The sequence below is a fragment of the Bradyrhizobium nanningense genome (assembly GCF_004114535.1).
In the GTDB taxonomy this organism is placed as follows: domain Bacteria; phylum Pseudomonadota; class Alphaproteobacteria; order Rhizobiales; family Xanthobacteraceae; genus Bradyrhizobium; species Bradyrhizobium nanningense.
In genome coordinates this window covers 52,092-107,051 of sequence record NZ_LBJC01000019.1, presented here as the reverse complement: position 1 = coordinate 107,051, position 54,960 = coordinate 52,092, and the positions used below count along the sequence as shown (strand labels likewise).

At 64.8% G+C, this 54,960-nt stretch carries 56 protein-coding genes and 1 riboswitch (2 of these 57 running past the window's edge); of the genes, 28 read left to right on the top strand and 28 right to left on the bottom strand.

Annotated features, from left to right (window positions below; translation table 11 throughout):
• The 5 genes from murI to XH84_RS12110 form a co-directional block, all read left to right on the top strand.
• On the top strand, nt 1–299 hold the 3' portion of the coding sequence (gene murI, locus XH84_RS12130; RefSeq protein ID WP_128920842.1) for a glutamate racemase. 499 nt of this gene lie to the left of the window's left edge; 299 of the gene's 798 nt are visible here — the last part of the coding sequence; its start codon lies beyond the left edge, outside the window; its stop codon occupies nt 297–299.
• A gap of 61 nt (nt 300–360) precedes the next feature.
• Nucleotides 361–1,134 (top strand): HpcH/HpaI aldolase family protein, encoded by a 774-nt coding sequence (locus tag XH84_RS12125; protein WP_128920841.1) that lies wholly within the window; start codon nt 361–363, stop codon nt 1,132–1,134.
• A gap of 197 nt (nt 1,135–1,331) precedes the next feature.
• A complete protein-coding gene (locus tag XH84_RS12120) occupies nt 1,332–2,099 on the top strand; it encodes an acyltransferase (protein ID WP_128920840.1) in 768 nt (255 codons plus the stop codon).
• Between the two features lie 200 nt (nt 2,100–2,299).
• Nucleotides 2,300–2,917, top strand: a complete 618-nt coding sequence (gene rpsD, locus XH84_RS12115; protein WP_128920839.1) for a 30S ribosomal protein S4 — start codon at nt 2,300–2,302, stop codon at nt 2,915–2,917.
• Nucleotides 2,918–3,270: 353 nt separating this feature from the next.
• Nucleotides 3,271–4,338 (top strand): threonine aldolase family protein, encoded by a 1,068-nt coding sequence (locus tag XH84_RS12110; RefSeq protein WP_164936435.1) that lies wholly within the window; start codon nt 3,271–3,273, stop codon nt 4,336–4,338.
• A 101-nt stretch (nt 4,339–4,439) separates the two neighbouring features.
• Here XH84_RS12110 and XH84_RS12105 read toward each other — a convergent pair whose 3' ends face one another.
• The 4 genes from XH84_RS12105 to grxD are packed head-to-tail and all read right to left on the bottom strand — an operon-like array spanning nt 4,440 to nt 7,918.
• Nucleotides 4,440–5,702, bottom strand: a complete 1,263-nt coding sequence (locus XH84_RS12105) for a serine hydrolase domain-containing protein (RefSeq protein WP_164936434.1) — start codon at nt 5,700–5,702, stop codon at nt 4,440–4,442.
• A 1-nt stretch (nt 5,703) separates the two neighbouring features.
• On the bottom strand, nt 5,704–6,990 hold the full coding sequence (locus XH84_RS12100) for a serine hydrolase domain-containing protein (RefSeq protein WP_164936433.1): 1,287 nt from the start codon (nt 6,988–6,990) through the stop codon (nt 5,704–5,706).
• 46 nt (nt 6,991–7,036) lie between these two features.
• Nucleotides 7,037–7,588 (bottom strand): O-acetyl-ADP-ribose deacetylase, encoded by a 552-nt coding sequence (locus tag XH84_RS12095; RefSeq protein WP_128920835.1) that lies wholly within the window; start codon nt 7,586–7,588, stop codon nt 7,037–7,039.
• Nucleotides 7,589–7,591: 3 nt separating this feature from the next.
• On the bottom strand, nt 7,592–7,918 hold the full coding sequence (gene grxD, locus XH84_RS12090; RefSeq protein ID WP_181769420.1) for a Grx4 family monothiol glutaredoxin: 327 nt from the start codon (nt 7,916–7,918) through the stop codon (nt 7,592–7,594).
• Between the two features lie 289 nt (nt 7,919–8,207).
• Here grxD and egtB point away from each other — a divergent pair, with 289 nt between their 5' ends.
• Both egtB and egtD read left to right on the top strand, forming a co-directional pair.
• On the top strand, nt 8,208–9,452 hold the full coding sequence (gene egtB / locus XH84_RS12085) for an ergothioneine biosynthesis protein EgtB (RefSeq protein ID WP_128920833.1): 1,245 nt from the start codon (nt 8,208–8,210) through the stop codon (nt 9,450–9,452).
• Between the two features lie 50 nt (nt 9,453–9,502).
• Complete coding sequence (gene egtD / locus XH84_RS12080; RefSeq protein WP_164936431.1) at nt 9,503–10,474, top strand: L-histidine N(alpha)-methyltransferase; 972 nt, start codon at nt 9,503–9,505, stop codon at nt 10,472–10,474.
• Nucleotides 10,475–10,484: 10 nt separating this feature from the next.
• Here egtD and XH84_RS12075 read toward each other — a convergent pair whose 3' ends face one another.
• Together XH84_RS12075 and XH84_RS12070 are read right to left on the bottom strand one after the other, a co-directional pair.
• Nucleotides 10,485–11,666 carry a low temperature requirement protein A gene (locus XH84_RS12075; RefSeq protein WP_164936430.1) on the bottom strand — a complete coding sequence of 394 codons (1,182 nt, stop codon included), beginning with the start codon at nt 11,664–11,666 and terminating at the stop codon, nt 10,485–10,487.
• Between the two features lie 27 nt (nt 11,667–11,693).
• Nucleotides 11,694–11,939: a BolA family protein gene (locus XH84_RS12070; RefSeq protein ID WP_128920830.1), complete on the bottom strand. Its 246-nt coding sequence runs from the start codon at nt 11,937–11,939 to the stop codon at nt 11,694–11,696.
• Nucleotides 11,940–12,128: 189 nt separating this feature from the next.
• Between XH84_RS12070 and XH84_RS12065 the strand changes: the two genes are divergently transcribed.
• Nucleotides 12,129–12,488: a DUF427 domain-containing protein gene (locus XH84_RS12065; protein WP_128920829.1), complete on the top strand. Its 360-nt coding sequence runs from the start codon at nt 12,129–12,131 to the stop codon at nt 12,486–12,488.
• A 200-nt stretch (nt 12,489–12,688) separates the two neighbouring features.
• Here XH84_RS12065 and XH84_RS12060 read toward each other — a convergent pair whose 3' ends face one another.
• Nucleotides 12,689–12,862: a DUF1328 domain-containing protein gene (locus XH84_RS12060; RefSeq protein WP_007612121.1), complete on the bottom strand. Its 174-nt coding sequence runs from the start codon at nt 12,860–12,862 to the stop codon at nt 12,689–12,691.
• A gap of 183 nt (nt 12,863–13,045) precedes the next feature.
• Between XH84_RS12060 and XH84_RS12055 the strand changes: the two genes are divergently transcribed.
• Entirely contained in the window at nt 13,046–14,233 is a 1,188-nt protein-coding gene (locus XH84_RS12055) for an acyltransferase family protein (RefSeq protein ID WP_128920828.1), read from the top strand.
• A 152-nt stretch (nt 14,234–14,385) separates the two neighbouring features.
• Here XH84_RS12055 and purL read toward each other — a convergent pair whose 3' ends face one another.
• Complete coding sequence (gene purL / locus XH84_RS12050) at nt 14,386–16,596, bottom strand: phosphoribosylformylglycinamidine synthase subunit PurL (protein ID WP_128920827.1); 2,211 nt, start codon at nt 16,594–16,596, stop codon at nt 14,386–14,388.
• A gap of 183 nt (nt 16,597–16,779) precedes the next feature.
• Between purL and XH84_RS12045 the strand changes: the two genes are divergently transcribed.
• Both XH84_RS12045 and XH84_RS12040 read left to right on the top strand, forming a co-directional pair.
• On the top strand, nt 16,780–17,259 hold the full coding sequence (locus XH84_RS12045; RefSeq protein ID WP_164936429.1) for a PaaI family thioesterase: 480 nt from the start codon (nt 16,780–16,782) through the stop codon (nt 17,257–17,259).
• 77 nt (nt 17,260–17,336) lie between these two features.
• A complete protein-coding gene (locus XH84_RS12040; RefSeq protein WP_128920826.1) occupies nt 17,337–18,299 on the top strand; it encodes a DMT family transporter in 963 nt (320 codons plus the stop codon).
• Nucleotides 18,300–18,302: 3 nt separating this feature from the next.
• Here XH84_RS12040 and XH84_RS12035 read toward each other — a convergent pair whose 3' ends face one another.
• Together XH84_RS12035 and purQ are read right to left on the bottom strand one after the other, a co-directional pair.
• Complete coding sequence (locus XH84_RS12035; RefSeq protein ID WP_128920825.1) at nt 18,303–19,274, bottom strand: tripartite tricarboxylate transporter substrate binding protein BugD; 972 nt, start codon at nt 19,272–19,274, stop codon at nt 18,303–18,305.
• Nucleotides 19,271–19,972, bottom strand: a complete 702-nt coding sequence (gene purQ / locus XH84_RS12030) for a phosphoribosylformylglycinamidine synthase subunit PurQ (RefSeq protein WP_128920824.1) — start codon at nt 19,970–19,972, stop codon at nt 19,271–19,273. The genes XH84_RS12035 and purQ overlap by 4 nt, the downstream gene beginning before the upstream one ends.
• 177 nt (nt 19,973–20,149) lie before the next feature.
• Between purQ and XH84_RS12025 the strand changes: the two genes are divergently transcribed.
• Nucleotides 20,150–21,166: a magnesium and cobalt transport protein CorA gene (locus XH84_RS12025; protein WP_128920823.1), complete on the top strand. Its 1,017-nt coding sequence runs from the start codon at nt 20,150–20,152 to the stop codon at nt 21,164–21,166.
• 148 nt (nt 21,167–21,314) lie between these two features.
• On the opposite strand, the gene purS is transcribed toward XH84_RS12025, so the two are convergent.
• Together purS and purC are read right to left on the bottom strand one after the other, a co-directional pair.
• Nucleotides 21,315–21,554: a phosphoribosylformylglycinamidine synthase subunit PurS gene (gene purS / locus XH84_RS12020; RefSeq protein ID WP_014494125.1), complete on the bottom strand. Its 240-nt coding sequence runs from the start codon at nt 21,552–21,554 to the stop codon at nt 21,315–21,317.
• Nucleotides 21,555–21,566: 12 nt separating this feature from the next.
• Nucleotides 21,567–22,334: a phosphoribosylaminoimidazolesuccinocarboxamide synthase gene (gene purC, locus XH84_RS12015; protein ID WP_173015815.1), complete on the bottom strand. Its 768-nt coding sequence runs from the start codon at nt 22,332–22,334 to the stop codon at nt 21,567–21,569.
• 311 nt (nt 22,335–22,645) lie between these two features.
• Here purC and XH84_RS12010 point away from each other — a divergent pair, with 311 nt between their 5' ends.
• Nucleotides 22,646–22,969, top strand: a complete 324-nt coding sequence (locus XH84_RS12010) for a DUF1476 domain-containing protein (protein WP_128920822.1) — start codon at nt 22,646–22,648, stop codon at nt 22,967–22,969.
• A 131-nt stretch (nt 22,970–23,100) separates the two neighbouring features.
• On the opposite strand, the gene cynS is transcribed toward XH84_RS12010, so the two are convergent.
• The 4 genes from cynS to XH84_RS11985 form a co-directional block, all read right to left on the bottom strand.
• On the bottom strand, nt 23,101–23,583 hold the full coding sequence (gene cynS, locus XH84_RS12005) for a cyanase (protein WP_128920821.1): 483 nt from the start codon (nt 23,581–23,583) through the stop codon (nt 23,101–23,103).
• Between the two features lie 22 nt (nt 23,584–23,605).
• The gene (locus XH84_RS12000; protein WP_128920820.1) at nt 23,606–24,526 is read right to left on the bottom strand and encodes an ABC transporter ATP-binding protein; all 921 of its coding nucleotides are present in this window, start codon (nt 24,524–24,526) and stop codon (nt 23,606–23,608) included.
• 5 nt (nt 24,527–24,531) lie between these two features.
• Nucleotides 24,532–25,371: a nitrate ABC transporter permease gene (ntrB, locus tag XH84_RS11995; protein WP_128920819.1), complete on the bottom strand. Its 840-nt coding sequence runs from the start codon at nt 25,369–25,371 to the stop codon at nt 24,532–24,534.
• Between the two features lie 166 nt (nt 25,372–25,537).
• On the bottom strand, nt 25,538–26,917 hold the full coding sequence (locus tag XH84_RS11985) for a CmpA/NrtA family ABC transporter substrate-binding protein (protein ID WP_128920818.1): 1,380 nt from the start codon (nt 26,915–26,917) through the stop codon (nt 25,538–25,540).
• Nucleotides 26,918–27,077: 160 nt separating this feature from the next.
• On the opposite strand from XH84_RS11985, the gene XH84_RS11980 reads away from it, so the two are divergent.
• Nucleotides 27,078–29,027 carry a sigma 54-interacting transcriptional regulator gene (locus XH84_RS11980; protein ID WP_128920817.1) on the top strand — a complete coding sequence of 650 codons (1,950 nt, stop codon included), beginning with the start codon at nt 27,078–27,080 and terminating at the stop codon, nt 29,025–29,027.
• A gap of 117 nt (nt 29,028–29,144) precedes the next feature.
• On the opposite strand, the gene XH84_RS11975 is transcribed toward XH84_RS11980, so the two are convergent.
• Genes XH84_RS11975 through XH84_RS11965 form a run of 3 tightly spaced genes read right to left on the bottom strand, consistent with a single transcriptional unit; the run spans nt 29,145 to nt 31,787 of the window.
• On the bottom strand, nt 29,145–30,023 hold the full coding sequence (locus XH84_RS11975) for a sulfurtransferase (RefSeq protein ID WP_128920816.1): 879 nt from the start codon (nt 30,021–30,023) through the stop codon (nt 29,145–29,147).
• A gap of 52 nt (nt 30,024–30,075) precedes the next feature.
• Nucleotides 30,076–31,209, bottom strand: coding sequence for an acyl-CoA dehydrogenase family protein (locus tag XH84_RS11970; protein ID WP_164936428.1), 1,134 nt, complete (start codon nt 31,207–31,209; stop codon nt 30,076–30,078).
• Nucleotides 31,210–31,244: 35 nt separating this feature from the next.
• Nucleotides 31,245–31,787, bottom strand: coding sequence for an OsmC family protein (locus tag XH84_RS11965; RefSeq protein ID WP_128920814.1), 543 nt, complete (start codon nt 31,785–31,787; stop codon nt 31,245–31,247).
• A gap of 246 nt (nt 31,788–32,033) precedes the next feature.
• Here XH84_RS11965 and XH84_RS11960 point away from each other — a divergent pair, with 246 nt between their 5' ends.
• Nucleotides 32,034–32,678: a TetR/AcrR family transcriptional regulator gene (locus XH84_RS11960; RefSeq protein WP_128920813.1), complete on the top strand. Its 645-nt coding sequence runs from the start codon at nt 32,034–32,036 to the stop codon at nt 32,676–32,678.
• A 173-nt stretch (nt 32,679–32,851) separates the two neighbouring features.
• Here the strand turns inward: XH84_RS11960 and XH84_RS11955 are convergent, their stop codons facing one another.
• Nucleotides 32,852–34,393: a bifunctional AfsR/SARP family transcriptional regulator/alpha/beta hydrolase gene (locus XH84_RS11955; protein WP_128920812.1), complete on the bottom strand. Its 1,542-nt coding sequence runs from the start codon at nt 34,391–34,393 to the stop codon at nt 32,852–32,854.
• Between the two features lie 147 nt (nt 34,394–34,540).
• On the opposite strand from XH84_RS11955, the gene mddA reads away from it, so the two are divergent.
• The 3 genes from mddA to XH84_RS11940 are packed head-to-tail and all read left to right on the top strand — an operon-like array spanning nt 34,541 to nt 37,045.
• The gene (gene mddA / locus XH84_RS11950) at nt 34,541–35,311 is read left to right on the top strand and encodes a methanethiol S-methyltransferase (RefSeq protein ID WP_128920811.1); all 771 of its coding nucleotides are present in this window, start codon (nt 34,541–34,543) and stop codon (nt 35,309–35,311) included.
• Nucleotides 35,308–36,285 (top strand): NADPH:quinone oxidoreductase family protein, encoded by a 978-nt coding sequence (locus XH84_RS11945; protein ID WP_128920810.1) that lies wholly within the window; start codon nt 35,308–35,310, stop codon nt 36,283–36,285. Before mddA ends, XH84_RS11945 begins: the two co-directional genes overlap by 4 nt.
• Nucleotides 36,286–36,295: 10 nt before the next feature.
• On the top strand, nt 36,296–37,045 hold the full coding sequence (locus tag XH84_RS11940; protein ID WP_128920809.1) for a PaaI family thioesterase: 750 nt from the start codon (nt 36,296–36,298) through the stop codon (nt 37,043–37,045).
• Between the two features lie 138 nt (nt 37,046–37,183).
• Here XH84_RS11940 and XH84_RS11935 read toward each other — a convergent pair whose 3' ends face one another.
• Nucleotides 37,184–38,383 carry a TrmJ/YjtD family RNA methyltransferase gene (locus tag XH84_RS11935; protein ID WP_128920808.1) on the bottom strand — a complete coding sequence of 400 codons (1,200 nt, stop codon included), beginning with the start codon at nt 38,381–38,383 and terminating at the stop codon, nt 37,184–37,186.
• Between the two features lie 349 nt (nt 38,384–38,732).
• Here XH84_RS11935 and XH84_RS11930 point away from each other — a divergent pair, with 349 nt between their 5' ends.
• The gene (locus tag XH84_RS11930; protein WP_128920807.1) at nt 38,733–39,947 is read left to right on the top strand and encodes an NADP-dependent isocitrate dehydrogenase; all 1,215 of its coding nucleotides are present in this window, start codon (nt 38,733–38,735) and stop codon (nt 39,945–39,947) included.
• 104 nt (nt 39,948–40,051) lie between these two features.
• Nucleotides 40,052–40,552: a DUF3455 domain-containing protein gene (locus XH84_RS11925; RefSeq protein WP_128948306.1), complete on the top strand. Its 501-nt coding sequence runs from the start codon at nt 40,052–40,054 to the stop codon at nt 40,550–40,552.
• A 15-nt stretch (nt 40,553–40,567) separates the two neighbouring features.
• On the opposite strand, the gene XH84_RS11920 is transcribed toward XH84_RS11925, so the two are convergent.
• Together XH84_RS11920 and alaS are read right to left on the bottom strand one after the other, a co-directional pair.
• Complete coding sequence (locus XH84_RS11920; protein ID WP_128920805.1) at nt 40,568–41,800, bottom strand: cyclic nucleotide-gated ion channel; 1,233 nt, start codon at nt 41,798–41,800, stop codon at nt 40,568–40,570.
• 4 nt (nt 41,801–41,804) lie between these two features.
• On the bottom strand, nt 41,805–44,486 hold the full coding sequence (gene alaS, locus XH84_RS11915) for an alanine--tRNA ligase (protein WP_164936427.1): 2,682 nt from the start codon (nt 44,484–44,486) through the stop codon (nt 41,805–41,807).
• A gap of 247 nt (nt 44,487–44,733) precedes the next feature.
• Nucleotides 44,734–44,824: riboswitch (glycine riboswitch) on the top strand.
• 147 nt (nt 44,825–44,971) lie between these two features.
• Here alaS and gcvT point away from each other — a divergent pair.
• Genes gcvT through gcvP form a run of 3 tightly spaced genes read left to right on the top strand, consistent with a single transcriptional unit; the run spans nt 44,972 to nt 49,400 of the window.
• Nucleotides 44,972–46,117, top strand: a complete 1,146-nt coding sequence (gene gcvT / locus XH84_RS11910) for a glycine cleavage system aminomethyltransferase GcvT (RefSeq protein ID WP_128920803.1) — start codon at nt 44,972–44,974, stop codon at nt 46,115–46,117.
• Nucleotides 46,118–46,127: 10 nt separating this feature from the next.
• Nucleotides 46,128–46,496 (top strand): glycine cleavage system protein GcvH, encoded by a 369-nt coding sequence (gcvH, locus tag XH84_RS11905; RefSeq protein ID WP_128920802.1) that lies wholly within the window; start codon nt 46,128–46,130, stop codon nt 46,494–46,496.
• Between the two features lie 18 nt (nt 46,497–46,514).
• A complete protein-coding gene (gene gcvP, locus XH84_RS11900) occupies nt 46,515–49,400 on the top strand; it encodes an aminomethyl-transferring glycine dehydrogenase (RefSeq protein ID WP_128920801.1) in 2,886 nt (961 codons plus the stop codon).
• A gap of 137 nt (nt 49,401–49,537) precedes the next feature.
• Here the strand turns inward: gcvP and XH84_RS11895 are convergent, their stop codons facing one another.
• Both XH84_RS11895 and recA read right to left on the bottom strand, forming a co-directional pair.
• Nucleotides 49,538–49,963: a hypothetical protein gene (locus XH84_RS11895; RefSeq protein ID WP_128920800.1), complete on the bottom strand. Its 426-nt coding sequence runs from the start codon at nt 49,961–49,963 to the stop codon at nt 49,538–49,540.
• Between the two features lie 50 nt (nt 49,964–50,013).
• Nucleotides 50,014–51,102, bottom strand: a complete 1,089-nt coding sequence (gene recA / locus XH84_RS11890) for a recombinase RecA (RefSeq protein WP_128920799.1) — start codon at nt 51,100–51,102, stop codon at nt 50,014–50,016.
• A gap of 448 nt (nt 51,103–51,550) precedes the next feature.
• Here recA and XH84_RS11885 point away from each other — a divergent pair, with 448 nt between their 5' ends.
• Complete coding sequence (locus tag XH84_RS11885; RefSeq protein ID WP_128920798.1) at nt 51,551–51,751, top strand: hypothetical protein; 201 nt, start codon at nt 51,551–51,553, stop codon at nt 51,749–51,751.
• 149 nt (nt 51,752–51,900) lie between these two features.
• The gene (locus XH84_RS39670; protein ID WP_164936426.1) at nt 51,901–52,068 is read left to right on the top strand and encodes a hypothetical protein; all 168 of its coding nucleotides are present in this window, start codon (nt 51,901–51,903) and stop codon (nt 52,066–52,068) included.
• 606 nt (nt 52,069–52,674) lie between these two features.
• Here XH84_RS39670 and XH84_RS11880 read toward each other — a convergent pair.
• Entirely contained in the window at nt 52,675–52,983 is a 309-nt protein-coding gene (locus tag XH84_RS11880) for a DUF2798 domain-containing protein (protein WP_128920797.1), read from the bottom strand.
• A 185-nt stretch (nt 52,984–53,168) separates the two neighbouring features.
• Here XH84_RS11880 and XH84_RS11875 point away from each other — a divergent pair, with 185 nt between their 5' ends.
• The gene (locus tag XH84_RS11875; protein ID WP_430641893.1) at nt 53,169–53,435 is read left to right on the top strand and encodes a hypothetical protein; all 267 of its coding nucleotides are present in this window, start codon (nt 53,169–53,171) and stop codon (nt 53,433–53,435) included.
• Nucleotides 53,436–53,604: 169 nt separating this feature from the next.
• A complete protein-coding gene (locus XH84_RS11870; protein WP_128920796.1) occupies nt 53,605–53,838 on the top strand; it encodes a DUF6894 family protein in 234 nt (77 codons plus the stop codon).
• A 26-nt stretch (nt 53,839–53,864) separates the two neighbouring features.
• On the opposite strand, the gene XH84_RS11865 is transcribed toward XH84_RS11870, so the two are convergent.
• Together XH84_RS11865 and XH84_RS11860 are read right to left on the bottom strand one after the other, a co-directional pair.
• Nucleotides 53,865–54,119, bottom strand: a complete 255-nt coding sequence (locus XH84_RS11865; RefSeq protein ID WP_128920795.1) for a hypothetical protein — start codon at nt 54,117–54,119, stop codon at nt 53,865–53,867.
• 104 nt (nt 54,120–54,223) lie between these two features.
• Nucleotides 54,224–54,523 carry a hypothetical protein gene (locus XH84_RS11860; RefSeq protein WP_128920794.1) on the bottom strand — a complete coding sequence of 100 codons (300 nt, stop codon included), beginning with the start codon at nt 54,521–54,523 and terminating at the stop codon, nt 54,224–54,226.
• A gap of 361 nt (nt 54,524–54,884) precedes the next feature.
• Here XH84_RS11860 and XH84_RS11850 point away from each other — a divergent pair, with 361 nt between their 5' ends.
• Nucleotides 54,885–54,960, top strand: the beginning of a protein-coding gene (locus XH84_RS11850) for a PaaI family thioesterase (RefSeq protein WP_128920793.1). The gene runs 389 nt beyond the window's last position; only the first 76 of its 465 coding nucleotides appear in the window; the start codon lies at nt 54,885–54,887; its stop codon lies off the right edge, out of view.

Below are 54,960 nucleotides of genomic sequence, written 5' to 3'. Positions count from 1 at the left end.
TTGCCGAGCTCGCTCCCTGCTTCGTCGGCGATGCCGAGGACGCCGGCGCGCGCACCGACACCGTCGTGCTCGCCTGCACCCATTATCCGCTGCTGCTCGACCGGCTGAAGCGGCTGGCGCCCTGGCCGGTCGACTGGATCGATCCGGCGCCGGCAATCGCCAGGCGCGTCTCGGATCTGCTGGGTGCGCCTAGCTGCAAAATCGCGCAGGCCGGTGCCGAGATGATCTTCACCTCGAACCGCGTACACGGCCTTTCGGCCACGCTGACGCCGTTCTTCGGCGGCCGCGCGCTGGCCTGACTTTGCGCCTTGGCGCCGCGCTGCTAGGTTTTGCCGTCGCCCCCTAGCTGCAGGCCTTTCCATGTCGGTCCCGTCCACGCCACTCAACCGTCTTCGCCAGCTCTGGCGCGAGGGGCGCCCCGCCTTCGGCGCGATCGCGACCATCCCGAGCGTGCAGATGGTGCAGATCATGGCGCGCTCACTCGACTGGATCATCGTCGATCTCGAGCATGGACCGATCGGCCTCACCGAAGCGCATGCAATGATCGCTGCGACCACAGGCACGCCATGCACGCCCCTGGTGCGGATCGCGGCCAACGAGCCATGGCTTGCGAAGGCGCCGATGGACATCGGTGCCTTCGGCATCAACTTCCCGATGATCACCAGCCGCGCGGACGCCGAGAAGGCGGTGCGCAGCGTGCGCTATCCGCCGCGCGGCGATCGGCTGTGGGGCCCCTTCCATGCCCCGTTCCGGTGGGGCCAGTCGATGCCGGACTACATGGCCAGCGCCGACGACGAGCTGATCTGCATGGTCACCATCGAGCATGTCGACGCCGTCAATCGCATCGACGAGATCATGGCGACATCAGGCATCGACGTCGCGGTCATCGGCCCCGGCGATCTCGCCACGTCCATCAACAAGCGCGGCCAGATGGATGATCCGGAGCTGCTCGAACTGATCGCCCGCGCCGAGGCCGGCATCCTCAGAAGCGGCGTGCCGATTGGCGGCGTGGCCCGCACCGCCGACCAGGCCAATGCCCTGATCGATCGCGGCTACCGCGCGATCGCGCTCGGCTTCGACTGGTCGCTGTTCCAGCGCGGTATCATGGCGGCGTTCGACGGGATCAGGCGCTGAGCAGAGCCAAACAGCACAAGAAAAACGGCCCAAGCAATTGCAAATGCGTAGTAATTTTAATTTTTTATGGCGCGGACCGCTTGTCTCTGCCGCGCGCCGAACCGACTGGCGCCAGCGAGGTTGGTTCGTGCTAGAGCAGACAGCGAGCGGAAGACCGCTCGCTGCACATATTTTAATCCGCGGGAACCGAAAGAGCGATGCGCGGGAAACCCAAGAACATTTCGCTGCCGCGCCGGCTGATTTGCGACTTGATGCGCGCTTCGATGGATGTGCCATTCGTCTCGCTCTCCCGCTCGCTCAATATCCGCCCCCTGCTCGAGGCCCGTACGGGCGCGATGGCGCCCGCCGGCTGGGCCGCGATGTTCGTCAAGGCCTTCGCCCTGGTCGCCAGGGACGAGCCGATCCTGCGGACCGTCTACGCCAAATGGCCCCGTCCCATGCTCTACGAGCTGCCCAGCAGCGTGGCGCTGGTGGCCGTGGCCCGGGTCGAGGATGGCGAGGAATGCGTGATGCCGCAGCGAATCGCGGCCCCCGAGGCCATGGCGCTGGCCGCGGTCGATGCGGAGATCCGGCGCGCCAAGACGGCGCCGATCGAGGACGTCCCGATGTTCCGCAAGATCATGCGGGCGACCCGGCTGCCGCTGCCGCTGCGCCGCCTGTCCTGGGCGATCGGCCTGAATTTCGGCCGGCAGCGCGGCAATTGGTTCGGCAGCTTCGCGGTCAGCTCGGTGGCCGCCTATGGCGGCGGCGAGCTCCATCCGGTCACGCCGGGCCCCTTCATCGTCAGCTATGGGGTGGTCGAGCCCGACCAGACCATCCACGTCGTGATCCGCTGGGATCACCGGGTCACCGACGCCGCTCCGATCGCCCGGGTCCTGTCCCGGCTGGAACAGGTCCTGAACACTGAAATCGCTGCCGAATTGGGGACGGCCGGCCCAAAGTCCATCCGAGCGGTAAGGACCTGATTCCGGGGCCATTCGCATTGACAGCGAGCCCCAAACTCCCCTAAAAGCCGCCTGCTCGCGGGCCGATTTCGGCCCGCGAAGCGTTTCGCGACCCGTGGTCCTCTCCCTTAAGCTTTGGGGATCGGACCTGTCGGTGCCGGGATCTATCCCGTCACACAGGAGGGCGCGTTTCCTCAAACCATGCAACCGAAGAGGACGCGATGACTAAGCGCAGTGAGGCGAAGTACAAGATCGATCGCCGTATGGGCCAGAACATCTGGGGCCGCCCGAAGAGCCCCGTGAACCGTCGTGAATATGGTCCCGGCCAGCACGGCCAGCGCCGCAAGGGCAAGCTCTCCGACTTCGGCGTGCAGCTGCGCGCCAAGCAGAAGCTGAAGGGCTACTACGCCAACATCAGCGAGCGCCAGTTCCACGGCATCTATGTCGAGGCGAGCCGCCTCAAGGGTGACACCGGCGAGAACCTGATCGGCCTGCTCGAGCGTCGTCTCGACGCGGTCGTGTACCGCGCCAAGTTCGTCTCCACGATCTTTGCCGCGCGCCAGTTCATCAACCACGGCCACATCAAGGTGAACGGCCGCAAGGTCAACATCTCGAGCTACCAGCTCAAGCTCGGCGACGTGATCGAGGTCAAGGAAGCCTCCAAGCAGCTCGCCCATGTGCTCGAAGCCAGCCAGCTCCCCGAGCGCGACACGCCCGACTATCTCGAAGTCGACCACGGCAAGATGACCGCCAAGTACATCCGCATCCCCGGCCTCTCCGATGTGCCGTTCCCGGTGCAGATGGAGCCCCATCTGGTCGTCGAATTCTATTCGCGCTGATAGGCTCGGCAGAACGACGTTCAAAGGCCCCGGTTTTCCGGGGCCTTTTTGTTTGGTAGCGTATGATCAATGTCTCGCATGGACGACCAATCCGCCAACACTCTGCCTTCGGCAGCGCCAACCGACGCCGCGCTTCGAGCATGGGAAACCCTCTTCCGCGATGAGCAGATCTGCCGATATCAGGGACTGTTCGCTTTGCCTGATTGCAATATCTTCACAGCCGACGCGTCAGACGAAATCCTCCGCGCCGCACGACAGCGCGTCAGTCAACGTTCTCGTGGCTAGTACAAGTCATCAGAACGCGCACGCAATACGTCGCAATTGTTCGACTAGATGAAATGACGAGATCAGCCATGCTCTACACCCCTCCCCCCATCGATCCCAAGGCGCCGCCGGTGCGCATTAATCTGCTCTCGGACACGCAGACCAAGCCGACGGCAGGGATGCGCGAGGCGATGGCGCGCGCCGAGGTCGGTGACGAGCAGGTCGGCGACGATCCGACCGTGAATGCGCTGTGCGAGCGGGTAGCGAATCTGCTCGGCAAGGAGGCGGCGGTCTACATGCCCTCGGGCACCATGTGCAACGTCACCGCAACGCTGGTGCATTGCCGCCCCGGCGACGAGATCCTCGCGCACGAGACCGCGCACATCATCGCCCGCGAAGGCGGCGCGCATGCCGCGATCGGCGGCTTCCAGGTGACACAGCTGAAAGGCGAGGGCGGCCAGTTCACGCCGGAGACGTTCCGGAAAGCTCTGCATCCGCGCACGCGCTATCAGCCACCGCAGACCGCCGTCAGCGTCGAGCAGACCGCCAATATCGGCGGCGGCACGATCTGGAAGAAGGCAGCGCTCGACGAGATCGTCGCGATTGCCAAGCAGCACGGCCTCGTCACCCATATGGACGGCGCGCGCCTGCTCAACGCCACCGTCGCCAGCGGCATCTCCCCGCGCGACATGACCGCGGGCTGGGACTCGGCCTGGATCGACTTCTCCAAGGGCCTGGGAGCACCGATCGGCGGCGTGCTCGCGGGCTCGCGCGCCTTCATCGACGCGGTCTGGCAATGGAAGCAGCGCCTCGGCGGCTCGATGCGCCAGGCCGGCATCTGCGCCGCCGCCTGCATCTACGCGCTCGACCATCATGTCGATCGGCTTGCCGACGACCACGCCAATGCGCGCGCGCTCGCCCGCGGTCTGTCGCAGATTTCCGGCGTCGAGGTGCAGGAGCCCGAGACCAACCTCGTCTTCTTCAAGCCCGACGGCGCCGGAATTGCCGGCGACAAGATGGTCGCGGCGCTGCGCCAGCGCGGCGTGACGCTCGCGATGATGGATGGCCGCATCCGCGCCTGCACCCATCTCGACGTCAATGCGGTCCAGGTCGAGGAGACGATCGGATACGTGCGCGAGATCGTGCGCGGAGCGTAAGCTGAGAGTTCGTAGCCCGGTGAGCGCAGCGATACCCGGGACTTCGCGCGCAGCGATCCCGGATGTCGCTTCGCTCATCGGGGCTACAAACTGCCGCCGCTTCACCGCCCCATCGCCTGATAGATCAGCGTCTTCAACGCCAGTTGAATCCGGCCGCGTTGCGATGGGGTCTGCACCATGAAGATCCCGAGCAGATCGTCTTCGGGATCGATGAAGAAAAAGGTGCCGCCGACGCCGTCCCAGCGATATTCGCCCAGTGGCCATGATGTACCCGGCGGCACTGAGGTGCGCACGGCGAAGCCGAGGCCGAAGCCGGAACTGGCGCCCGGATAATAGTTCTGGTCGCGCGCGATGTTGGTTTCGGGACCAATATGATCCGAGGCCATCAATTGGATGGTCTCGGGTTTGAGATAGCGCCGACCGTCATACGTACCGCCATTGAGCAGCATCTGAGCGAACCGCGCATAGTCTCCGACCGTGCCGACCATGCCGGCGCCGCCCGATTCCCATATCGTCGGGCGTCTGATGTCACGCACCTGCGTCGTCGGGCTGATGTTGCGGTCCTGCGGCATCGGCTCGGCGATGCGCGGAAACCTGGCGGGGTCGGCAACGTAGAAGGCCGTCTCGGTCATGCCGAGCGGATCGAGCAGCCGTTCCTTTTCGAACTGGAGCAGCGTCTTGCCCGAGACCACCTCGACGACGCGGCCGAGCACGTCGGTGGCAAAGCCGTAGTCCCACACCGCGCCCGGCTGCTCGGCAAGCGGCAGCGTGGCGAGCTTCGCGACGAAATCGGCATTGGAAAGCTCGCTATTGAACAGGTCGGCCGCGGCATAAAGCTCGCGCACCGCGCTGCCGCCATAGGAACCGTAAGGCAGGCCGGCAGTATGGCGCAACAGGTCCTTGATTGTGACGGGACGCTCGAGCGGCTCCAGCGTCAGCGCGACCTTGTCCTCCTTGCCCCTCCTCTCGACGCCGACCTTCATATCGGCAAAGGCCGGAATGTACTTTGCGACGGGATCCTCGAGCGCGAGCCTGCCCTCCTCGACCAGCATCATCACCATGACTGACGTGATCGGCTTCGACATCGAATAGAGGCGGAAGATCGTGTCCGCACTCATCGACAGCTCGGTGGCAACGTCGCGAACACCGAAATTCGCATAATAGACCGGCTTGCCGTGTTGCTGCAGCAGCAGGACGGCGCCGGGGATCTTGCCGGTCGTGACCTCGTTCCTGATGTAGTCGGAGACCTTTGCGAGGCCCTCGGCTGAGAGCGTGCGGGCTGAGCGTTCCTCGGAGCCGGCCTTCGCACCGACCAGTCCGAGCAGAAGAACGAGCGCCGCGAGAAACGCGCGGCGCCCGCTCATGTCACTTCTCCATGGCTTCATAGACCAGCTGCTTCAAGGTCCGCTGCACCCGCTGGCGCTCGCTCGGGGTCTGCTCCAGCAGCACGAAGAACATGTCCTGCTTGGGATCAATCACGAAATAGCAGCCGGAAGCGCCATCCCACTTCAGTTCACCGAGATCGCCGGGTGGCGGCGGCTTGGCGTTGCCGGGATCGGTGCGGACCGCGAGCCCGAGGCCGAAGCCGAAGCCGTCGCCGGGAAAGTAGAAATAATCGCGATCGACGCCGGAGCCCGGGCCGATCTGGTCGGTCGTCATCAGCTTGAACGTCTCGGGCTTGAGAATGGTCTTGCCCTCCAGGCTGCCGCCATTGAGCAGCATCTGCGCGAAGCGCTGGTAATCGGCCATAGTCGTGACCATGCCACCGCTGGCAAACATGATCTTCTTGGCCACCGTCGGATCGTTGATGCGGCCGACGCGGAAATCGGCATCGTTCGGCACCGGCTGCGCCAGCAGCTTCTGCTTCTCGGGGACGGTGACGAAGAAGCCGGTGTCGACCATGCCGAGCGGATCGAGCAGCTTCTCGCGCATGATGTCGATCAGCGGCTTGCCCGCTGCGACCTCCATCACACGGGCCAGGATGTCGGTGGAATGGCCGTATTGCCAGAGCGCGCCCGGCTGGTTGTGCAGCGGCAGCTTGGCGATGCGCTCGGCGAACTCGGCGAGGTCGAAATCGCCGGCATAGATGTTGGCCTCGCGATAGGCCTTGCGGACCAGGCTATCGCCATAGAAGCCATAGGTGATGCCCGAGGTGTGCGTCATCAGGTCGTGCACCGTGATCGGCCGGTTGGGCGGCACCAGCTCGAGCGACTTGGTGCCGTCCTCGGCCTTCTTCTCGACGCCGACCTTCACATTGGCGAAGGACGGGATGTATTTCGAGACGGGATCATCGAGCTCGATCTTGCCGTCCTCGATCAATTGCATCGCGACGACAGAGGTGATTGCCTTGGTCATCGAGAACAGGCGGAAAATGGTCTTGTCGGTGATCGGCGCCTTGCTGACGACGTCCTGCACGCCGAAGGCTTCGTGATAGACCGACTTGCCATGCTGCTGGATCAGGACGGTTGCACCGGCGATCTTGCCGGTCGCGACCTCGTTCTTGAAGAACTCGCTCACCTTGGCGAGCTTGTCCTGGTTGAAATGCGCGCCGGCCGGAATCTCGTAGGTGCCTTCCGCCCGCGCCAGCGACATCGCGCCGAACGACATCAGCGCACCGCAGACGAGCGCGCGCAGTCCCGACTGTGAAATCATATCCCCTCCCCGGAACATGGTCCGGCGGAGTGTACCGACCGCGTGATCAGGCACAAGGGCCGCTGTGTTGCTCGATCGCCTCGGCATGCAGCCTGGCGCTCGGCTCGGAGAAACAGCAGAACACCACGCGAGCAAGGGACGGCGCGGCAGAGAGCCCTTCGATTGTCGTGCGCACGGCGATGTCGGCGGCCCGGTCGGCAGGGAAGCGGAAAATGCCGGTCGAAATCGCGGGGAATGCCACCGAGGTTAGTCCGTGCTTCCCACACAACTCCATCGAACGGCGATAGCAGGAGGCGAGCAGGTCATCCTCGCCCCGCGTGCCGCCATTCCAGACCGGCCCGACGGCGTGGATCACATGGGCAGCCTTGAGCCGGTAGCCTTTGGTGATCTTGGCGTCGCCCGTTTTGCAGCCGTGGAGCATACGGCATTCGGCGACCAGATCGGGGCCGGCCGCCCGATGTATCGCGCCGTCCACGCCGCCTCCGCCAAGGAGCGACGTGTTGGCGGCGTTGACGATGGCGTCAACGCCGAGGGTCGTGATGTCGGCAACAATGACGTCGAGCTCAGCACCGCCAATCCGGCGCGTCGGCACGGTCACGGATCAGGCGGCGACGACGACGCCCTTCTCGGAGAAGAGCTGCTGCAATTCGCCCGCCTGGAACATCTCGCGGACGATGTCGCAACCGCCGACGAACTCGCCCTTCACATAGAGCTGAGGGATGGTCGGCCAGTTGGAGAAGGTCTTGATGCCGTTGCGCAGTTCGGCGGATTCGAGGACGTTGAGGCCCTTATAACCGACGCCGATATGGTCGAGGATCTGGACGACCTGGCCGGAGAACCCGCACTGCGGAAATTGCGGCGTGCCCTTCATGAACAGAACCACGTCGTTCGACTTCACTTCGTTGGCGATGAATTCCTCAATGCTCATTTCCATGTCCTTCCGGGGCGGAGCCCTCACCAATCATCTCGGGCCGGCTCAGCCGATCTAACCCGATACCTGCCTATATATGTAGCGCAAACCGTTGTGCATCCAAAGTAAAATGGCGGCGACACGCCCCGGTGGCCGGTTTGACCCCAGCCGGGTCCATAGGCTGATGACATCAATATCATCGCCAGAGAGGACTTTCATACCGTAACGGAGCCCCTATCTAGGACGAACCTCGGTTTGGGAACCCGGCAACGCCAACAACGTTCTCTTGTCCTGTCTGGAGAAAAACGTGACGAAACAAGCCTCCGCTACGGCCATCGCCCCGCTTTCGTCACCGTCCGGTCAGGGCGATGTCGCCCAGAGGCTTCAGGACGCGTTCATTGCCGTCCGCAACGAGACCGAACGCCGGGCCGCCCCGCTCTCGCCGGAGGACCAGCAGATCCAGTCCATGCCGGATGCGAGCCCGACGAAATGGCATCGGGCGCATACCACCTGGTTCTGGGAGCAATTCCTCCTCGGCGAGCACGCTGCGGGCTATCGGCCCTTCCACCCCTATTTCGCGTTCCTGTTCAATTCCTATTACGTCAGCGCCGGCCCGCGTCATGCGCGCAATCATCGCGGCGACATCACCCGTCCCAGCGCCGATCAGGTCGGTGCTTATCGCAAATATGTCGATGCGGCCGTCGTCAAATTCTTCCGCGAGGCGGACGCGGACAAGCTTCGCGAGCTCGCGCCGCTGGTCGAGGTCGGGCTGAACCATGAGCAGCAGCATCAGGAATTGATGTTCACCGACATCCTGCACGCTTTTGCGCAGAACCCGGTCTATCCGGCCTACGACCCGGACTGGCGCTTTCCCTCCGCGACGCGCACCGGTGATGACTGGCTGCAACTCAACGAGGGTATCCACACGGTCGGCCATGTCGACGACAGTTTCCATTTCGACAATGAGAAGCCCGCGCATCGCGCCCTGGTCGGCCCGGTCAAGGTGGCGCGCAATCTCGTCACCAATGGCGAGTGGCTCGCCTTCATGCGCGACGGCGGCTATCGGCGTGCGACGCTGTGGCTGATGGACGGCTTCGCCGCGGCCAGCAAGGACGACTGGCAGGCTCCCGGCTATTGGCGCGAAGTCGATGGCGCATGGCAGGTCATGACGCTCGCCGGTCTCAAGCCGGTCGATCCCGACGCACCGGTCTGCCACGTCAGCTATTACGAGGCCGACGCCTTCGCGCGCTGGGCCGGAAAGCATCTGCCGACCGAAATGGAATGGGAGGTTGCGGCGCGCACAGGCCAGCTCAACGATGCCTTCGGCATCGTCTGGCAGTGGACGCGATCGTCCTACTCACCCTACCCCGGCTACCGCGCCATCGACGGCGCGCTCGGCGAGTACAACGGCAAGTTCATGGTCAACCAGCTGGTGCTGCGCGGCTCCTCGCTTGCAACTCCGGAAGACCACAGCCGTATCACTTATCGGAACTTCTTCTATCCGCACCACCGCTGGCAGTTCACGGGGCTGCGGCTCGCCGACTACGAATAAACATTATCCGACGACAAATGCGCGCCGGACAGCGCGTTCAGGAGAGTATCATGAATGTGCACGCCAGCGCTTTGGCCGAAGCCCATCTTCCCGACGAGCAGACCACCGCCTTCGCCCGTGAGGCGATCGAGGACCTCTCGCAGCAGCCGAAAAAGCTGTCGCCGAAATACTTTTATGACGCGACCGGATCGGAGCTGTTCGAGGCGATCACGAAGCTGCCGGAATATTATCCGACGCGCACCGAGCTTGCGATCCTGAAGGAGCGCGGCAACGAGATCGCAAGGATCATTCCGGAGCATGCGGCGCTGGTCGAGTTCGGCGCCGGCGCGACCACGAAGGTCCGCCTGTTGCTGAACCATTGCAAGTTCGCGGCTTATGTGCCCGTCGATATCTCCGGCGACTTCCTGAAGGCGCAGGCGAATGGCCTGAAGCGGGATTTTCCCTCGCTCGGCATTTACCCTGTCGCCGCCGATTTCACCACGCCGTTCGAGCTGCCCAAGCAGGTCGCGTCCATGCCGAAGGTCGGATTCTTCCCCGGCTCGACCATCGGCAATTTCGAGCCGCATGAGGCGCAGGCCTTTCTCAAGAGCGCGCGCAAGATTCTCGGCCGCGGCGCCCAGATGATCATCGGTGCCGATCTCGAAAAGGACGAGCGCGTGCTGCACGACGCCTACAACGATGCCGCCGGCGTCACCGCACGCTTCAACCTCAACGTTCTCGTGCGCATCAACCGCGAGCTCGGCGGCAATTTCGATCTGTCCGCCTTCACCCATCGCGCGATTTACAATCGCGAGCGGCACCGCATCGAGATGCACCTGATCAGCAGGAAGAGCCAGACCGTGCGTCTGCTCGGCACCAGCTTCTCGTTCCGCCCGGGCGAGAGCATCCACACCGAGAACAGCTACAAATACAGCATCGAGCGCTTTGCCGCTCTGGCGCAGGGTGCGGGCTGGCGCGTGCGCGAAAGCTGGACGGATGCGGCCAGGATGTTTTCGGTGCATGCTCTGGAGGTGGCGGAATAGGCCTCCGCGCCTACTCTTCCGGCTCCGACCCCAGCGATACCGACTCCCAGACCGCAACCACGATCATGATCGCCGTCGTCGCGACCGACAACCAGAGCGGCGAGAGGTCGGCTGCGAACCACCACAGCGCCAGCAGCAGAATGATGCCGATGCCGTGTGAGAGCTGGAGGAAGCCACGGATCGCGTGCTTGAACAGGATCGTGCCGACCAGGAACACCAGCGGACCGCCGATCGTGCTCACGATCGTCCTGATATCGGAGTGTCCGGTCGGGTGCTTCAGCACCAGTTCGTCCGACACGGCGGTCAGAATGATGCCGGCGATGATCGGCATGTGCAGATAGGTGTAGGCGAGCCGCGCCAGCCGGCCGGATTCGGTGGACTTCGAGATGCGTTTGGAGCCGGCCTCCGCCCCCTTGTGGAAATAGACCCACCACATCGCGATGGCGCCGACCAGCGCGGAGACGAAGGCCAGGATGTTGGACGCGGTCCATTCCAGCTCGGCAAAGGTCGCGCCGTTGACGACGACGGCTTCGCCGAGCGCGATGATGACGAAGAGAGAGCAGCGCTCGGCCATGTGGCCGCCTTCGACGGCCCAGGCCTCAATCGACGAGAAGCCCAGCTTCGGGACCCAGAAGCGAGCCGCCGGCGAGACGTATTCCCAGGTGACGGCCGCAATCCACAGCCATAGCCGTGTCTCGCCCTCGGACAGGCCGCCTGCGATCCACAACACCGCCGAGATCGAGAGCCAGGTCAGGATGCGGATCGCGTTGTGGCGCACCGCGGTCCGATGCCGCGGCGTTGCGAACAGCCAGAACGCCGTCCGCCCAAGCTGCATGGTTGCGTAGGCGATCGCAAACCACAGGCCCCGCCCCTCGAACGCGGTCGGGATCGTCGTCGACAGCACGAGGCCACCCAGCATCATCGCGAAGAGCAGGATGCGAACCGGCGTCAGCTCGGGATTGAGCCAGTTGGTGACCCAGGCGGTGTAGACCCACACCCACCACACCGCGAGAAACAGCACCGTGACCTGCACCGCGCCGAGCGGCGTGAAATGGTGCAGCAGCGTGTGCGACACCTGCGTGACGGCAAAGACGAAGACGAGGTCGAAGAACAGCTCGGCATTGGTGACGCGGCTGTGCTGGTCCGGCACGATGACGCGAAACATCGCGCCGCGAGGATTGTCCGCAGCCATCATCGTCCCCCGGTGACGCTGGTCAGATCAGGTGCCGGGTGCGCCAGGTACCCCGGTCTGCAGCGCCAGCGCGTGCAGGACGCCGCCCATCTGGCCGCGCAGGGACTGGTAGACGATCTGGTGCTGCTGGACGCGGGACTTGCCGCGGAAGGATTCCGAGATCACGGTCGCGGCATAGTGATCGCCGTCGCCGGCGAGGTCACGGATGGTCACCTCGGCATCGGGGATCGCCGCCTTGATCATCGCCTCGATATCGTGGGCGTCCATGGGCATTCGGGTCGTGCTCCTTGCTTCTAGTCAGTCTCGGCTCGAATCGCTGCCGGGGTCCCCTCGCCGGCAGGACCAAACTTAGCGTGAACGGCCTTCTGCGTCACGCCTTCCGGCACTATATCCCTGATCCCATCAGGATAAAGGCACGACGAAGTGCCGCGCGCGGCAGATCGATCGAAAAGGCGTGACATCATGAAGCTTCCAGGGCCGGACCACCCCATCACCATCACCCAAAATCCCCGGCGCGTCCGTGTGACCGCGGGCGACATCGTCATTGCCGAGACCGGCAAGGCGCTGACCCTGAAGGAGGCCAAATATCCGGCGGTGCAATATGTGCCGCGGGAGGACACCAATATGGCCCTGCTGGAGCGCACCGAGCGCACCACCCACTGCCCCTACAAGGGCGATGCGAGCTATTTTAGCGTCAAGGCCGGCGGCAAGACGCTCGAGAATGCGATCTGGACCTACGAGACGCCCTTCCCCGCGATGACCGAAATTTCCGGCCACCTCGCCTTCTATCCGGACAAGGTGAAGATCGAGGAAGTAGGGTAGCTGCTTCCGTCATGGCCGGGCATAACTGTCCGAAGAACGGCGTCGCTTACGCTCGCCTATGTCCCGGCCATCCACGTTCTTGGCCAATCGCGGGTACAGAAGAACGTGGATGCCCGGGCCTTCGCCTCGCCGAAGCGGCTTCGGCCGCGCAGGCGGGACAAGCCCGGGCATGACAACAGAGTGAGCTGATCCAGCCCCGGCTACGCCCTGAAGATCGTCAACCCCAGTATCAGCAGCACCAGGAAGATCACGACGAAGACGTAGAACAGGAAGCGGGCAATATCGGCGGAGGCGGCCGAGATGCCGGTGAAGCCGAGCACGCCGGCCACGATCGAAACCAGTAGAAAGATCAGCGCCCATTTCAGAATCGTCATCGCCAGCTCCGAAACTGATGCCGCTCGCCTGCGGCCCTCACGCCCTTTTTCGCGGATGCTAACTTCGTTGCGCGGAACTGGTTCCTAACCCTGTTCTGGCCGGAAGACCCGCTCAAACGAGGCTTGCTGAATCCGGTTCCCGGCGGCACAGTCCCGCCCGGGGAGCAGGAGCGCGGGGCGGCCATGACCACGATGTCACATTCAGCGACGATCGGCGCGGAAGCGCACGCCGCGCCGAAGAGCAAATCGCGCAATCTCTCGCTCGATCGCGCCCGCACCTTCCTGACGCTCGTGGTGCTGCTGCATCATGCGGTGATCCCCTACACCCATTTCGGTCACACCGATCCGGCCTCCTTTGCCGGTTTCGACATGATCGTGCTCGCCACCGACAGCTTCTTCATGGCGATGTTCTTCTTCCTGTCGGGCCTGTTCACCTGGCCCGGCATCGCGCGCAAGGCACCGTCGGTCTTTCTGCGCGACCGCCTGTTGCGGCTCGGGCTGCCGTTCGCGATCGCGGCCTTCACCGTCATCCCGCTCGCCTATTACGCCATCGCGCTGCGGGCCGAGCCCGAGCTGACCTTCGCGGCATTCTGGTGGAAGACGGTGACGGCGGGCCCGTGGCCGAGCGGCCCGATCTGGTTCGTGTGGGTGCTGCTCGCCTTCGATCTCACCGCGAGCCTGCTCTACCGCGTCTCGGCGCATCTGGTCGATCCGGTCAACCGCGTCTCGCTTCGCGGTTTCGAGCAACCGGCCGCGTTCTGGCTGGTGCTCGCCGCGATCAGCGGCCTCGTCTACGTGCCGGCGCTGGTCTGTTTCGGCGCCAACAAATGGTTCGAGTTCGGGCCGTTCTCGGTGCAGGCGAGCCGCATCCTGCTCTACTTCAGCTATTTCTTCATCGGCGCCAGCGTCGGCTCGGCGAACTTCGATCGCGGCATCCTCAGCGCCGACGGCCAGCTGCCGAAAAACCGCTGGCTATGGCTCGTCGTCACGCTGATCCCCTACGGCCTGATGTGGGGCATGATCTACATCAAGCGCGAAATCCTCGGCAATCCGGATCCGCTGCCGCACTGGTACCATGTGTTCTACGGCACCTTCCTGGTGCTGTTCTCGGCCTCGATCCTGTTCACGATCCTCGCCTTCTTCCTGCATTCGAAGGCGCCGGGGCCGACCCTGCTCGACCGCATGCAGGCGGATGCCTACGGCATCTTCCTGGTGCACTATCCGATCGCGCTGTGGATCCAGTATTGGCTGTTCGACTACACCCTGCCGGCGATCCTGAAGGCCGCGATCGGCTTCGTGCTCACGGTGATCCTGAGCTGGGGTCTGACGGCGGCATTGCGGAGGATTCCGGGGGCCTCGCACGTGTTGTGAGACCGAGCTCTTTCCGCGCGTCATTGCGAGGAGCTCGCGACAAAATTGCATAGCGATTTTGCGCTGATGCGACGAAGCAATCCAGACTGCCTCCTCGGTGAGACTCGGGACTGCTTCGCTTCGCTCGCAATGACGGGGTGTGTGGCAGCGCCTCAGGCCGCCTTGCCGCCCATATATTCCGGCAGCCAGCGCTCGTACGACGTCCGCAGCGTGTCGATCGCCACAGGCGCCTCGCCCGCGATTGTGATCGCATCGCCGCCGGTGGTGCCGATCCGCACGCAAGGCACCTCGCAGCCGCGCATCTTGGCAAGCACGCGGCCGGCTTCCGTTTCCGGCACGGTGACGATATAGCGCGCCTGGTCCTCGCCGAACCAATAGGCCTGCGAGACCAGCGACGTCGGCGCCGCCAGCAGTTTTGCGCCGATGCCGCCGGCCATCGCCATTTCGGCGAGCGCGATCAAGAGGCCGCCGTCCGACAGGTCGTGCACCGCAGTTGCGGTGCCGCCATGGATCATGCCGCGCACGCAATCGCCGTTGCGCTTCTCGGCAGCGAGATCGACCGGCGGCGGGGCGCCCTCCTCCCGGCCACAGATGTCGCGCAGGTAGACCGACTGGCCGAGCCAGCCATGGGTCTCACCGATCAGGAGGATCGCTTCGCCCTCGGCCTTGAAGGCGAGCGAAGCCGACTTGGTGAAATCGTCGAGCAGGCCGACGCCGCCGATCGAGGGTGTCGGCAGGATCGCACGGCCATTGGTCTCGTTGTAGAGCGAGACGTTGCCGGAGACGACCGGGAAGTCCAGCGTGCGGCAGGCTTCCGAGATGCCCTTCAAGCAGCCGACGAACTGGCCCATGATCTCGGGCCGCTCAGGGTTGCCGAAATTGAGATTGTCGGTGATCGCGAGCGGCTTGCCGCCGACCGCGGTGATGTTGCGCCAGGCTTCGGCGACGGCCTGCTTGCCGCCCTCGAACGGATCGGCCTCGCAGTAGCGCGGCGTCACGTCGACGGTGAGCGCGAGGCCCTTCGGCCCGTCCTCAACGCGCACCACGGCGGCATCGCCGCCGGGGCGCTGCATGGTGTTGCCGAGGATGACGTGGTCGTACTGCTCCCAGACCCAGCGCTTAGAGCACATGTCGGGCGTGCCGATCAGCTTCTCCAGCGCTAGCCCGAGGCTCATCGGCGCCGACACCTCGCGCGCATGCACGATCGGCAGCGCCGCGGAGGGAACGTGGGGGCGGTCATAGACCGGCGCCTCGTCGCCGAGCTCCTTGATCGGCAGGTCGGCCATGACGTCGCCGCCATGCTTGACCACGAAGCGCTTGCTCGGCGTGGTGTAGCCGACCACCGCGAAGTCGAGGCCCCACTTTTTGAAGATCGCCTCGGCTTCCTTCTCCTTCTCGGGCTTGAGCACCATGAGCATGCGCTCCTGGCTCTCCGAGAGCATCATCTCGTAGGCGCTCATCCCGGTCTCGCGGGTCGGTACCGCATCGAGATCGAGGTCGACGCCGAGATCGCCCTTGGCGCCCATCTCGACTGCCGAGCAGGTCAGGCCGGCCGCCCCCATATCCTGGATCGCAATGACGCAGCCCTTCTCCATGATCTCGAGGCAGGCTTCCAGCAGCAGCTTTTCGGCGAAGGGATCGCCGACCTGCACCGTCGGACGCTTCTCCTCGGACTTGTCGTCGAACTCGGCCGAGGCCATCGAGGCGCCGTGGATGCCGTCGCGGCCGGTCTTGGAGCCCAAGTACACGATCGGCATGTTCACGCCGGAGGCCGCCGCATAGAATATCTTGTCGGCATCGGCGAGGCCGACCGCCATCGCGTTGACGAGGATGTTGCCGTCATAGCGGGTGTGGAAGCGCACCTGGCCGCCGACCGTCGGCACGCCGAACGAATTGCCGTAGCCGCCGACACCTGCAACCACGCCGGAGACCAGATGTCGGGTCTTGGCGTGCTCGGGCGCGCCGAAGCTCAGCGCATTGAGACACGCGATCGGGCGCGCGCCCATGGTGAAGACGTCGCGCAAAATGCCGCCGACGCCGGTGGTCGCGCCCTGGTAGGGCTCGATATAGCTCGGATGGTTGTGGCTCTCCATCTTGAAGACCACGGCCTGGCCGTCGCCGATGTCGATCACGCCGGCATTCTCGCCGGGGCCCTGGATCACCCAGGGCGCATTCGTCGGCAGGCCGCGCAGATGGATACGCGAGGATTTGTACGAGCAATGCTCGTTCCACATCGCCGAGAAGATGCCGAGCTCGGTGAAGGTCGGCTCCCGCCCGATCAGCTTCAGGATGCGCTCATACTCGTCGGGCTTGAGCCCGTGGGCGGCAACCAGTTCGGGGGTGATCTTGGGTTCGTTCTTCATGGATTCGGGGCTTTCGGCGGCGTTTGGCCGTTCTTAGGAAGATCGGAGGGCCGGGAAAAGCCCTTTATGGCGCATTTTCCCGCTGTCCCACGTTTTGCAGGCGGGGACGGCGGGAACAGGAATTGCACGGCGCCGACGGATCGGATTTAAGGGCTCAAGACCCGCAATTGAAGGCCCATTTCCTTGCACGAATTGACCAAAGCGCCGCCGCCTCGCCGCCCCGACCTCCACATCGCCACCGAGGGCGAATTTGTGGGCTGGCGGACCTGGATTCGCGACAGTTTTGAGGCCCATGTCGGCCCGTTCTGGCACCGGATCGAGGCGGACGGCAGCGTCCGCAGCGCCTTCCGGGTCGAGAAGAAGCACCTCAACGGCTCCGGGAACGTCCATGGCGGCTGCTACATGGCCTTCGCCGATTACTCCCTGTTTGCGATCGCCACCCATGTCCTGGACAGCCGGGCGGTGACGACCAACTTCGCCTGCGAATTCCTCGACGCGGCACGGGAGGGCGAGCTGATCGAATGTACCGGCGAGGTCACCCGCGCCGGGGGCTCGCTGATCTTCCTGCGCGGCAAGATGACGTCGGGGGACCGGGTGCTGCTGACCTTTTCCGGCACGATCAAGCGGATGAAGCGGAAGGCGCTCCCTCAGCCAAACGCATAGCTCGGTGCCTTCCCTTTTCGCGCGCCCTCGCCCAGACTTCCCAGCAGGCGCTTTTGGCGTCGGGGAGCAGGAACAAGGTGCCGCAGAGCACATCGGAGGCAGGGCGCACGGCGGCGTCCGCATCGGCGCCGTTGCCATCCGTCGCCACCGGGGCACGCAACTGGCGCGACTATGCGCTGCTGCTCGCGCTCGCCTGCTGCTGGAGCTCGACCTATCCGCTGGCCAAGCTCGCGCTTCCCACCATCCCGCCCATCACCTTCATCTCGGCACGCTCGCTGATCGCAGCCGCCTTCCTGTTCGCCATCCTGTGGATGCGCGGCGTCAAGGTCCCGACCGACGCCAAGGCGTGGAAGCTGTTCGCGACCCAGCAATTGATCAACTCGACCTTCCCGTTCCTGATCATCACCTGGTCGCAGCAATATGTGCCGGCGTCGAACACGGTGGTGCTGGCCTCGACGACGCCGATCTTCGCCTTCCTGATCACCTTGCTGATCACGCGGCACGAACCGGCAACGCTGCTCAAGCTCGCCGGTGCGATCCTCGGCCTTGCCGGAACCATCGCCATCGTCGGCCTCGATGCGCTACGTGGCCTCAGTAGCGAGATCGTCGCGGAGATCGCGATCCTGCTCGCCACCATCTCCTTTGCCTGCGCGACGATCTTCGGTCTGCGCCTGTCCGACTACGACCCCATGGTGGTGGCCGCCGGCTCGCTGCTGTTCGGCGGCATCATCCTGCTGCCGCCATCGCTGATCATCGACCAGCCCTGGACGCTGCACCCGACCCCGACGGCGATCGTTGCCACCATCGTCATGGGCATCGTCTCGAGCGCGCTGGGATTGATGCTGTTCTACGTCTGCCTCGGCCGGCTCGGCACGCTGACCACGAACGCGCAAGGCTATCTGCGCATCCCGATCGGCGTCGGCCTGTCAGTGCTGCTGCTCGGCGAGAGCGTGCCGTCGAACCTGGCGCTGGGGCTGCTGCTGGTCATGGCCGGCGTTGCGGCCATGACGGTGCCGGCGGAGCGGCTAAAGCTGCGCTAGCTACTACTTGGCGTCATCCGCCAGCATCTTCCGATATTTTTCCACGTCGCGCGTCACGAGCTTCTGCAACACTTCCGGCGCGTGCTCGTTGGCATCGGGCGCGACGGTCGAGAGATCGGCAAGGCGCTTCTTCACCGCGTCGGTCTCCACCGCCGTGCGCGCGGCGGCGTTCAGCTTGGCGATCACGGCCGGCGGCGTGCCCTTGGGCGCGAACAGGCCGTTCCAGCCCTGCGCCTCGAACTCGGGCAGGCCCGCTTCCGCAGAGGTCGGCAGATCGGGCAGCGTGGCGAGGCGCACGGTCGAGCCGACCACCAGACCCTTCACCAGCTTCTCGTTGATCGACTGCGAGACGGAAGCCGCCGCGTCGCAGACGCCGTCGATCTGGCTGCCGACGGCATCGGTCAGCGCAGGCGCGGCACCGCGATAGCCGACCAGCGTCGCGTCGATCCCGGCGGCGGTGACGAAGCTCTTGCAGATCAAATAGTTCGAGGAGCCGACGCCGGCATGACCGAGATTGATCTTGCCCGGATTGGCCTTGGCGTAGGCGATGAACTCCTTGAGGTCCTTCGCCGGAAAGTCCTTGCGCAGCGCGATGATGCCGAACGTCTTCGCCACCATGGCGATCGGCACGAAGGACTCAGGCGTGAACGGCAGTTTTGGATAGATCGTGTAGGTCGCGGCATTGGTGCCGGCATTGCCGATCGCAATGGTGTAGCCGTCGGGCTCGGCGCGGGAGGCGCGCGCCAGCGCGGTCGAGCCGCCGGCGCCGGCGACGTTCTCGATCACGATGGTCTGGCCGAGCGCGATGCCCATCTGCTCGGCCACCGCGCGCGCGATCACGTCCGAGGTGCCGCCGGCCGCGAACGGCACGATCATGGTGATCGGACGCTTGGGATAGTCCTGGGCGAACGCGGCCGTCGCGAAAACCACGGCGGCGACAGCGACCGACAGCCGCTTCAGCGCGAACGAGATCACGCGGCCTTTTCCAGATGCTGAACGAGGCCGGCGAACAGGCCGCGGCCGTCGGTGCAGCCCATGATGTCTTCGACGTGGTTTTCCGGATGCGGCATCATGCCGAGCACGTTGCCCTTGTCGTTGACGATGCCGGCGATCGAATGCGCCGCGCCGTTGATGTTGTTGAAATCGTCGACTTCGCCGGCGGCGGAGCAATAGCGATAGAGCACCCGCCCCTCGCCTTCGAGCCGCTTGATGGTCTCCTCATCCGCCTCGTAATTGCCCTCGCCATGGGCAACCGGCACCCGGATCACCTGCCCGGCATTGTAGCCGCGGGTGAACGGCGTGTCGGAGCGCTCGACGCGCAGGTGCACGTCGCGGCAGATGAATTTCAGCCGCGCATTACGCATCAGGACACCCGGCAGCAGGCCGGACTCGCAGAGGATCTGAAAACCGTTGCAGACGCCGAGCACGAGGCCGCCCTTGGCCGCGTAGTCGCGCACCGCGTCCATCACCGGCGCGCGCGCCGCGATGGCGCCACAGCGCAAATAATCGCCATAGGAAAAGCCGCCCGGCACCACCACGAGGTCAGTCCCCGCAGGCAGCGACGTCTCGGCGTGCCACACCATCGCCGGCTCGCTGCCGGAGATCAGCTTCAGCGCGCGCGCCATGTCGCGCTCGCGGTTGATTCCGGGAAAGACGAGGATGGCGGCTTTCATGACAGAGGTTCCGACGGTGACGGGAATCGGGCTGGCCAACAGGCCATTTCGTGAAGAGACATAACCATTTGACGGGGATTTTACCAGTGCTAGCCTCGGCAGAAGGCCTTGTACACAGGCCATGCACATTGGCCGGCGGCACGCCGTTCGGCCGTTCGATTGCCCGGGATTGAAGCCATGAACGTCCCGTCGCTGCCCGCCTCCCTCGCCGAGCCGGTCTCCACCGAGGGCGTCGTTGCGGCCGGCGCCTATGTCGACGGCCGGCGCGTTGCCAATGTCGCGATCAGCGAGGCCTCGAGCTGGCGCGCCAAGCCCGGCCACGTGGTCTGGATCGGCCTACATGAGCCCGACATGGCGCTGCTCAGCGCGGTGCAGAAGCAGTTCGACCTGCACGAGCTCGCGATCGAGGACGCCAACCACGCCCATCAGCGGCCGAAGATCGAGCAATATGGCGAGGCACTGTTCATCGTGGCGCGCACCGCGCAATTGATCGAGGGCCGCATCGCCTTCGGCGAGACCCACATCTTCGTCGGCGAAGGCTATCTGGTCTCGGTGCGCCACGGCGCTTCGACCTCCTACAAGCCGGTGCGCGAGCGTTGCGAAAGCTGCCCGCGGGCGCTGGCCCGCGGCGAGGATTACATCCTCTACGCCATCCTCGATTTCATCGTCGACAATTACTCGCCCGTGCTCGAGAGCATCCACGAAGAGGTCGAGGGCATCGAGGATGACGTACTGTCCAAGCCGATCAGCAAGGCCCAGATCGAGCGGCTCTACATGCTGCGCCGCGACCTGTTACGGCTGCGCAACGCGATCGGGCCGCTGGTGGAAGTCTGCCGCCGGCTGGAGCATGACGAGCTGGCGATGGTGCGGCAGGCCATGCAGCCGCTGTTCCGCGACGTCACCGACCACGTCCGCAACATTCAGGAGCGCATCGATTCCATGCGCGAGGTGTTGGCGTTCGCGTTCGAGGCGAGCCTTTTGGTCGGCCAGGCGCAGGAGACGGCCGTGTCCAAGAAGCTCGCCTCCTGGCTTGCGATCATCGCGATCCCAACCGCGCTCGCCGGCATCTACGGCATGAACTTCAAGCACATGCCGGAGCTGGAATGGGAGTACGGCTACTTCATGCTGCTCGGCGTGATGCTGACGGCATGCGGGGCGCTGTATTGGCGGTTTCGGCGGGCGGGGTGGCTGTGAGCGAAACGTTCAGCCCACGACGCCGTGACTGCTAGACCCTCATGGTGAGGAGGCGCGCAAGCGCCGTCTCGAACCATGCAGGCCCATCTCTTGCGCATCGGCCTTCATCCTTCGAGACGCGCGCGAAGGGCGCGCTCCTCAGGACAGATCAGACGATCTCCACCCGATAATTCTCGATCACGGTGTTCGCCAGCAGCTTGTCCGCAGCTTCCTTCAGCGCGGCTTCGGCCTTGGCCTTGTCGGCGCCGGCGAGCTCGATGTCGAACACTTTGCCCTGGCGGACGCTGGCGACGCCGTCGACGCCGAGCGACTTCAGTGCGCCTTCGATGGCCTTGCCTTGCGGATCGAGAATGCCCGTCTTCAGGGTAACGGTGACACGTGCCTTCACGTCAAAATCCCTTCAGCTCTTCACCAGCACCGGGCCGGAGCCCTGCGGACGCTCGTTCTCCATGAGGATGCCGAGGCGCTTTGCAACTTCGGTATAGGCCTCGAGCAGACCGCCGAGGTCCCTGCGGAAACGATCCTTGTCGAGCTTCTCGTTCGACTTGATGTCCCACAGCCGGCAGCTGTCCGGCGAGATCTCGTCGGCGACGATGATGCGCATCATCTCGTTCTCGAACAGGCGGCCACACTCCATCTTGAAGTCGACGAGGCGGATGCCGATGCCGAGGAAGAGGCCGGTGAGGAAGTCGTTGACACGGATGGCGAGCGCCATGATGTCGTCGATCTCCTGGGGCGTCGCCCAGCCGAAGGCGGTGATGTGCTCTTCCGACACCATGGGGTCGTTGAGCTGGTCGTTCTTGTAATAGAATTCGATGATCGAGCGGGGCAGCTGGGTGCCCTCCTCGATACCGAGACGCTGCGACAGCGAGCCGGCGGCGACGTTCCGTACCACCACCTCGAGCGGCACGATCTCGACCTCGCGAATCAACTGCTCGCGCATGTTGAGGCGGCGGATGAAATGGGTCGGCACCCCGATGTCGTTGAGGTGCTGAAACAGGTACTCCGAGATCCGGTTGTTGAGGACGCCCTTGCCCTCGATCACCTGATGCTTTTTCGCATTGAACGCGGTGGCGTCGTCCTTGAAATGCTGGATCAGGGTACCGGGCTCCGGGCCTTCATAGAGAACCTTTGCCTTGCCTTCATAAATGCGACGCCGACGGCTCATGGGGATGTACCGTGTTTTGTTGAAATCCATGTATTTGGTGTGCTCCGATTACTAGGATTTATGACCCACAGCGGAGCTGCCGTGAACGGCCCGGAACCCGAGGAAACAGAACGGGAACTGGACCTTCAGGCAACCTATCCGATTGGCTGTCCAAGCACAATCGATCCGGCCGTCCGGCGCCAACTTATACCACCTTGCCTGCGGCTTAACGGCCCGTTGTTTTGCCGATTCGTGCTAGCTATGTAGGCATGCAGCCGGGCCGCCGCAACGGAAGGCTCCCGCGCCATTCAGCAGGGGATTTGGAACAAGGCATGAGCGAAATCAACAAGCGCGAGGAAGGCTTTGAGAAGAAGTTCGCCCTCGACGAGGAGCAGAAATTCAAGGCCGAGGCCCGCCGCAACCGGCTGCTCGGACTGTGGGCGGCCGAAAAGCTCGGCATGTCAGGTGATGCCGCCACCGCCTATGCCAAGGAAGTGGTCGCGGCCGACTTCGAGGAGGCCGGCGATGCCGACGTCCTGCGCAAGCTGACGGCCGATTTCGCCGCCAAGAACGTTAACGTCACCGAGCAGGCGATTCGCGCCAAGATGAGCGAGCTGCTCGCGGTCGCGGCCGCCGAGGTGAAGGCGGGGAAATAGGGTCCGCGCGCGTCTCCACACACCGTCATTCCGGGACGGTCCGAGAGGGCCGAGCTATGGTGCGATTGCGCACCTGAGAATCTCGAGATTCCGGATCGCCGCTGACGCGGCGTCCGGAATGCCCCCAAACCTCACTCCTCCTTGAAGCCGTATTCCGGCACGTTACCGCTGGCGCCGTAATATTTGTACGGCAGGAACTTGCCGCTCATGGTGATCTTGACGCGGTCGCCCTTCGGGTTGGGCAAGCGCTCCATCACCATGTCGAAATCGATCGCCGACATGATGCCGTCGCCGTACTCCTCCTCGATCAAGGCCTTCCAGGCCGGGCCGTTCACCATCACCAATTCATAGAAGCGATAGATCAGGGGGTCAGTCGGGGGCATGGTCATGCCGCGCATCGGCGTCTCGTTCAGCATGGCGACTTCCGCCTTCGACAGGCCGAACAGCTCGCCGGCATTGGCGGCCTGCGGCTTGGTCAATTTCATCTGGCCGAGGATGGCGCCTGTTATCAGCACCTCGGAATAACCGCCGATCTTGTCGCAGATGTGCTTCCAGCTCCAGCCCTTCTCGCGCTTGATGTCGAGCAGCTTTTCGGTGAGGTCTTCGCGTTTCATGTCGGTCTCCTTGGTTTATTCGTCATGCCCGGGCTTGTCCCGGCCATGACGTCTCCCGTGACGGCTCCGGTTTGGCATCAGATGCGATCGTCAGCCCGGGCTTGCCGATCTGCACCAGCGGCACGTTACGCGGATCGTGACCGGGCGTCTCGGCGGCAAAGGTCTTGCTGCGCGTCACCAGGAAATCGATGATGTGGTTGCGCAGCGCGTAGTAGAGCGGATGGCGGTGCAGATCGGTGCGGCCGCGATCCCGCGGCAGCGGATTCTCAACGACCTCCGCGAGCACCGCGCCGGGCCCGTTGGTCATCAGGAAGATCTTGTCGGCGAGATAGATCGCCTCGTCGACGTCATGGGTGATCATGAACGCGGTCTGCCCGGTCTCAAGGCAAATGCGCCGGACCTCGTCCTGCAGCGTGCCGCGCGTCAATGCGTCCAGCGCCGAGAACGGCTCGTCCATCAGCATCATTTTCGGCGTGATCGACAACGCCCGCGCGATGCCGACGCGCTGCTTCATGCCCCCCGATAATTCCGAGGGCCGCTTGTGCTCGGAGCCGGTGAGACCGACGAGATCGATGAAGGTCTGCGCGTGCGCCTTGACCTTGGCGCGATCCCAGCTCCGCCATTTCGAGCTGACGGCGTAGGCGACGTTGCCAAGCACGGTGCGCCAGGGCAACAGCGCATGGCTCTGGAAGATCACCGCGCGGTCGAGGCTGGTGCCGGAAATCGCCTGCCCGTCGACGATGACGGCGCCTTCGCTTGGCACATCGAGGCCGGCGAGGATGTTCAGCACCGTGGTCTTGCCGCAGCCGGAATGGCCGATCACGCAAGCAAATTCGCCCCGCGCCATCGACAGCCACAAATTTTCGAACACGGTGGTCGTGGCGCCATCCGCGCCGGGATAGCGCTTCGCGATGGCTTCGATGGAGATGAATTTGTCGGACACGGCGCCTACTCCGGAAACGTGACCATGCGCGTGAAGCGCGCGAGGATCTGGTCGAGCAGCATGCCGATGATTCCGATCAGGAGGATCGCGATGATGACGTTGGTGATCGACAAATTATTCCACTCGTTCCAGACGAAATAGCCGATGCCGGTGCCGCCGACGAGCATCTCGGCGGCGACGATGACGAGCCAGGCGATGCCGATCGAGATGCGCATGCCGGTCAGGATCGTCGGCGCCGCCGCTGGCAGGATCACGGTGAAGGCCCGCCTGACGGTGCCGACCTCCAGCGTGCGCGCGACGTGGATCCATTCCTTGCGCACGCCGGCGACGCCGAACACGGTGTTGAGCAGCATCGGCCAGATCGAGCAGATGAAGATGACGAAGATCGCGGAAATCGAGGAATCCTTGATCGTGTAGAGCGCGAGCGGCATCCAGGCCAGCGGCGAGATCGGCTTGAGCACCTGGATGAAGGGGTCGAGCGCCTTGCTCAGCAGCGGCGACATGCCGATCAAGAAGCCGAGCGGGATCGCGACCAGCACGGCCAGCAGATAGCCGGTGCCGACGCGCGCGATGGAATAAGCGAGCTGGATGCCGAGGCCCTTGTCGTTCGGCCCGTTGTCGTAGAACGGACGCTTGAGATGCTCCCACAGCTTGGCGCCGACATCGAGCGGCCCGGGCATGGCGGACTTGCCTTGCGTCGCGGTCAGGCCCATCAGCTTGGCATATTCCGGGCTCATCGTCGTCGTGGTGCCGGTCGAGCGCGTGGCGAGATGCCAGACGCCGAGAAACGCGACGAGCAGCGAGATCGAAACGAGGGCGGCGCGGAGACGGAGGGAGGATGTCATTGCGCGAGACCTCTCCACATGTCGTCCCGGCGAACGCCGGGACCCATAACCCCAGGGAGAAGTTTGAAGACTCGTTGTTCGGTGCTCCTACCGATCAAATTCGATGGGTTCCGCGGTATGGGTCCCGGCGTTCGCCGGGACGACGACGACGAGAGAGCGCCGCCCATCACGCCCCCTTCCTGATCTTGAAGCTCGCCAGATAGTCCTCAGGTTTGGCCGGATCGAAAGTCTTGCCCATCACCGCGAAGGATTTGTAGGCGCTCGCGGGTGGCGACAGGCCCATCTCGGTCATCAACTTCTTGGTGTCGGTCGCCAGATACACCTGCTCGGCGACCGCCTTGTAGTCGACGTCGCCCTTGATCTGGCCCCAGCGCTTCATCTGGGTCAGCATCCACACCGCAAAGGACTGCCAGGGGAACGGATCGAAATCGACGCGCTTGGCGTCGGTCTTCACCCCGCCGAGTCCGTCGGCGTAGGTGCCGGTCAGCACCTGCTCCAGCACCGTGACCGGCGCGTTGATGTAATTGGCCGGCGCGATGGCTTCCGCGATCTGCTTGCGGTTCTCCGCCTTGGACGCGTAAGCCGTCGCATCGACGATGGCGCGCGTCAGCGCCGCAAAGCTGTTCGGCGCGCTTGTGATGAACTCACGGCTGGCGGCAAAGCTGCAGCAGGGATGCCCGTCCCAGATCTCCTTCGACAGCAGGTGCATGAAGCCGACGCCGTCATAGATCGCGCGCTGGCAGACGTTGTCGGGCGCGAGGAAGCCGTCGATGTTGTCGGCGCGGAGGTTCGCTACCATCTCCGGCGGCGGTACCGAGCGCAGCTGCACGTCGGTATCGGGGTCGAGACCGTGTTCGGCGAGATAATAGCGCAAGAGGTAATTGTGCATGGAATAGTCGAAGGGGATGGCGAACTTCATTCCCTTCCAGTCCTTGGGATCGCGCTTGTCCTTGTGCTTGGCCGCCAGCACGATGCCCTGCCCGTTGATGTTCTCGATCGCTGGCACCGCGAACGGAATCGCGTTGGCGCCAAGGCCAAGCGAGATCGCGATCGGCATCGGCGCCAGCATGTGGGCGGCGTCGTATTCCTTGTTGATGGTCTTGTCGCGGATCACGGCCCAGCCGGCGGTCTTGACCACCTCGACGTTGAGCCCGTGCTTGGCATAGAAGCCGAGCGGGGCTGCCATGATGATGGGCGTCGCGCAGGTGATCGGGATGAACCCGACCTTGAGATCCTTTTTCTCGGGTGTGCCGGCCTGGGCAAAGACTTCGGTCGCCGTCTTCAACGGGAAGAACTGCGACAGCGCCGCCAGAGCTGTCGAGGCACCGACCGACTTCAGGAACGCGCGCCGCGCCACGTCCTGCGGAAACATCGCGCGCATCACAGCGGAGGCGACGACGCCCTCGTAGCGCTTCTCTTCGCTCTCGACCGGTTCGCAGCGCAGCGCTTTCGCCTGCTCGTGCTCTGCAGCAGAACGATGCTGGCCGCAGGCACAGCCGCCTCGAAGGTTGCGATCGGGATCAAACGGGTTGTCGAACGTGGACATCGGCCCTCCTGCGCGTCGTTGCGAGAAGGAATTACGCAAGGAGCATGCCACCGCTGCCCGGACGTGGAGTGCTTTGATGATGCTGCACTTTCCTCCGCGCTTGGCGACTACGAAAACTCGTGATAAACGACATTTCGTAGTTCAATTACGAGATTTCGCAATGGCAACGACGCCAATGCCCGTCCACGACGATGTGGCTCCCGCCATCGACCCGCGCATCACAGCCTTCGAATCCACTGTCGAGGCGACGCTGCTGGTCGATCCCTTCAGCGACCAGATCGTCGACGCCAATCCCGCCGCCTGCGCCCTGCTCGGCTATGACCGCGCGCTGCTGCGGCAGACCAGGGCGAGCACGCTCCATGCGGGTGATCTTGCGGCCCTCACCGTCTTCACCCAGGCCGTGCTGCACAAGGGCGCCTACTGGACCACGGCGCTCAATCCCCGCCACGCGACAGGCCAAAATCTCCAACTCGAACATGCCGGCTGCCTCCTGCCGCACGACGGCCGTACGCTGCTGCTGCTCACGCTGACCGATCTGGAAGTGCGCCGCCGGCGCAATGTCGATGCCGCCGCCGAAGACCATATGCGCGGCGGCATCTCGACCTGGCAGCGCGTCGAGCGCGTGTTCCAGGACATCGAGCGCGAGAACCAGCTGATCCTGCGCGCCGCCGGCGAGGGTATCTACGGCGTCAACGCGGAAGGAAAGACCACCTTCGTGAACCCGGCTGCCGAACGCATGCTTGGCTGGACCGCCGAGGAGCTGGTCGGCAAGGAAATCCACCCGATCGTGCACCACACCCATCACGACGGCCGGCACTATCACAACCACGACTGCCCGATCTATGCGGCGTTCCGCGACGGCGCCGTGCACCAGGTCGACGGCGAGGTATTCTGGCGCAAGGACGGCTCGCCGGCCTGGGTCGAATACACCTCCACCCCGATCCGCGACCGCGGCGTGGTGGTTGGCGCGGTCGTCGTGTTTCGCGATGTCAGCCAGCGGCGCGAGGCCGACGAGAAGCTGCACGCCGCGCTCACTGAAGTCGATCGCCTGCGCGAACGGCTCGAGCTGGAGAACGCCTACCTCCAGGAGGAGATCCGCATCGAGACCAATCCGCGCGGCATCATCGGTGGAAGCGAGGCGATTCAGAAGACGCTGCGCCAGGTCAAGCTGGTGGCGCCGACCACCGCGGCGGTGATGATCACCGGCGAGTCCGGCACCGGCAAGGAGTTGATCGCGCGCGCCATTCACGAGGATTCCACCCGCAGCGACCGGCCGCTGATCCGCGTCAACTGCGCCGCGATCCCGCGCGAATTGTTCGAGAGCGAATTCTTCGGCCATGTCCGCGGCGCCTTCACCGGCGCGACGCGCGATCGCATCGGCCGGTTCGAGCTCGCCGATGGCGGCACGCTGTTCCTCGACGAGGTCGGCGAGATCCCGCTCGAATTGCAGGGCAAGCTGCTGCGCGTGTTGCAGGAGGGCCATTTCGAGCGCGTCGGCCAGGAGCGCACGCGCGCGGTCGACGTCCGCGTCATCGCCGCGACCAACCGCGACCTCAAGCAGGAGGTGCAGCGCGGCCGCTTCCGCGAGGATCTCTATTTCCGCCTCAACGTGTTTCCGATCGAGACCGTCCCGTTGCGCGAGCGGCGCGAGGACATTCCCCTGCTCGCCCAGCATTTCCTGACGCGCGAGAGCAAGGCGCTGAAGTCGAATTTGCGGCTGTCGGAAGGCGATGCGCGCCGCCTGACGCGCTACGACTGGCCCGGCAATGTCCGCGAATTGCAGAACGTGATCGAGCGCGCGGCGATCCTGTCGCAGAACGGCCGCCTGCGCATCGATCTGCCGGATGTCCCCGGCGCGCAAGCTCCGGCCAGCGCCGCGCGCGTGAAGGCGGATGCGCGCCCCGCCGTCATGACGTCGTCGGAAATGCGCGACCTCGAGCGCGCCAATATTCAAGCCGCATTAGAGGCCTGCGCTGGAAAAGTGTTCGGTCCCGGCGGGGCGGCCGAGATGCTCGATATCAAGCCGACCACATTGGCCTCGCGGATCAAGGCGCTGGCAATCACGCCTCGTCCGCCGCATGCGGGCCATCCTTCGAGACGCCCGCGTTAGGCGGGCTCCTCAGGATGAGGGCAGAGTGCGCGGCAACGGAAGCAACAGACACCGATGCCGCTGAGCCTCATCCTGAGGAGACCGCGAAGCGGTCGTCTCGAGGGACGAGGCGCGCGCTCACGCCGCCTTGGTGGTGACGTCGGAGGCCACCGGCAATCCCTGCTCGATCGGCAGCGATGGATCGCGCGACCATTCGTTCCAGGAGCCGAAATACATCCGCACGTCTTTCACGCCGGCGTTCTTGAGCGCCAGGAACGTGTTCGAGGCCCGCGCGCCCTTGAAGCAGTAGAGGTAGACGGGTGTGGCTTGCGTGATACCGACGGTCGCGCATTCCGCCAAAATCTCGTCCTTGGACTTGAAGCGCGGGCCCTCGGCCGTCGGCTTCATCATGCGGTACCATTCCAGCCACACCGCACCGGGGATGCGGCCCTTGCGCGGGCAGAAATCCTTGCCGTACGGAGACGAGCTGTCGCCGATCCACTCGTCGACGTCGCGCACGTCGAGGATGGCGATGCCGGGCTTGCCGACCGCGGCGAGCATGGTTTTCGCGTCGATCAGGATCTCGCCGGCTTCCGGCACGATCGCGAACGAAGCCTTGGCCGGCGCCGGGACATCCTTCGTCACCGGAAGACCCGCGGCGGCCCACGCGTCGAAGCCGCCATGCAGCACCTTGACCTTGGGATAGCCGAGCATGGCGAGGAGATAGTAGCCGCGGCAGGACTGGCCGAAGCCGGAATTCATCGACTGCTCGTAGATCACGGCCGTCTCCTTGCCGGAGAGGCCGGCGGCACCGAAGGCGTCGGCGAATTTGGTCTTCAGCTCGCTGATGCCCTCGGGCGTCGAGGTCGCAAGAAACGTGAAAATCTCGTGCACGTTCACGGCGCCCGGCAGGTGCCCGGCACCATAGGCGTCGGGATTGCGGGTGTCGATCACGACACACGGTTCGAGCTTCAAGAGATCGGCAAGTTCGCTGGCAGAGATCAGAACGTCCGTCATTGGCAGCCTCTCCGTTGAGGTTAAGTGGTCTTCTGGGGTGGACTCGTGAAGCTCAGCAATCAGCGAGCATCTTGCGCAGCTGCTTGGTGGCCGGCGTGACGATCGCGACGAAATAGGCCTCGCGCAGGCGCCGCTGCGCGCGGTGACTCTTCAGGTAGCCGCGCGCGCCACAATGCAGCATCGCGGCATGCGCCGCCGCGACGCTGGCTTCGCCGGCGCGCAAGCGCAGCGCAATCACCTTGCGCCAGTAGGTCTCCTCCTCGTTATAGGGATCGCGAGCCAGCGCCATGGTCTCGGACTCGATCTCGGCGGCGAGATCACCGAAATGCACCGGCTGCTGCGGCAGATAACGGTTGATATGGCCGAGGGGACCATCAACCTCGCTCATGATGTTAATGCAGTCCTTGATGAGGCCGAGCGCCATGCCGGCCTGCAGCAGGATGAAGCCGGCGCGGATCTTCTTCACGAAGGGGCCTGCGGGATCGGCGAGGATCAGCTCGTCCGGCACGAAGACGTCGCGGAACTGCACGCCATAAGTGCCGGTGCCGTCCATCGCGAGGAACGGCTTGCACGGCGTCAGCGTGACGGCGGGGTCCGAGCAATCGGCCAGAAACATCACAGTGCCGGGCTCGCCACTTGCGATGCCCGGCTCGTCCTCACGCTCGAAAATGGCGCCGAAATAATGGTCGGGACCGAGATTGGAGACCCAGGGCAGCGCACCGCGCACGATATAGCCGCCCTCGACCTTTCGCCCCTTCAGCTTCAGCTTCTCGATGCCGAAGAAGCTCTTCATGGGATTGGAGAGCCCGGTGCCGCCGAGCACACGGCCGGTCGAGAACGCATCGCCAAAGCGCTTGGCGAGCTTCATGTTGGTCGAGTTGGCGGCGTACCAGACCAGCGTGTTCTGGCACCAGGCCATGAAGGCAGTCGCTCCGCAGACCTCGCCGATCGCCGCCATCGCCTGGATCGCGCAGCGCAGGTCGGCAGGTCCCTCATGAGGCATGTGACTGCCCCAGGCGCCGATCTCGCCGAACTTGCGAAGCACGTCGGCCGGATAGACCGAACCGTCGTCGATGCCGGCGGCGAGCGGCGCGAGCTGCTCCCGCGCAATCCGCGCCACCTCGCCTGCAATGGACGGTGCGGGCTGATCCAAAACGTCGACCCGCGATAAAGCCAGTGAACCCATGATCGTCTCCCGCACCTTGTCCTGGTTGCCGTCGGCTAGATGCCGACCTCGAGATTGACCGGGCGGGTGAAAGTGTTGGCGACCGGCGACCATTTCTTCACATGGGCGACCAGCGCGTTGATCTCGTCCTGCGCAATGCCCTCGCACGCCATGTCGACCTTGACGCGGACGTCGGTGAAGCCGACTGGCTTGTCCGAGGTGTCGCCGGTGCCCCAGACCGCGGTGATGTTGAGGTCGCCCTCGAGTTCGAGCTCGAGCTTGTTGACGATCCAGCCGCGGTGCACGGCGTTGGCGTGCAGGCCGACGGCAAGGCACGAGCCGAGCGCGGCGAGCGAGGCTTCCGACGGATTGGGCGCGGTGTCGTCACCCAACAGGCCCGGCGGCTCGTCGACAATGTAGGGCGGCAGATTGCGGATGTAGTTGGCGTGGCGGAATTTTCCTTCCGCGACCGTCTTGCACTTCAAGGTCTTGACGATCTTCGGGTTGGCTTTGCCGCTCGCAATCAGTTGCTCGAGGCCATTCTTGTCGATGGGCGCAAGGCACCCCGTCAGCACTGTCTTTTGAACGACGGCAGTCATCATCTTCTCCCTGGCAGCCGTGGAAAACGGCAGGATACCGAACGGTCTGTTTCCTTGCATAGGGCGTGCCAAAGGGGGCCGAAAACGAAATGCGAGGTAATGGAGCCGCTTAGCGATGACTGCCTGGGGACTGATCAGCCGCAGTTTGCCCAAAGGCGATGCAGATGCGGCTTGCCGTGCGAATCTTTTCGGCGCGAAACAGATGCGGCTTGATGATACCGCGCGGCTGCGGGTAAGTTCATCATCATGGCAAAGACGTCATCGAAGAAGACCTCGCCCCACGCCGCCGCTGGCGACGACGAATCCGCGCGCGGGCGCCTGCTCAGCGCCGCCTCGCATCTGTTCTGCAAGAACGGAATCAACGCCACCGGCATCGATGCGATCATCGAAGAGGCCGGCACCGCGAAGACCACGCTCTACAAGCTGTTCGGCTCCAAGACCAATCTCGTCAACGCGGTGCTGGAAAGCGAAGGCAAGCAGTGGCGCGAATGGTTCATCGCCGCCATGGAAGAAGGCGGCGGCGACGCGCAGGCCAAGCTCACGCGCATCTTCCCGGCGCTGAAGAGCTGGTTCGCGGAGGAACGCTTCTACGGCTGCCCCTTCATCAACGCGGTCGGCGAGCACGACAAGGACGCCAAGCAGTTCCGCAACATCGCGCTAAAGCACAAGAAGATCGTGCTCGGCCACATCGAGAAGCTCGCCGGCGAGCTGGGCTCGAGTGAGCCTGCCGTGCTCGCGCACCAGCTCGGCCTGCTCATCGACGGCGCCATCGTCGCCGCGATGATCTCGCGCGACCCTGGCGTGGCCGATACGGCGGCGCTCACGGCAGGCCCCCTGCTCGGCCAATCCAAGTCAAAGAAGAAGCGCGCGGAGCAGTTGGAAGCGGTGTGATTCCTCCGGTCTCTTAGCCCGCATGAGCGGAGCGACATGCGGGACCTCTTCCCGGATATCGCTCCGCTCATCCGGGCTACGGCACTTCGTGCGCAGGGTGGATTAGCGAAGCGTAATCCACCACTTTCGTCGCCGCGAGAGAGATGGTGGGTTACGCCTACGGCTAACCCACCCTAAAGGATGCGTTCGACAAATGCCCTGATCGCCTCGAGCACCGGCTGCTGATCGCCGGCGAAGAACCAGTGATCGTTGCCGTCGAGCTCGACGAACTCTGCGCCCTTGATCCGGCTCGCAATGTCGCGACCGGCAGCGATCCGCACAGCCTGATCGCCGCGCCGGTGCAGGACCAGCGTCGGCACGGTGATCTCAGGTAGAAGGCGCCTCACGTCGGCGTCGCGGAACGCCTCGAGCACGGCCGAGATGCCGCCGGGACTGGACGCCGCGCGCAGCAGTCCGGCCCACCAAGCGCGCGCCTGGGGATCGCCCGCAAGGCTGGGCGCGAAGGTCTCGATTCCAACCGGTCCGCCCCATTGCGCGATCAGATGCCTGCTCCAGGCGTCATACTGACTGGCGCGCAATGCATGCGGGTAGTCCTCTGACCAGCAGCCCTTGGCCAGCGCGCCGAACAGGATGAGCCCGGCGACACGTCGCGGTTCTTCGACCGCGAACTTGACGCAAGCCGGCCCGCATTCGGACGCGCCGAACAGCACGACGCGGCGCGAATCCGCCGCGCGCAGCACGGTGCCGATATCCTCGGCGGTGACGTCGATACCAGGCGCCGATCCGACCCGGTCGGACAGCCCGATGCCACGACGATCGAACACGATGAGACGCCCAAGCTTCATCAATGACGCCAGGAACGTCCGGCTCGCAGGGCTCTCCCAGGCGCGCTCCACATGCGACACGAAGCCGGGCATCACCAAAATATCGAGCGGGCCGCTGCCATAGGTCTGATAGGCCAGATGCACCCCGGCGCCCTTCACGTAGCGCGTCATCGGAGCGGCGTGCGGTGCCGCAGCCGGACTCATCAGCGCTTCGGTCTCAGCCTCCGGCGCGACGCCGAGTTCGTCCCGCAGCCGCTGCGTCAGCGCCGCGTGATGCCGCTCCGCCGCGCTACGGTCGCCGGCCAGCAGCAGGCTGCGGATCAAGTGCCGGCCATACACTTCGCTGAGCGGATCGAGCTCGACCAGACGCTGTGCATGTGCTGTCGCGGCAAAATGATCTCCGGCCGCGTTCTTGTCCTGCACGAGGCGCTCCAGCGCATGCACCAGCCGCCCCCGCAGCGCCTCGCGGCGGAAGAACGCCCAGTCGTCGAACTCGGGGCAGTCTTCCGGAGCGAAGCCCGCCAGGAAGTCGCCCCGGTAAATCAGGCAGGCCTGTTCGAACGCGCTGCGATCGCAGGCGTCCTCGAACCGACGCGAGTCGAGGTTCAGCTCGACGTCCGGCGACCATCGCAGACTGGTGCGGTCGGTCTCGAACACCGACTGGCCAAGCGAGAGCTCGACGCGGTGAAGCAGCCGCCGCAAGCGCGCAAGGCCGGTCACCCGGGGCGTCTCCGGCCACAGCAGCGTGGCCATGATTTCGCGCGCGACGACGCCCTTGGCCTCCCCGAGATAGACCAGCAGCGCAAGCCCCTTGCGCAAGGCCAGCTTGATCGGGCGGCCGTCGGCGTAGACCTCGGGGAACCCGAACGTCTCCAGCGAGAAAGCCGTCATGGAAATCCTCTTCTTCCGGCTTGCGTCCCCCGGGGGACGCGCAGGGGACGGTCCGGCGGGTACGGTCGGGCCGGATCGAGCCTGCTCGCCAGCGAGCGCTCGGGCTCTGCATGCGGCACCGTTGCCATCAGGACAATAGGAAAAACCATGTTCACCCGTCTCGCAATCCTGCTCTACGGCCTCGTGAGCTATGCCATCTTCACGGTTTCATTTCTCTACGCGCTCGGTTTCGTCGGCAATTATGTCGTGGCGAAGTCCATCGACGTCGGCCCGGCTTCGAATGTTGGCGAGGCCATCGTCGTCGACCTGCTGCTGATGAGCCTGTTCGCCGTCCAGCACAGCGTCATGGCACGCCCGGCCTTCAAGCGATGGCTGGCCGAATTCATTCCCGCGGCCTGTCAGCGCAGCACCTATGTGTTGCTCTCCAGCCTGATCCTTCTCTTGCTGTTCTGGCAGTGGCGGCCGATCCCTGCACCGGTCTGGCAGGCAAGCGGAATTGCGGCCTGGTTGCTGACCTCCGTGCATTGGCTCGGCTGGCTGATTGCGTTCGCCTCGACCCACATGATCGATCATTTCGATTTGTTCGGCTTGCGCCAGGCTTTTCTCGCGTTGCGGGGGGCCGAGATGCCCCGCCAGTCGTTCCGGACGCCGCTGCTCTACAAGGTCGTGCGGCATCCGATCATGCTCGGCTTTCTACTCGCGTTCTGGGCCACGCCCGCGATGACCGGAGGCCATCTGCTGTTCGCGCTCGCCAACACGGCCTACATCCTGGTCGCATTGCAGTTCGAAGAGCGCGACCTGATCGCCGTGTTCGGGGCGACGTATCAAGAATATCGCCGGCGCGTTCCGATGCTCGTGCCAGGTCTGTTCGCGCGCCGCCGCAACGAAGATCGTCGGCCTGTCGGAGCGCCGCGATGAAAGCCATTCTCTGCCACTCGTTCACCGGACCTGGCGATTTGCGCCTCGGTGAGATCGATGTGCCCCAGCCCGCCGCTCACGATATTCTCATCGACGTCCATGCGGCCTCGGTAAGCTTCATGGACCAGCTGCTGGTTTCCGGTCTTTACCAGATGCGGCCGCCGACGCCCTTCGTGCCGGGCACGGAGGCATCCGGAACCGTTGTCGCAACCGGCAACAAGGTGACCAAGTTCGCGCCCGGTGATCGCATAGCCTGCAGCAGCTGGACCGGCTGCTACGCCGAACGGATGATTGCGAAGGAATCCAAGTGCGTGCGGTTGCCCGACGGCGTCTCGTTCGAGACCGCAGCGGCTTTCCTGCATAATTACGGCACGGCTTATTATGCGCTGGTCGAGCGGGCACGAGCGCAGCGTGGCGAAACGCTGTTCGTCACGGGGGCAGCCGGCGGTGTTGGACTTGCCGTGGTCGATCTCGCCCGCCATCTGGGCCTGCGTATCGTCGCCGGCGTCGGCTCCGACGACAAGGCGGCCCTGGTTCGCGGCTATGGCGCCGGCGCGGTCGTCAACTATCGCAGCGAAGATCTGCGCGACCGGATCAAGGCGATCACCGGCGGCAATGGCATCGACATCGGCTTCGATAATCTCGGCGGCGCGATATTCGAGCAGATGGCCCGTGTGATGGCCTGGGGCGGACGGCTGATGCCGATCGGCTTCACTGGCGGCGAGATTCCGTCACTGCCGATGAACCTGCCGCTGCTGAAGAACTATTCCATCATCGGCGTCTTTGTCGGCGCCTGGGCGGAAAAATTCCCCGCGGAGGCGGCGCGCATGAACGAGTCGCTCGTGCAATTGCTGGCCGGCGGACAAATCCGCCCTCACATCGACCGCGTCCTCCCTTTGGAGGAGGTGACCGAGGCCATGCGCGCCGTGGCCAACCGGACCGTTCAAGGACGAATTGTGCTCAGGATCAGGTAGAGTGCGCACCATGACAGAGATCATCATCGACAAGCGCTATTGCGGCCCTCCGAACTCCGGCAACGGCGGCTATGTCTGCGGCCGGCTGGCCCGGCACATTCCCGGACCTGCGGAGGTAACGCTACGCGCGCCGCCGCCCCTCGACACGCCGCTCGATGCCATCGCGACGAATGACGGCACATGGGAGCTTCGCGACGGCGGCAAGGCCGTCGCCACCGGCCGCGCCGCGAGCGTCGAGCTTGCGCGGGTCGAGATCGCCAGCCTGCCGGAAGCGCGCACGGCCGAATTGCTCGCGTTGTTCAGGCCGCACGAGCATCCGCTGCCGAACTGTTTCGTCTGCGGTCCCGCAAGGACGAAAGGCGATGGCCTGCGCATCTTCGCCGGCCCGCTCCGCCGTTATGCGCAGACCCCCGTTCTCGCCGCGAGCTGGGCACCCGACCCGAATCTTGCCGCCGAGGATGGCCTCGTCGCGCCCGAATTTCTCTGGTCCGCGCTCGATTGCCCCACCGGCTTTGCCTGCAATTACGATTCACGGAGCGGCAGCTTCGAGAACACCCCGCTCCTGCTCGGACGGATGTCAGCCCGCATCGAAGCCCGCCCCCGCCCCGGCGAGCCCTGCATCATCACCGCCTGGCCCACCGGCCGCGACGGCCGCAAGCGCACGGCCGAAGCCGCGCTGCATGATGAAGCCGGGAAGTTGCTGGCTGTGGCGAAGACGACATGGATCGCGGTAGAACGGAAGGTGCAGCTCGGACGCTAAGTGCGTAGGGGTGGATTAGCTCGCGGCCCGCGCACAGCGCGGTCCGTGGGCGTAATCCACCACTTCGGTCGCCGCGCCAGATTTTGGTGGATTACGCCTTCGGCTAATCCACCCTACGAAACCTTCGCGCTACGCAACCTACGCGCTGTGCCCCATCATCCCCTGCAGCCGCACCAACTCCGCCTCCAGATCGCGCTCCACATCCGCCGCGCGAATGTCGAGCACCCGATAGTCCCGCGCCTCCAGCCAGCTCCGCCGCCCCGCGCGGTCCGCAGCGATCGCGTCGCCCTCGCCCGGGTTGACCAGCTCGATCGCGATCCGGTGCGGGAAGGAGACGAAGTCCGGGATGTGACGCCCCACCGGAGTCTGGCGCTTGAACTGGCCGGCGAAACGGCGGTCGCGGGTCAGGGCCTGCCAAAGCAGGCGCTCGGCGTCGGTCGGGTTTCGGCGGAGCAGGCGGGCGAGGCCGCGCACGGTCGAGCCGCTGTCGGAGACGCCGCCGCCCTGCCCCTGCTCGGCGAGAAGCGCGCGCAGGCGCGTTGCCTGCTCGCCGTCGAGCACGCCGCCCTTGGCCGGGCCTTTGCGCCCCTCCGCGATCGCCATCACCACGCCGTGCAGGGTGTGCATGTCCTGCTTGGTCGGCTCCATCCGGGTGAAGATGTTGCGCAGGTTCACCAGCATGGTGTCGCGCTTCTCGGCGGGACGCAAAAATTCCACCTTGTCGAGCTCGCGTACGAGGTTGTCGAAGAAAGCCTGCATCTGGTGCTGCGAGGCGCGCTCGGAGCGCTCCGGCATCGCGTGCGGCAACTCGCCCGACGTCATCAGCTTGAACCATTCATAGCCGACCAGCAGCACGGCCTGGGCGAGGTTGAGCGAGGCGAAGCCCGGATTGACCGGGAAGGTGACGATGCGGTTGGCGAGCCCGACCTCCTCGTTGGTCAGCCCCCAGCGCTCCCTGCCGAACAGAATACCGGCCTTGCCGCCGGTCGCGACGTGCCCGGCGATCTCGCTAGCCGCAGCCTCCGGTCCGACCACCGGCTTGGCCTGGTCGTGGGGGCGCGCGGTGGTGGCGAACAAGAGGTCGAGGTCGGCGACCGCCTCTTCCACCGTGCCAAACAATTCCACCTTTTCCAGAATATGGTCCGCGCCGGCCGCGGCGCGCTGGGCGGCGAGGTTGGGCCAGCCGTCTCTGGGGTTGACGATGCGCAGCGCCGACAACGCAAAATTGCCCATGGCACGCGCGGCCATGCCGATGTTTTCTCCGAGCTGCGGCTCGACCAGGATCACGATGGGACCGTCGAGGGAAAGCCCCGCCTTGCTCTTGTCAGTCCCCGACATCTCGCTTTGCTTTCACTCTGTCTCTCAAGGCCTTGGCAAGGCGCTCTCAGGAATTGATTCAAGCCGGCCTATCAGGTTCGCATTGGGCCGGCCGGGTTGTCCGCCTGTCGTTTGCCTGTCCTGACAAAATTCTCAAGGGAAATAACGGGTTGGATTCGACTTTTGAATCTCGCTGGAAACCTCATCCCTGCCCGCCCGGCGCGGCCGGGCCCGGCTTCCCATCTGTGGGGGCTGGATCGGCTAAAAGTGCATAATCCCTTGGCTTTCGCCCGCCGCGGTCCGGTGCTAAGAGGCGGCGGATATTCACGTGGTGCGCCGCAAGCGCCGTTCCCAAGAGGCTTCCCCGATCATGGCAAAAATCAAGGTATCCAATCCCGTCGTCGAACTCGATGGCGACGAGATGACCCGGATCATCTGGCAGTACATCAAGGACAAGCTGATCACCCCGTTCCTGGATGTCGAGCTGATGTATTTCGACCTGGGCATGGAGCACCGCGACCACACCAACGATCAGGTCACCATCGACGCCGCCGAGGCGATCAAGAAGGTCGGCGTCGGCGTCAAGTGCGCCACCATCACCCCTGATGAAGCCCGGGTGAAGGAGTTCAATCTCAAGCAGATGTGGAAGTCGCCGAACGGCACCATCCGCAACATCCTCGGCGGCGTGATCTTCCGCGAGCCGATCATCTGCAAGAACGTGCCGCGCCTGGTTCCCGGCTGGACCAAGCCGATCATCATCGGCCGCCACGCCTATGGCGACCAGTACCGCGCCACCGACTTCAAGTTCCCGGGCAAGGGCACGCTGTCGATGAAGTTCGTCGGCGAGGACGGCACCGTGATCGAGAAGGAAGTGTTCAAGGCGCCCGGGGCCGGCGTCGCCATGGAGATGTACAATCTCGACGATTCCATCATCGACTTCGCCCGCGCCTCGCTGAACTACGGCCTGCTGCGCAACTACCCCGTCTATCTCTCGACCAAGAACACGATTCTCAAGGTCTATGACGGCCGCTTCAAGGACATCTTCCAGGACATCTACGACCGCGAGTTCAAGAAGGAATTCGAGGCGAAGGGCCTGACCTACGAGCACCGCCTGATCGACGACATGGTGGCCTCGGCGCTGAAATGGTCCGGCGGCTATGTCTGGGCCTGCAAGAACTACGACGGCGACGTGCAGTCCGACACGGTCGCCCAGGGCTACGGCTCGCTCGGCCTGATGACCTCGGTGCTGCTCACCCCCGACGGCAAGACGGTGGAAGCCGAGGCCGCCCACGGCACGGTGACCCGCCACTATCGCGAGCACCAGAAGGGCAAGGAGACCTCGACCAACTCGATCGCGTCGATCTTCGCCTGGACGAGAGGCCTCGCCCACCGCGCCAAGCTCGACAACAATGCCGAGCTCGCCAAGTTCGCCAACACGCTGGAGAAGGTCTGCGTCGACACCGTCGAACAAGGCTACATGACCAAGGACCTCGCGCTGCTTGTCGGCGCCGACCAGCGCTGGCTCTCGACCACCGGCTTCCTCGACAAGGTCGCGGAAAACCTGACGAAGGCGCTGGCGGCCTAATCGGCCATCCGCAATTCCGCCCGACTGGGCCAGACATCATCACGGGCCGCGCCCTTCAAGCGCGGCCCGTTTCTTTTTTGAGGCCTTCGCGCGGAGATACGATCATGTCTATCAAGCTTACTGTCCCCACAATGCTGCTCGCGGCCCTGATCGGGCCGGCCGCAGCCGCGGAGCCGCTTCCCGAGGCCATCGCCGCGCCCGGCGAGAGCGTCGTGCTCAGCGTCCACGCCGAAGGCGCGCAGGTCTATGAGTGCAAGGCCGGCCCCGACGGCAAGCTCGCCTTGGCCTTCCGCGAGCCGATCGCGACGCTGCTGTCCGACGGCAAGACGATTGGGCGGCACTATGCCGGCCCGAACTGGGAACTCGCCGACGGCAGTGCGGTGGTCGGCAAGGCCGCCGGCAACACGCCGGGCGCGACGGCGATCGATATCGCTTGGCTGAAGCTGGAAGTCACCGCCCGCCGCGGTAGCGGTACGCTGACGCCGGTCACTACGATCCAGCGCATCAACACCCATGGCGGCAAGCTCGATGGCGCATGCGAGAAGGCCGGCGAGTTCAGAAGCGCGCCCTACTCGGCGGAGTATGTTTTCCTGAAGAAGGGCTGAGACGCGGCCGCGACGTCAGCTCGTCTCGCCCCCGCCGCCCTTCTCCGCCTGCGCAAGTTCTGCCGCGGCGAGATCGCCGCTATCGGCAAGCCTTGCCTTGGCGGTGGTGTGGACGTGGTCGGCGAGCGTCGGCATGCGCGCGATCAGAGCGTGAAAATCCTGGGCGTCGAGCACCAACAGGCGCGTCTTGCGCGTCGCCGTCACCGTGCCGCTGCGCTTGGTCTTGTGCAAGAGCGCGATCTCACCGAAGAAGGTGCCGTCGGCAAGCCGCACATGCTGGCTCGGCAGCGCGATCTCGACCTCGCCGGCGGTGATGAAATACATCGACGACGCGACATCGCCCCGCCGCACCAGGACCTCGCCCTGCTCGACGGTGCGCGCGCGCAACAGCCGCATGATGTCGGCGATCTCCGCGGCCGCCAGATGCGAGAACAGCGGCACCCGCGCCAGCATGCCCCAGGTGACGACGAAATCGCGCCGCTTCACCTCTTCGGCAAAGGCGGTGGAGATGATCGCGACCGGCAGCGCGATCATGGCGAAGCCTGAGATGATGGCGAATGTCGAGATCAGCTTGCCGAGCGGCGTCACCGGCACGACGTCGCCATAGCCGACGGTGCCGAGCGTCACGATCGCCCACCACATCGCGTGCGGGATGGTGCCGAGCTTGTCCGGCTGCACGTCGCGCTCGATGGCGTAGAGCAGCGAGGCGAAGGTCAAGACAGCGCCGGTCAGGATGACGATGCAGCCGATCAGCGCGCGCCGCTCGGCATGCACGGCGGCGAGCAGCGAGCGCATCGCCGGCGAATAGCGGACCAGCTTGAAGAACGGCAGCACGCCGAGCGCCGCCAGCGTCGCATGCCGGCCGACGGCGAGCACGATGGCAGCGGGCAGGAACGCCATGAGGTCGATGAGGCCGAGCGTGGAGAAGAGGTAACCGAGCCGGTCGGACAGCGCGGACCCCTTACGCGGAGTGTGGCCGGCCACGGTCCACAGCCGCGCCAGATATTCCAGCGCGAACACGATCACGGACAGGATGGTGATGGCTTCGAACAGCGCGCCGAACCGCGCGTCCAGCTCCGGCACCGAAGCAAGGACCATCGCGACCACATTGAGCACGATGACGCCGATGATGATCTGGATGAAGCGCGACCCGGCCGAATAGGCCAGCGGGTCGTGCTCCAGCAATTCGTAGAGGCGATCCATCATATTGGGATCGCGAAGCCGACGCCCTCGCAGAACGGGGCGCATGGCTTCACGCAGCCCCCATCGCTTTTTCGATCGCAGCCAGCGCCTCGGTCGCCTTGGCACCATCAGGACCGCCGGCCTGCGCCATGTCGGGCCGGCCGCCGCCGCCCTTGCCGCCGAGCGCCTCGGAGGCGACGCGCACCAGGTTCACGGCGTTGAAGCGCGCGGTGAGGTCTTGGGTGACGCCGACCACGACACCGGCCTTGCCGTCCTCGGTGACGCCGACGATCGCGACGACGCCGGAGCCGATCTGCTTCTTGCCGTCGTCGGCGAGGCTCTTGAGATCCTTCATCTCGATGCCCTCGACCGCGCGGGCCATCAGCTTGACGCCGCCGGCCTCGCGCACGCCCGCGGCTGCGCCGTTACTGCCGGCGGCAGCGCCGCCGCCCATCGCCAGCTTCTTGCGGGCATCGGACAGCTCACGCTCGAGCTTCTTGCGCTCCTCCATCAGCGCGGCAATGCGCGCCGGCACGTCGTCGAGCGAGGTGCGCAGCTCGTTCGCCGCGGTCTTCGCCAGCGCCATGGTGTCGTTGGCATGCTTGCGCGCATAATTGCCGGTCAGCGCCTCGATACGGCGCACGCCGGAGGCCACCGCGCTCTCGCTCGTGAGCGTGATCAGGCCGATGTCGCCGGTGCGCTTGACGTGGGTGCCGCCGCAGAGCTCGACCGACCAGCCAAGCGTATTGGCGCCACGCTCGCGCGCTGTCCTGCCCATCGAGACGACGCGGACCTCGTCGCCGTATTTCTCGCCGAACAGCGCACGTGCGCCGGCCTCGCGGGCCTCATCCACGCCCATCACGCGCGTGGTGACCTCGTCGTTCTCCAGCACCACGTCGTTGGCGATGTCCTCGACACGGGCGAGCTCCTCCGCCGTGATCGGCTTCGGATGCACGAAGTCGAAGCGCAGCCGGTCCGGCGCGACCATCGAGCCGCGCTGGGCGATGTGGTCGCCGAGCACCTGGCGCAGCGCCTCGTGAATGAGATGCGTCGCCGAGTGATGCGCGCGGATCGAGGAGCGGCGGGAATGATCGACCTCGAGCTGCAGCGCGGTGCCGAGCTTCAGCTCGCCGCTCTCGACCTTGCCGACGTGGACGAAGAAATCGCCGAGCTTCTTCTGCGTGTCGGTGACGCGGAACTTGATGCCGCCCTCGCCCGTGAGCACGCCGGTGTCGCCGACCTGGCCGCCTGATTCCGCGTAGAACGGCGTCTGGTTCAGCACGATCGCGCCGGTATCGCCGGCCTTCAGGCTGGTGACCTCGGCGCCGTCCTTCACCAGCACCGACACCACGCCTTCGGCGCTCTCGGTCTCATAGCCGAGGAATTCGGTCGCACCCAGCTTCTCGCGCAGCGGGAACCAGATCGCCTCGGACGCCGCTTCCCCAGAGCCCTTCCAGGACTCGCGCGCCTTGGCCTTCTGCCGCTCCATGGCGTCAGTGAACGCGGCCTGGTCGACGCCGATGCCGCGCGACTTCAGTGCGTCCTGCGTCAGATCGAGCGGGAAGCCGTAGGTGTCGTACAGCGTGAAGGCGACGTCGCCGTCGAACATGTCGCCCTTCGTCAAGGACGCGCTCTTCTCGTCGAGAATTGCCAAGCCGCGCGAAAGAGTCTTGCGGAAGCGGGTCTCTTCCAGCCACAGCGTTTCCTCGATCAGATTCTCCGCGCGCATCAGGTCGGGATAGGCCTGGCCCATCTCGCGCACCAGCGCCCAGACCAGGCGATGCATCAGCGGCTCTTTCGCCCCTAACAGCTGCGCATGGCGCATCGCGCGGCGCATGATCCGGCGCAGCACATAGCCGCGGCCCTCGTTCGAGGGCAGCACGCCATCGGCGACCAGGAAGGCCGAGGAGCGCAAGTGGTCGGCGATGACGCGGAACGAGGCGACATTTTGCTCAGTCGGCCCGCTGCCGAGCGCGGACGAGGTCGCCTCGATCAGATGGCGGAACAGGTCGGTCTCGAACACGCTCTCGACCCCCTGCAGGATGCAAGCCATGCGCTCCAGGCCCATGCCGGTGTCGATCGAGGGGCGCGGCAAGCCGACGCGCTCCTCCTTCGTCACCTGCTCGTATTGCATGAACACGAGATTCCAGAATTCGAGGAAGCGGTCGCCGTCCTCTTCCGGCGAGCCCGGAGGCCCGCCCCAGATGTGCTCGCCGCGGTCGATGAAGATCTCCGAGCACGGGCCGCACGGGCCGGTGTCGCCCATCGCCCAGAAATTGTCCGAGGTCGGAATGCGGATGATGCGGTCCTCGGAGAAGCCGGCGATCTTCTTCCACAGGCCCGCGGCCTCGTCGTCGGTGTGGTAGACCGTGACGAGGAGCTTGTCCTTCTTCAGCCCGAACTCCTTGGTGATCAGCGTCCAGGCGAGCTCGATCGCACGCTCCTTGAAGTAGTCGCCGAACGAGAAGTTGCCGAGCATCTCGAAGAAGGTGAGATGGCGCGCGGTGTAACCGACATTGTCGAGGTCGTTGTGCTTGCCGCCGGCACGCACGCATTTCTGCGAGGTGGTGGCGCGCTGGTACGGTCGCTTCTCGACGCCGGTGAAGACGTTCTTGAACTGCACCATGCCGGCATTGGTGAACATCAACGTCGGATCGTTGCGCGGCACGAGTGGCGAGGACGCCACGATCTCGTGGCCGTTCTCGGCAAAGAAGTTCAGAAAGGTCGACCTGATCTCGTTGACGCCGCTCATGTTCATCCAATCGGGTGTGCTTGGACCCGCTTCTCGCCATCCAAACCGTAACGTTAAGGCTGATATCTGCGGGCCAAAGCGCTTTTAGACAAGGCCAGCTTCCCTGTCCAGAAAGTGTGCAAGGAGATCTGCAAGCAGATCAGAGGGTTGCCGCAACCGCTCAATTCCCGTTGCCAATCCCGTTGATAGGGCAAGCGGACGCGTTGACAGGCTTGGCTGGCCTGTGGTCTGTACCCATCTGTATCGTACGGCCACGTCGGGAGAGACCGGCTTTAGGCAGCCGGCGCCGAAGGAGCAACCGCCCCGGAAACTCTCAGGCAAAAGGACCGCGTGGCTTTGACAGCATCTGGAAAGAGGCGCTGACGGGCGTAGGCCCGGACCAGCGTCCGCCGACGGGATAATACTCTCAGGCACAGCGACAGATGGGGCTTCGACTGGTGTCCTCAGGGGAATCGTCCCCGGGGAACCGCCGAGGGCCCCTAAAGATGCTAGCGCACGACCAAGACTCCCTGAAACGCCCCCCCCTTCACGGGCTTCATGTCTCCCTCGGCGGCAAGATGGTGCCGTTCGCGGGCTATGACATGCCCGTGCAATACCCTGCGGGCGTGCTGAAAGAGCACCTCCATACCCGAGCTTCCGCCGGCCTGTTCGACGTCTCCCATATGGGCCAGCTCGCGCTCCGGCCGAAGTCGGGGAGGATCGAGGACGCCGCCCGCGCGCTGGAACGGCTGGTGCCCCAGGACATCGCCGCGATTGCCGAGGGGCGGCAGCGCTATGCCCAGTTCACCAATGCGGACGGCGGCATTCTCGACGATCTCATGGCCGCCAATTTCGGCGACCATCTGTTCCTGGTCGTCAACGCCGCCTGCAAGGACGCGGACGAGACGCATCTGCGCGCGCATCTCTCCGGTGACTGCATCATCGAGTCCCTTGCCGACCGCGCGCTGATCGCGCTGCAGGGCCCGAAATCAGAATCGGTGCTGGCGAAATTCTGTGCGGAGGCGCCATCGATGAAGTTCATGGATGCCGGCCCGCATCAGGTCGCCGGCATCGCCTGTTTCGTCTCCCGCTCGGGCTACACCGGCGAGGACGGGTTCGAGATCTCGGTTCCCGCTGGTGATGCCGAGCGCCTCGCCAAAATGCTGCTGGACAATCCCGAGGTGCTGCCGATCGGCCTCGGCGCCCGCGACAGCCTGCGGTTAGAGGCCGGCCTCTGCCTCTACGGCCACGACATCGACACCGCGACCACGCCGGTCGAGGCCGCGCTGGAATGGTCGGTGCAGAAGAGCCGCCGCAGCGGCGGCGCGCGCGCCGGTGGCTTCCCCGGCGCCGAAAAAATCCTCGCTCATTTCGATAACGGCGCATCCCGCCGCCGCGTCGGCCTGCGCGCCGACGGCCGCGCGCCGGTGCGCGAGGGCGCGCTGCTGTTTGCCGACGCCAATGCGGGCGAGCCGATCGGAAAGGTCACATCGGGCGGCTTCGGCCCGAGCCTGAATGCGCCGGTGGCAATGGGCTACGTGCCCACGAGTCTGAGCGCGCTGGGCACAAGACTCTTCGCCGAGGTGCGCGGCCAGCGTCTGCCGCTCGCAGTCGCCGCCATGCCCTTCGTCAAAAACACCTACAAACGCTGAGGATTCGACAATGACCACGACGCTGTACACCTCCGACCACGAATGGCTGGCGATCGACGGCGATGTCGCGACCGTCGGCATCACCGACTATGCCCAGCAGCAGCTCGGCGACGTCGTGTTCGTCGAACTGCCCAAGATCGGCCGTGCGCTCAAGAAGGCGGAAGCCGCCGCGGTCGTGGAATCGGTGAAGGCCGCCTCCGACGTCTACGCGCCTGTCACCGGCGAGGTGCTCGAGACCAATGCCGAGCTCGCTTCCGAGCCGGCGCTGGTGAACTCCGACGCGCAAGGCAAGGCCTGGTTCTTCAAGATCAAGATCGCCGACAGAAGCGAGCTCGGCGGCCTCATGGATGAAGCCGCCTACAAGGCGCACACGGCGTAGAGAGCGATGGAGCAAGCGATGACCGCGCACCGCAAGACCAACGGCGACACCGCCGCCAGTTTCGTTCGCCGCCATATCGGCCCCTCGGCGCGCGATGTCACCGCAATGTTAGAGGCCGTCAGCGCCAAAAGCGTCGACGCCCTGATCGCAGACACGCTGCCGGCCTCGATCCGGCAGGCCGCCCCGCTCGATCTCGGCAAGCCGCTCAGCGAGACCGAGGCGATCGCGCATATGGCCGAGCTCGCGCGACAGAACCAGGTCTTCACCTCGCTGATCGGCCAAGGCTATTCCGGCACGATCCTGCCCGCGGTGATCCAGCGCAACATCCTGGAAAATCCGGCCTGGTACACGGCGTACACGCCCTATCAGCCCGAGATCAGCCAGGGCCGGCTGGAAGCGCTGCTCAACTTCCAGACCATGATCTGCGACCTCACCGGGCTCGATGTCGCCAACGCCTCGCTGCTCGACGAGGCCACCGCCGCCGCCGAAGCCATGGCGCTGGCCGAACGGCACTCGCAGGTGAAGGCGCAAGCTTTCTTCGTCGACAAGGACGTGCATCCGCAGACGCTGGCGGTAATGCGCACCCGCGCCGAGCCGCTCGGCTGGGAGCTGATCGTCGGGGATCCCCTCACCGATCTCGACAAGGCGGATGTGCTCGGTGCGCTGCTGCAATATCCGGGCTCCTCGGGCGCTTTGCGCGACCTCAGACCCGCGATATCAGCGCTGAAGGCCAAGGGCGCGCTCGCGATCCTCGCCGCCGATCTCCTGGCGCTCACGCTGATCGCCTCGCCCGGTGAGCTCGGTGCCGACATCGCGATCGGCTCGGCGCAGCGCTTCGGCGTGCCGATGGGCTATGGCGGACCGCACGCCGCCTATATGGCGGTGCGCGATGCGCTGAAGCGCTCCCTGCCCGGCCGCATCGTCGGCGTCTCCGTGGATTCTCGCGGGGCACCCGCCTACCGCCTCGCGCTGCAGACCCGCGAGCAGCATATCCGCCGCGAGAAGGCGACCTCCAACATCTGCACCGCGCAGGTGCTGCTCGCCGTGATCGCCTCGATGTATGCGGTTTATCACGGCCCCGAAGGCCTCTCGCAGATCGCGCGCAACGTGCATCGCCGCGCCGCCGTGCTCGCGAGCGGCCTGCGCAAGCTCGGCTTTGCGCCGCAGTCGGAGGCCTTCTTCGACACGCTGAGCGTCGATGCCGGTGCCAAGCGCGCCGAGATCGTCGCGCGCGCGACCGCCGAGAAGATCAATCTCGGCATCGGTGACACCAGCTTGCGCATCGCGCTCGACGAGACCACGACGCCGGCGACGGTCGAAGCGGTCTGGCGCGCGTTCGGCGGCACGTTGTCCTACGCCGAGATCGACGCCACCACGCGCGAGGCGCTGCTGCCGGAGGCGCTGAAGCGCACCACCCCTTTCCTCACCCACCCCGTGTTCCACGCGCATCGCTCGGAAACCGAGATGCTGCGCTACATGCGCAAGCTCAGTGATCGCGACCTCGCGCTCGACCGCGCCATGATCCCGCTGGGATCCTGCACCATGAAGCTGAACGCGACCACCGAGATGATGCCGCTGACCTGGCCGGAGTTCGCGACGCTGCATCCGTTCGTGCCGCGCGAGCAGGCGAGCGGCTATCACGCGCTGTTCGCGCGGCTGGAGAAGTGGCTGTGCGACATCACCGGCTATGACGCGATCTCGCTGCAGCCGAATTCCGGTGCGCAAGGCGAATATGCCGGTCTGCTCGCGATCCGCGGTTATCACGCCTCGCGCGGAGAGAGCCACCGCAAGATCTGCCTGATCCCCTCCTCCGCTCACGGCACCAATCCGGCTTCGGCCGCGATGGTCGGCATGGACGTGGTGGTGGTCGCGTGCGAGAAGAACGGCGACGTCGACGTCAATGACCTCCGCGCCAAGGCCGAGAAGCACTCGAACGACCTCGCCGCGGTCATGATCACCTATCCCTCGACCCACGGCGTGTTCGAGGAGCATATCCGCGAGATCTGCGACATCGTGCACGGCCATGGCGGCCAGGTGTATCTGGACGGCGCCAATCTCAACGCGCAGGTCGGCCTCTCCAGGCCCGGCGATTACGGCGCCGATGTCAGCCATCTCAATCTGCACAAGACCTTCTGCATTCCGCACGGCGGCGGCGGCCCCGGCATGGGCCCGATCGGCGTAAGAGCGCATCTCGCCCCGTTCCTGCCAAGTCATCCTGAAAATCGCCACCCCGCGACGCAAGCGGATGCGCCGGTCGGCCCGGTCTCGGCCGCGCCGTTCGGCTCGGCGTCGATCCTGACCATCTCCTACATCTACATCCTGATGATGGGCGGCGAAGGCCTGAAGCGCGCGACCGAGATCGCGATTCTCAACGCCAATTACATCGCAGCGCGCCTCGATCCGCATTTCCCGGTGCTCTACAAGAACGCCAAGGGCCGCGTCGCCCATGAGTGCATCGTCGATCCGCGGCCGCTGAAGGTGACGTCCGGCGTCACCGTCGACGACATCGCAAAGCGCCTGATCGATTACGGCTTCCACGCCCCGACCATGAGCTTCCCGGTGCCGGGCACGCTGATGATCGAGCCGACCGAGTCGGAATCCAAGGCCGAGCTGGACCGCTTCTGCGACGCCATGATCGCGATCCGGAAGGAGATCGCCGAGGTCGAGGCCGGCCGCTTCAAGATCGAGGCCTCGCCCTTGCGTCACGCCCCGCACACCGTGCACGACATCGCCGATGACGATTGGAAGCGCGCCTACACGCGCAGCGAAGGCTGCTTCCCCGCGGGCACCTCGCGCACCGACAAATACTGGAGCCCGGTGGGGCGCGTCGACAACGTCTACGGCGACCGCAACCTCGTGTGCTCCTGCCCGCCGGTGAGCGATTACGCGCAAGCCGCGGAGTAAGCCGCGGCGGAAGGTTTCGTAGGGTGGGTTAGCAGGCGGCGGCGCGAAGCGCTGTCCGCCGGCGTAACCCACCGCTTCGGTTTCCGCGGAGACGAACAGAGGTGGATTAAGCTTTCGGCATCCACCCTACGGCTCGTCTAGCCCTCGGGCCAACACATCAGGCTTCCTGAGCGGGCCACAAGGCTCTGGCAATGGGCGCTTGCGACTGTGAGCGCCCAAGCTTGGGATTCGTCGATCTTGTCCTGGAGATCAGCGAGCGCCTGCGCCTGCCAGTGCACCCTTTCGCGTCCGAGCGGCAAGGCTTCGGTCTCCGAAGCAATTCCGACAAAAGGCAAGATATCGGGATCGTCTTCGAGGCGTGCCGTGAATCTGCGCCTCGCAATTGTCCTGGCGCCTTGCACCGGGGATACGCTTCCAGAAAGTATGCCTTTCGCCATCTGGATAATAATCTGGCGAGCAGCAATAACCTCGGGTTGATTCCAACTCACGACGATCCCGGCATCACAAAATGATCCGGTATCTCTTCTACCACCAAAAGAAACGGGCACTGACGACGTCGGCAACTCAACGTCTTCAGCGCCCGCTCCTCGCGAAAATCTTGACTGCTTGAGGCTTACTCGTCCGCAGGCTCTTCGCCGTCGGCGTCGCGCTCGGGCGTGCCGGCCAGGATCTGCTCGGCGATCAGGCCGGAGTTCTGGCGGATCGCGGTCTCGATCTTGGCGGTGATGTCGGGGTTGGCCTTCAAAAACGCTTTCGAGTTCTCGCGGCCCTGGCCGAGACGCTGGCTGTCATAGGAGAACCAGGCGCCTGATTTCTCGACGATGCCGGCCTTGACGCCGAGATCGAGGATCTCGCCCATCTTGGAAACGCCCTCGCCGTACATGATGTCGAACTCGACCTGCTTGAACGGCGGCGCCAGCTTGTTCTTCACCACCTTGACGCGGGTGGTATTGCCGACCACTTCGTCGCGCTCCTTGATCGCACCGATGCGACGGATGTCGAGTCGGACGGAGGCATAGAACTTCAGCGCGTTGCCGCCGGTCGTGGTCTCAGGCGAGCCGTACATCACACCGATCTTCATGCGGATCTGGTTGATGAAGATCACCATGGTGTTGGACTTGTTGATCGAGGCCGTGAGCTTGCGCAGCGCCTGGCTCATCAGGCGGGCCTGGAGGCCCGGCAGCGCATCGCCCATCTCGCCCTCGAGCTCGGCCTTCGGCACCAACGCCGCAACCGAATCGATCACCAGCACGTCGACTGCGCCCGAGCGCACCAGCGTGTCGCAAATTTCCAGCGCCTGCTCGCCGGTATCAGGCTGGGAGATCAGGAGCTCGTCGATATTGACCCCGAGCTTGCGGGCATAGACCGGGTCGAGCGCGTGCTCGGCGTCGATGAAGGCGCAGATGCCGCCCTTCTTCTGCGCTTCCGCCACCGTGTGCAGCGCCAAGGTCGTCTTGCCCGAGGATTCCGGCCCGTAGATCTCGACGATACGCCCCTTGGGCAGGCCGCCGATGCCGAGCGCGATATCGAGCCCGAGGGACCCGGACGAGACCGCCTCAACATCCATCGAGCGATCGTTCTTGCCGAGCTTCATCACCGAGCCCTTGCCGAACTGGCGCTCGATCTGGGAGAGCGCGGCGGCCAGAGCTTTACTCTTGTCCATGGAAGATCCTTCGACGATACGCAGGGCAGTGGCGGACATTGGGTCGTGCTCCTTATGGCGAGGATTCGCGTGAGGGACAAACGGTTGCGAGGCGGCGCGGCGATAAAAGCAATGTACCCTATTTGTTCTAGGTTCGCAATATGTTCTTTTGGAAATGCGGCGGCTGTCCGTATTTCGGCCCCTAGTCCCCCAAGGTTTAATTCGGAATGTCCTAATTCTCGGCGGGGCTCTCCGCGAGCAAACAGCCCCCGCAATGATGATCCCACATTCTGACCGGGACGAAGGTTCCGCGTGCCCCCGTTGGCTGCCCTATCCACTTCGACCTTCAATCCAACCGGCTCGACCCTGCGCGCTGTGCGCACAATTGAACAGACGCCGTTCCGTTTTTGGATCCTAATCCATCATCACCCGCGAGGGACCGCGGCAGCAACCGGTGATGAGAACGCCGATTGCGCGCCCGCCTTTCTCGCACGGACAAGAGCGTGCCATGCTCAAGCGGCGACGGTTCAAGCAACAACTGACCCTTCAAGACCGGCTCTCCGCATGGGTGAAGCAGGTCAAGGAGGACGCCGCCAGGCTGCCTCCCGGCCCCGAGCGGGACGCCCTTCTCAAGAAGGCGCGCCAGGCCGAGTTGGCAAATCATCTTCAGGACTGGGTCAAATCCGCCGGGCTGCAACCGCCGAAATAGCAGCACGGCCGCAACATCCCTCCCCGGCCGCGCTGACGCGCATCGAAGACGCATGGTCTGGTCGTCGTAATTCCGCAATCGTGCGGCATCGAACCTTTTCGCGGTCTCGGGCCTTCTCCAGGATGAGACCGCAACTCTGGGGATCTCACATGACGGATAACAAGCACCGCGAAACGATCAGGCGCAAACCCCTGCTGGAGGCGGCGCATGAGGAGATGATGAAGTTCGAGCGCAAGGAAAACGAGTTCCGCAAGAAGGACCGCGAAGAGCGCGCCAGCGAGCTCCATCTGCCTCTGAACGAAATCAAGATCCACTAAAGGTCGGCAGGGGGCCGGCCGACAACGACGCGCCGGCCGACGGCACTTCAGCAGCCGGCGCGGTCGACTGATCCGCAAGGGCGTGTCACCGCACAGCGGGACGACGTGCCTGCCCACCACAGCCGGTCGCGCATGATGACGGTATCTAAACACCACAATTAAGCTACTGGAAGAACGCCAGAATTTCCATGCGACCTACTGTGCATGGGGTTGTTTTCCAGTTTTGAGATTGGCGCATTGCCCGTGTCCGCGATCATCGCGGGGCACGGCTGCCACCCGCGCGCCGGTCCTATAGCAGCGCCAGCAGCACGAGGCCGATCACCAGCACCACGAAGCCAGCCGCTGTCGCGGCGGCAAATGACCGCTCTACGTTATCCATGATGCCACCCCGTTGTCGGCGTGCCACGTTTCCCCCATGGCTGCGCCGAACGGTATGAAATCTTGCCGACCTGTGTGTCCGCAGTTGTGCCAACGGATGTCGAAATTGGGACGGGTGCGGGGTCAGTCTGCGGCCTCGGCCATCGGGCCCGGAAACCTGCCGCCTGTCAGGCTGCCGTAAGCGGAGCCGGCTAGGATGATGCGGCTATGGTGTTGCAGCCCAGCACCTCAGCCTCCAACGACTTGCTGCCCCGCTTGGCTCTCCCCAGGCGGGGCTTTTTCATGCTGGCTGCCGGCTCGCGGATCCCTCTCCTCCCGGGTCAGACGCAGCGCGAAGGCGCGGATTGCGGGCGCGGCCAGGAGCACGATTGGCAGCATCGCGGCCCAGGCGATCAGCCACGACGTCATCCAGTGACCGACGAAGATCATCGCGCTGGCCGCGGGGAAGCTGGCGATCCCCGCCGCGATCAGCGAGGTCAGTCCGGACTGGATGATTCCGAAGACGAAATGACTGTAATGGCGGGGAATGCCGAGCATGACGGGCCCATGTTGCTTGCCGTCATGAGATCAAGCAAGGCGTATGCCGGCGGAACCGCCCCTCTACGCGAATCGCCTTGGGGACGTGTTCTGACCATGCGCGAACACAACCGGACGCAGCTCAGGAACTCTGTTCATGGTCGGAGAACCACGGGGCAACTGACAGCTCACGAACAGAATTTTCCTTGTCCCGGGAATATGATGGCAGCCAATTTGTTTGCCATCTTGGAAGTGAATCGTGGGAGGTCACCATGAATCACAGGGGCATCGAGTTCACCGTCGCCAAGACGGCGATTCCCGGAATCTGGCAATGGCAGTTCCGCATCGGCGAGCAAATCAAGACGGGCAAGACCGAGACGAAAATCGATCTGCTGGCGATCCGGCGCGTGCAGCTGCGGATCGATCGGGAGCTGAAGAGATCGGCCGGGCGACGGCCTGAACCGGCCAAATGAAGGGCCGATGATGGCGCGGGTGGCGTGCGCACAGCACCGCCGCAGCGGGCAGCCCCCTACGGCGACATCATCCGTAGCCGCCCGGAATTGATCTGACGCTGGTTTGGGATTGGACTGCGCGCGCCCGTGGCCTTGGGGGCGAGGTCATCACGCGCGATCGGTACCCGCCATGCCGCTCTATTTCTTTCGTATCCGGAATGGCCGTTATTCCGGCTGCGCCGACCAGGCGACGGAATTTGCCGATCGCGATTCGGCCTGGAAAGAGATGACCAGCGTCTGCGCCGACATGACCGCCGGCATTGCCCGCAAGCTCCAGCAAAATTCCGAATGGCAGATGGAGCTGCTGGACGAGGTCAAGGAGCCCGTGTTCCGGATCCGCATCGTCGCCGAAACCCTCGACTAGCAAGAGCCCCTCAAGCAGGCCAAACCCTAGTCCGCGCTCGGCAGCCGCCGCATGGTGAATTCGATGTCGCCGCCGGGCAGTTCGCGCCAAGTCTCGACCGCGCTCATATAGCCGGCCTTGGGATAGCGGGCGAAGAAGGCCTGCGCCCGTTCCCGCGCCGCCGCGCGCGGCAGCGTGAAGGTCTCGCGCAGATAGCCGTCGCCGACCGTTTGGCCGGGCTTGCCGGCCGCCTTGCGCCGGCGCGCCATCCGCTCGGCGAGGTCCCGCGGACGATCGGCCATGTCCTGCCTCCTCTACGCACTACGCTCAGGGACAAATGTAGGGCGCCGGCCGGCTGAAGAGGAGTCCCGTCCGAAGGCTTGTGCCGCCCCGAACGGAGCAGCCGTCAGTTGGCGGCGGTGCCGCTCTTGGACTTCTTCGGCCCGCTGGTTGCGGCCGATGCCTTCGGCGCCGCCGGCTGCTTCGGCGGATCGGAGCGCATGCCGCCCCAGGGATCGTTGGAAACCTTGGAATCCGGAATCTTCTTCAGCGTTTCCTTGTAGGCCTTGTCACGCTCGGCTTCGGCCGCCTTCTCCTCCGGCGTCTTGCTCGGGGCATCCTGCAGCAAATTGAGATTGGGCATTTGCGCGTAGGCAGGTCCCGCCAGCACGGCCAGCACCACCGCCGCCATACGGAAAAGCTTCATCGTCTACTCCTTGATCATCCGTGAGGCACGGATCGCCCGTGCCGTGTCGCCCTCGTCGCCGCCGGCCGGGGCCGGGACCCGCTAGAGCCGATCCGATCGGCACGATTTGGGCCCATGCAGCCAGTCGTCCCAGATCGGACCGCACCTGGTGCACCCGCTCAGCGCGAGGCCGAGTGCAACCATACCAAAGACGAGGACACACCGACGCAACATCATCCACCCGTTCCCAAGCGAGCCATCATACCGGGCCAAGTCAGGCATTTTCAAGCCGACGGGACCGCCCCGAGACCGGGTGACTTTGCCGGGCCGATGCGCGCACAATGCGGCGAAACATCCGGCAATCCAGGAGAGTGCGACAGCAATGCAAATGCAGCCAGAAGCCGAATTCGGCCTCCCCGACGCCAGACGCATCCTCGGCGAGGTTTTTGCGCCCTGGG

What these genes read in the sequence shown, in the direction of transcription:
- purQ (WP_128920824.1), bottom strand. Translation starts at nt 19,972, where the DNA reads ATGAAAGCCGCCATCCTCGTCTTTCCCGGAATCAACCGCGAGCGCGAC.
- XH84_RS39670 (WP_164936426.1), top strand. Translation starts at nt 51,901, where the DNA reads ATGACGGATAACAAGCACCGCGAAACGATCAGGCGCAAACCCCTGCTG.
- mddA (WP_128920811.1), top strand. Translation starts at nt 34,541, where the DNA reads ATGTTCACCCGTCTCGCAATCCTGCTCTACGGCCTCGTGAGCTATGCC.
- gcvT (WP_128920803.1), top strand. Translation starts at nt 44,972, where the DNA reads ATGCTAGCGCACGACCAAGACTCCCTGAAACGCCCCCCCCTTCACGGG.
- XH84_RS11975 (WP_128920816.1), bottom strand. Translation starts at nt 30,023, where the DNA reads ATGACGGACGTTCTGATCTCTGCCAGCGAACTTGCCGATCTCTTGAAG.
- purC (WP_173015815.1), bottom strand. Translation starts at nt 22,334, where the DNA reads ATGAGCCGTCGGCGTCGCATTTATGAAGGCAAGGCAAAGGTTCTCTAT.
- XH84_RS12110 (WP_164936435.1), top strand. Translation starts at nt 3,271, where the DNA reads ATGCTCTACACCCCTCCCCCCATCGATCCCAAGGCGCCGCCGGTGCGC.
- XH84_RS11930 (WP_128920807.1), top strand. Translation starts at nt 38,733, where the DNA reads ATGGCAAAAATCAAGGTATCCAATCCCGTCGTCGAACTCGATGGCGAC.
- XH84_RS12025 (WP_128920823.1), top strand. Translation starts at nt 20,150, where the DNA reads ATGAACGTCCCGTCGCTGCCCGCCTCCCTCGCCGAGCCGGTCTCCACC.
- XH84_RS12060 (WP_007612121.1), bottom strand. Translation starts at nt 12,862, where the DNA reads ATGACGATTCTGAAATGGGCGCTGATCTTTCTACTGGTTTCGATCGTG.
- XH84_RS11885 (WP_128920798.1), top strand. Translation starts at nt 51,551, where the DNA reads ATGCTCAAGCGGCGACGGTTCAAGCAACAACTGACCCTTCAAGACCGG.
- XH84_RS12125 (WP_128920841.1), top strand. Translation starts at nt 361, where the DNA reads ATGTCGGTCCCGTCCACGCCACTCAACCGTCTTCGCCAGCTCTGGCGC.
- XH84_RS11880 (WP_128920797.1), bottom strand. Translation starts at nt 52,983, where the DNA reads ATGCTCGGCATTCCCCGCCATTACAGTCATTTCGTCTTCGGAATCATC.
- XH84_RS12100 (WP_164936433.1), bottom strand. Translation starts at nt 6,990, where the DNA reads ATGATTTCACAGTCGGGACTGCGCGCGCTCGTCTGCGGTGCGCTGATG.
- gcvH (WP_128920802.1), top strand. Translation starts at nt 46,128, where the DNA reads ATGACCACGACGCTGTACACCTCCGACCACGAATGGCTGGCGATCGAC.
- XH84_RS11965 (WP_128920814.1), bottom strand. Translation starts at nt 31,787, where the DNA reads ATGACTGCCGTCGTTCAAAAGACAGTGCTGACGGGGTGCCTTGCGCCC.
- XH84_RS11980 (WP_128920817.1), top strand. Translation starts at nt 27,078, where the DNA reads ATGGCAACGACGCCAATGCCCGTCCACGACGATGTGGCTCCCGCCATC.
- grxD (WP_181769420.1), bottom strand. Translation starts at nt 7,918, where the DNA reads ATGAGCATTGAGGAATTCATCGCCAACGAAGTGAAGTCGAACGACGTG.
- XH84_RS11985 (WP_128920818.1), bottom strand. Translation starts at nt 26,917, where the DNA reads ATGTCCACGTTCGACAACCCGTTTGATCCCGATCGCAACCTTCGAGGC.
- XH84_RS12055 (WP_128920828.1), top strand. Translation starts at nt 13,046, where the DNA reads ATGACCACGATGTCACATTCAGCGACGATCGGCGCGGAAGCGCACGCC.
- XH84_RS12010 (WP_128920822.1), top strand. Translation starts at nt 22,646, where the DNA reads ATGAGCGAAATCAACAAGCGCGAGGAAGGCTTTGAGAAGAAGTTCGCC.
- XH84_RS11925 (WP_128948306.1), top strand. Translation starts at nt 40,052, where the DNA reads ATGTCTATCAAGCTTACTGTCCCCACAATGCTGCTCGCGGCCCTGATC.
- purL (WP_128920827.1), bottom strand. Translation starts at nt 16,596, where the DNA reads ATGAAGAACGAACCCAAGATCACCCCCGAACTGGTTGCCGCCCACGGG.
- recA (WP_128920799.1), bottom strand. Translation starts at nt 51,102, where the DNA reads ATGTCCGCCACTGCCCTGCGTATCGTCGAAGGATCTTCCATGGACAAG.
- XH84_RS12105 (WP_164936434.1), bottom strand. Translation starts at nt 5,702, where the DNA reads ATGAGCGGGCGCCGCGCGTTTCTCGCGGCGCTCGTTCTTCTGCTCGGA.
- XH84_RS12065 (WP_128920829.1), top strand. Translation starts at nt 12,129, where the DNA reads ATGAAGCTTCCAGGGCCGGACCACCCCATCACCATCACCCAAAATCCC.
- XH84_RS11920 (WP_128920805.1), bottom strand. Translation starts at nt 41,800, where the DNA reads ATGCGCCCCGTTCTGCGAGGGCGTCGGCTTCGCGATCCCAATATGATG.
- XH84_RS12075 (WP_164936430.1), bottom strand. Translation starts at nt 11,666, where the DNA reads ATGGCTGCGGACAATCCTCGCGGCGCGATGTTTCGCGTCATCGTGCCG.
- XH84_RS11935 (WP_128920808.1), bottom strand. Translation starts at nt 38,383, where the DNA reads ATGTCGGGGACTGACAAGAGCAAGGCGGGGCTTTCCCTCGACGGTCCC.
- XH84_RS11970 (WP_164936428.1), bottom strand. Translation starts at nt 31,209, where the DNA reads ATGGGTTCACTGGCTTTATCGCGGGTCGACGTTTTGGATCAGCCCGCA.
- XH84_RS11945 (WP_128920810.1), top strand. Translation starts at nt 35,308, where the DNA reads ATGAAAGCCATTCTCTGCCACTCGTTCACCGGACCTGGCGATTTGCGC.
- XH84_RS11860 (WP_128920794.1), bottom strand. Translation starts at nt 54,523, where the DNA reads ATGAAGCTTTTCCGTATGGCGGCGGTGGTGCTGGCCGTGCTGGCGGGA.
- gcvP (WP_128920801.1), top strand. Translation starts at nt 46,515, where the DNA reads ATGACCGCGCACCGCAAGACCAACGGCGACACCGCCGCCAGTTTCGTT.
- egtD (WP_164936431.1), top strand. Translation starts at nt 9,503, where the DNA reads ATGAATGTGCACGCCAGCGCTTTGGCCGAAGCCCATCTTCCCGACGAG.
- XH84_RS11865 (WP_128920795.1), bottom strand. Translation starts at nt 54,119, where the DNA reads ATGGCCGATCGTCCGCGGGACCTCGCCGAGCGGATGGCGCGCCGGCGC.
- rpsD (WP_128920839.1), top strand. Translation starts at nt 2,300, where the DNA reads ATGACTAAGCGCAGTGAGGCGAAGTACAAGATCGATCGCCGTATGGGC.
- ntrB (WP_128920819.1), bottom strand. Translation starts at nt 25,371, where the DNA reads ATGACATCCTCCCTCCGTCTCCGCGCCGCCCTCGTTTCGATCTCGCTG.
- XH84_RS11940 (WP_128920809.1), top strand. Translation starts at nt 36,296, where the DNA reads ATGACAGAGATCATCATCGACAAGCGCTATTGCGGCCCTCCGAACTCC.
- XH84_RS11960 (WP_128920813.1), top strand. Translation starts at nt 32,034, where the DNA reads ATGGCAAAGACGTCATCGAAGAAGACCTCGCCCCACGCCGCCGCTGGC.
- XH84_RS12070 (WP_128920830.1), bottom strand. Translation starts at nt 11,939, where the DNA reads ATGCCCATGGACGCCCACGATATCGAGGCGATGATCAAGGCGGCGATC.
- cynS (WP_128920821.1), bottom strand. Translation starts at nt 23,583, where the DNA reads ATGAAACGCGAAGACCTCACCGAAAAGCTGCTCGACATCAAGCGCGAG.
- XH84_RS11955 (WP_128920812.1), bottom strand. Translation starts at nt 34,393, where the DNA reads ATGACGGCTTTCTCGCTGGAGACGTTCGGGTTCCCCGAGGTCTACGCC.
- XH84_RS11870 (WP_128920796.1), top strand. Translation starts at nt 53,605, where the DNA reads ATGCCGCTCTATTTCTTTCGTATCCGGAATGGCCGTTATTCCGGCTGC.
- alaS (WP_164936427.1), bottom strand. Translation starts at nt 44,486, where the DNA reads ATGAGCGGCGTCAACGAGATCAGGTCGACCTTTCTGAACTTCTTTGCC.
- XH84_RS12120 (WP_128920840.1), top strand. Translation starts at nt 1,332, where the DNA reads ATGCGCGGGAAACCCAAGAACATTTCGCTGCCGCGCCGGCTGATTTGC.